Annotated in this window: 80 protein-coding genes, 1 tRNA gene and 1 pseudogene (2 of these 82 running past the window's edge); 58 read left to right on the forward strand and 24 right to left on the reverse strand. The window is 51.1% G+C overall.

The genetic code is table 11. The features are described from left to right. The 3 genes from NMC31_RS04025 to NMC31_RS04035 all read left to right on the forward strand — a co-directional run. Positions 1-26: transfer RNA gene (locus NMC31_RS04025), tRNA-OTHER, on the forward strand; it begins 52 nt to the left of the window's first position. A gap of 164 nt (positions 27-190) precedes the next feature. Continuing rightward, positions 191-721: an anti-virulence regulator CigR family protein gene (locus NMC31_RS04030; RefSeq protein ID WP_253897042.1), complete on the forward strand. Its 531-nt coding sequence runs from the start codon at positions 191-193 to the stop codon at positions 719-721. A 319-nt stretch (positions 722-1,040) separates the two neighbouring features. Then, positions 1,041-2,222, forward strand: coding sequence for a tyrosine-type recombinase/integrase (locus NMC31_RS04035; protein ID WP_113975594.1), 1,182 nt, complete (start codon positions 1,041-1,043; stop codon positions 2,220-2,222). Here NMC31_RS04035 and NMC31_RS04040 read toward each other — a convergent pair. The 16 genes and pseudogenes from NMC31_RS04040 to NMC31_RS04115 all read right to left on the reverse strand — a co-directional run bounded on the left by NMC31_RS04040 (position 2,203) and on the right by NMC31_RS04115 (position 10,185). Further along, entirely contained in the window at positions 2,203-2,418 is a 216-nt protein-coding gene (locus NMC31_RS04040; RefSeq protein WP_001514144.1) for a helix-turn-helix transcriptional regulator, read from the reverse strand. The two genes, NMC31_RS04035 and NMC31_RS04040, sit on opposite strands and share 20 nt — an antisense overlap. Positions 2,419-2,512: 94 nt before the next feature. After that, complete coding sequence (locus tag NMC31_RS04045; RefSeq protein ID WP_253897043.1) at positions 2,513-2,785, reverse strand: hypothetical protein; 273 nt, start codon at positions 2,783-2,785, stop codon at positions 2,513-2,515. 88 nt (positions 2,786-2,873) lie between these two features. Beyond that, on the reverse strand, positions 2,874-3,143 hold the full coding sequence (locus NMC31_RS04050; protein WP_253897044.1) for a hypothetical protein: 270 nt from the start codon (positions 3,141-3,143) through the stop codon (positions 2,874-2,876). Positions 3,144-3,233: 90 nt separating this feature from the next. Continuing rightward, positions 3,234-3,452: a TraR/DksA family transcriptional regulator gene (locus NMC31_RS04055; RefSeq protein WP_253897045.1), complete on the reverse strand. Its 219-nt coding sequence runs from the start codon at positions 3,450-3,452 to the stop codon at positions 3,234-3,236. 1 nt (position 3,453) lies between these two features. Further along, complete coding sequence (locus NMC31_RS04060; RefSeq protein ID WP_102596078.1) at positions 3,454-3,678, reverse strand: hypothetical protein; 225 nt, start codon at positions 3,676-3,678, stop codon at positions 3,454-3,456. Further along, on the reverse strand, positions 3,675-5,666 hold the full coding sequence (locus NMC31_RS04065; protein ID WP_253897046.1) for a DNA cytosine methyltransferase: 1,992 nt from the start codon (positions 5,664-5,666) through the stop codon (positions 3,675-3,677). Before NMC31_RS04065 ends, NMC31_RS04060 begins: the two co-directional genes overlap by 4 nt. Before the next feature lie 203 nt (positions 5,667-5,869). After that, positions 5,870-6,409 (reverse strand): annotated as a pseudogene (locus tag NMC31_RS04070) (phage N-6-adenine-methyltransferase); the annotation flags it as partial. Continuing rightward, entirely contained in the window at positions 6,406-6,549 is a 144-nt protein-coding gene (locus NMC31_RS04075) for a hypothetical protein (RefSeq protein ID WP_253897124.1), read from the reverse strand. The gene NMC31_RS04075 and the pseudogene NMC31_RS04070, both read right to left, overlap by 4 nt. Before the next feature lie 38 nt (positions 6,550-6,587). Further along, positions 6,588-7,304 (reverse strand): single stranded DNA-binding domain-containing protein, encoded by a 717-nt coding sequence (locus tag NMC31_RS04080; RefSeq protein ID WP_253897047.1) that lies wholly within the window; start codon positions 7,302-7,304, stop codon positions 6,588-6,590. An 11-nt stretch (positions 7,305-7,315) separates the two neighbouring features. Further along, positions 7,316-7,981 (reverse strand): ATP-binding protein, encoded by a 666-nt coding sequence (locus NMC31_RS04085; RefSeq protein WP_253897048.1) that lies wholly within the window; start codon positions 7,979-7,981, stop codon positions 7,316-7,318. Between the two features lie 3 nt (positions 7,982-7,984). Next, entirely contained in the window at positions 7,985-8,641 is a 657-nt protein-coding gene (gene exoX, locus NMC31_RS04090) for an exodeoxyribonuclease X (RefSeq protein ID WP_253897049.1), read from the reverse strand. Beyond that, complete coding sequence (locus tag NMC31_RS04095) at positions 8,625-8,780, reverse strand: hypothetical protein (RefSeq protein WP_253897050.1); 156 nt, start codon at positions 8,778-8,780, stop codon at positions 8,625-8,627. Before NMC31_RS04095 ends, exoX begins: the two co-directional genes overlap by 17 nt. After that, on the reverse strand, positions 8,774-9,169 hold the full coding sequence (locus NMC31_RS04100) for a hypothetical protein (RefSeq protein ID WP_253897051.1): 396 nt from the start codon (positions 9,167-9,169) through the stop codon (positions 8,774-8,776). Before NMC31_RS04100 ends, NMC31_RS04095 begins: the two co-directional genes overlap by 7 nt. Positions 9,170-9,251: 82 nt before the next feature. Beyond that, positions 9,252-9,404 carry a host cell division inhibitory peptide Kil gene (gene kil, locus NMC31_RS04105; RefSeq protein WP_097511217.1) on the reverse strand — a complete coding sequence of 51 codons (153 nt, stop codon included), beginning with the start codon at positions 9,402-9,404 and terminating at the stop codon, positions 9,252-9,254. Further along, entirely contained in the window at positions 9,401-9,664 is a 264-nt protein-coding gene (locus NMC31_RS04110; protein WP_253897052.1) for a DUF7446 family protein, read from the reverse strand. Before NMC31_RS04110 ends, kil begins: the two co-directional genes overlap by 4 nt. A 128-nt stretch (positions 9,665-9,792) precedes the next feature. Then, positions 9,793-10,185, reverse strand: coding sequence for a hypothetical protein (locus NMC31_RS04115; protein WP_174719944.1), 393 nt, complete (start codon positions 10,183-10,185; stop codon positions 9,793-9,795). A 353-nt stretch (positions 10,186-10,538) separates the two neighbouring features. On the opposite strand from NMC31_RS04115, the gene NMC31_RS04120 reads away from it, so the two are divergent. Next, complete coding sequence (locus NMC31_RS04120) at positions 10,539-10,949, forward strand: hypothetical protein (RefSeq protein ID WP_253897053.1); 411 nt, start codon at positions 10,539-10,541, stop codon at positions 10,947-10,949. An 841-nt stretch (positions 10,950-11,790) separates the two neighbouring features. Further along, positions 11,791-12,084 carry a hypothetical protein gene (locus NMC31_RS04125; RefSeq protein WP_235174312.1) on the forward strand — a complete coding sequence of 98 codons (294 nt, stop codon included), beginning with the start codon at positions 11,791-11,793 and terminating at the stop codon, positions 12,082-12,084. A 41-nt stretch (positions 12,085-12,125) separates the two neighbouring features. Here NMC31_RS04125 and NMC31_RS04130 read toward each other — a convergent pair whose 3' ends face one another. Together NMC31_RS04130 and NMC31_RS04135 are read right to left on the reverse strand one after the other, a co-directional pair. Next, positions 12,126-12,506, reverse strand: coding sequence for a hypothetical protein (locus tag NMC31_RS04130; RefSeq protein ID WP_032634788.1), 381 nt, complete (start codon positions 12,504-12,506; stop codon positions 12,126-12,128). 73 nt (positions 12,507-12,579) lie between these two features. Then, a complete protein-coding gene (locus tag NMC31_RS04135) occupies positions 12,580-13,290 on the reverse strand; it encodes a S24 family peptidase (RefSeq protein ID WP_032671516.1) in 711 nt (236 codons plus the stop codon). A 117-nt stretch (positions 13,291-13,407) separates the two neighbouring features. Here NMC31_RS04135 and NMC31_RS04140 point away from each other — a divergent pair, with 117 nt between their 5' ends. The 44 genes from NMC31_RS04140 to NMC31_RS04355 all read left to right on the forward strand — a co-directional run bounded on the left by NMC31_RS04140 (position 13,408) and on the right by NMC31_RS04355 (position 41,123). Next, on the forward strand, positions 13,408-13,629 hold the full coding sequence (locus tag NMC31_RS04140) for a helix-turn-helix domain-containing protein (RefSeq protein ID WP_000608751.1): 222 nt from the start codon (positions 13,408-13,410) through the stop codon (positions 13,627-13,629). Between the two features lie 30 nt (positions 13,630-13,659). After that, on the forward strand, positions 13,660-14,226 hold the full coding sequence (locus NMC31_RS04145) for a toxin YdaT family protein (protein WP_253897054.1): 567 nt from the start codon (positions 13,660-13,662) through the stop codon (positions 14,224-14,226). An 88-nt stretch (positions 14,227-14,314) separates the two neighbouring features. Beyond that, the gene (locus NMC31_RS04150) at positions 14,315-14,509 is read left to right on the forward strand and encodes a ClpX C4-type zinc finger protein (protein WP_047721649.1); all 195 of its coding nucleotides are present in this window, start codon (positions 14,315-14,317) and stop codon (positions 14,507-14,509) included. Continuing rightward, positions 14,493-15,347, forward strand: coding sequence for a replication protein (locus tag NMC31_RS04155; protein WP_253897055.1), 855 nt, complete (start codon positions 14,493-14,495; stop codon positions 15,345-15,347). Before NMC31_RS04150 ends, NMC31_RS04155 begins: the two co-directional genes overlap by 17 nt. After that, positions 15,332-16,204, forward strand: coding sequence for an ATP-binding protein (locus NMC31_RS04160; protein ID WP_253897056.1), 873 nt, complete (start codon positions 15,332-15,334; stop codon positions 16,202-16,204). Before NMC31_RS04155 ends, NMC31_RS04160 begins: the two co-directional genes overlap by 16 nt. Further along, a complete protein-coding gene (locus NMC31_RS04165) occupies positions 16,201-16,779 on the forward strand; it encodes an ArsR family transcriptional regulator (protein WP_253897057.1) in 579 nt (192 codons plus the stop codon). The genes NMC31_RS04160 and NMC31_RS04165 overlap by 4 nt, the downstream gene beginning before the upstream one ends. After that, positions 16,776-17,024, forward strand: coding sequence for an XRE family transcriptional regulator (locus NMC31_RS04170; RefSeq protein WP_213812013.1), 249 nt, complete (start codon positions 16,776-16,778; stop codon positions 17,022-17,024). Before NMC31_RS04165 ends, NMC31_RS04170 begins: the two co-directional genes overlap by 4 nt. Beyond that, complete coding sequence (locus NMC31_RS04175; protein ID WP_017693170.1) at positions 17,021-17,317, forward strand: DUF4406 domain-containing protein; 297 nt, start codon at positions 17,021-17,023, stop codon at positions 17,315-17,317. Before NMC31_RS04170 ends, NMC31_RS04175 begins: the two co-directional genes overlap by 4 nt. Beyond that, positions 17,314-17,895 (forward strand): hypothetical protein, encoded by a 582-nt coding sequence (locus NMC31_RS04180; protein ID WP_253897058.1) that lies wholly within the window; start codon positions 17,314-17,316, stop codon positions 17,893-17,895. Before NMC31_RS04175 ends, NMC31_RS04180 begins: the two co-directional genes overlap by 4 nt. Before the next feature lie 522 nt (positions 17,896-18,417). After that, complete coding sequence (locus NMC31_RS04185; RefSeq protein ID WP_253897059.1) at positions 18,418-18,873, forward strand: YbcN family protein; 456 nt, start codon at positions 18,418-18,420, stop codon at positions 18,871-18,873. Beyond that, a complete protein-coding gene (locus NMC31_RS04190; protein ID WP_253897060.1) occupies positions 18,873-19,163 on the forward strand; it encodes a DUF1364 domain-containing protein in 291 nt (96 codons plus the stop codon). Before NMC31_RS04185 ends, NMC31_RS04190 begins: the two co-directional genes overlap by 1 nt. Then, positions 19,160-19,522 carry a crossover junction endodeoxyribonuclease RusA gene (gene rusA / locus NMC31_RS04195; RefSeq protein ID WP_253897061.1) on the forward strand — a complete coding sequence of 121 codons (363 nt, stop codon included), beginning with the start codon at positions 19,160-19,162 and terminating at the stop codon, positions 19,520-19,522. The genes NMC31_RS04190 and rusA overlap by 4 nt, the downstream gene beginning before the upstream one ends. Continuing rightward, entirely contained in the window at positions 19,519-19,659 is a 141-nt protein-coding gene (locus tag NMC31_RS04200) for a YlcG family protein (protein WP_253897062.1), read from the forward strand. The genes rusA and NMC31_RS04200 overlap by 4 nt, the downstream gene beginning before the upstream one ends. Beyond that, positions 19,656-20,345 carry a bacteriophage antitermination protein Q gene (locus NMC31_RS04205; protein ID WP_253897063.1) on the forward strand — a complete coding sequence of 230 codons (690 nt, stop codon included), beginning with the start codon at positions 19,656-19,658 and terminating at the stop codon, positions 20,343-20,345. Before NMC31_RS04200 ends, NMC31_RS04205 begins: the two co-directional genes overlap by 4 nt. 511 nt (positions 20,346-20,856) lie before the next feature. Next, on the forward strand, positions 20,857-21,081 hold the full coding sequence (locus NMC31_RS04210; RefSeq protein ID WP_253897064.1) for a class II holin family protein: 225 nt from the start codon (positions 20,857-20,859) through the stop codon (positions 21,079-21,081). Beyond that, a complete protein-coding gene (locus tag NMC31_RS04215; RefSeq protein WP_253897065.1) occupies positions 21,059-21,553 on the forward strand; it encodes a lysozyme in 495 nt (164 codons plus the stop codon). Before NMC31_RS04210 ends, NMC31_RS04215 begins: the two co-directional genes overlap by 23 nt. Before the next feature lie 100 nt (positions 21,554-21,653). Continuing rightward, on the forward strand, positions 21,654-22,160 hold the full coding sequence (locus NMC31_RS04220) for a DUF2514 domain-containing protein (protein ID WP_253897066.1): 507 nt from the start codon (positions 21,654-21,656) through the stop codon (positions 22,158-22,160). 268 nt (positions 22,161-22,428) lie between these two features. Beyond that, positions 22,429-23,115 (forward strand): Rha family transcriptional regulator, encoded by a 687-nt coding sequence (locus tag NMC31_RS04225; RefSeq protein WP_253897067.1) that lies wholly within the window; start codon positions 22,429-22,431, stop codon positions 23,113-23,115. A gap of 140 nt (positions 23,116-23,255) precedes the next feature. Then, the gene (locus tag NMC31_RS04230) at positions 23,256-23,462 is read left to right on the forward strand and encodes a hypothetical protein (protein ID WP_253897068.1); all 207 of its coding nucleotides are present in this window, start codon (positions 23,256-23,258) and stop codon (positions 23,460-23,462) included. A gap of 3 nt (positions 23,463-23,465) precedes the next feature. After that, positions 23,466-24,104 carry a putative metallopeptidase gene (locus NMC31_RS04235; protein ID WP_253897069.1) on the forward strand — a complete coding sequence of 213 codons (639 nt, stop codon included), beginning with the start codon at positions 23,466-23,468 and terminating at the stop codon, positions 24,102-24,104. 30 nt (positions 24,105-24,134) lie between these two features. After that, a complete protein-coding gene (locus NMC31_RS04240; RefSeq protein ID WP_047642430.1) occupies positions 24,135-24,593 on the forward strand; it encodes a DUF2280 domain-containing protein in 459 nt (152 codons plus the stop codon). Beyond that, positions 24,586-25,833: a PBSX family phage terminase large subunit gene (locus NMC31_RS04245; protein ID WP_253897070.1), complete on the forward strand. Its 1,248-nt coding sequence runs from the start codon at positions 24,586-24,588 to the stop codon at positions 25,831-25,833. The genes NMC31_RS04240 and NMC31_RS04245 overlap by 8 nt, the downstream gene beginning before the upstream one ends. Before the next feature lie 72 nt (positions 25,834-25,905). Further along, positions 25,906-26,385, forward strand: coding sequence for an HNH endonuclease (locus NMC31_RS04250; protein ID WP_253897071.1), 480 nt, complete (start codon positions 25,906-25,908; stop codon positions 26,383-26,385). Continuing rightward, positions 26,382-27,731 carry an anti-CBASS protein Acb1 family protein gene (locus NMC31_RS04255; protein ID WP_253897072.1) on the forward strand — a complete coding sequence of 450 codons (1,350 nt, stop codon included), beginning with the start codon at positions 26,382-26,384 and terminating at the stop codon, positions 27,729-27,731. Before NMC31_RS04250 ends, NMC31_RS04255 begins: the two co-directional genes overlap by 4 nt. Continuing rightward, a complete protein-coding gene (locus NMC31_RS04260; protein ID WP_253897122.1) occupies positions 27,685-28,614 on the forward strand; it encodes a phage minor head protein in 930 nt (309 codons plus the stop codon). The genes NMC31_RS04255 and NMC31_RS04260 overlap by 47 nt, the downstream gene beginning before the upstream one ends. A 3-nt stretch (positions 28,615-28,617) precedes the next feature. Next, complete coding sequence (locus NMC31_RS04265) at positions 28,618-29,889, forward strand: hypothetical protein (protein ID WP_253897073.1); 1,272 nt, start codon at positions 28,618-28,620, stop codon at positions 29,887-29,889. Continuing rightward, a complete protein-coding gene (locus NMC31_RS04270; RefSeq protein ID WP_253897074.1) occupies positions 29,889-30,344 on the forward strand; it encodes a gp53 minor capsid family protein in 456 nt (151 codons plus the stop codon). Before NMC31_RS04265 ends, NMC31_RS04270 begins: the two co-directional genes overlap by 1 nt. A 14-nt stretch (positions 30,345-30,358) precedes the next feature. Further along, complete coding sequence (locus NMC31_RS04275; protein ID WP_253897075.1) at positions 30,359-31,456, forward strand: major capsid protein; 1,098 nt, start codon at positions 30,359-30,361, stop codon at positions 31,454-31,456. Positions 31,457-31,465: 9 nt separating this feature from the next. Next, complete coding sequence (locus NMC31_RS04280) at positions 31,466-31,762, forward strand: hypothetical protein (RefSeq protein ID WP_253897076.1); 297 nt, start codon at positions 31,466-31,468, stop codon at positions 31,760-31,762. Between the two features lie 58 nt (positions 31,763-31,820). After that, positions 31,821-32,222, forward strand: a complete 402-nt coding sequence (locus tag NMC31_RS04285; protein WP_054829867.1) for a DUF7370 family protein — start codon at positions 31,821-31,823, stop codon at positions 32,220-32,222. Continuing rightward, the gene (locus NMC31_RS04290; protein WP_045332271.1) at positions 32,222-32,410 is read left to right on the forward strand and encodes a hypothetical protein; all 189 of its coding nucleotides are present in this window, start codon (positions 32,222-32,224) and stop codon (positions 32,408-32,410) included. Before NMC31_RS04285 ends, NMC31_RS04290 begins: the two co-directional genes overlap by 1 nt. Beyond that, complete coding sequence (locus tag NMC31_RS04295) at positions 32,394-32,756, forward strand: hypothetical protein (RefSeq protein WP_253897123.1); 363 nt, start codon at positions 32,394-32,396, stop codon at positions 32,754-32,756. The genes NMC31_RS04290 and NMC31_RS04295 overlap by 17 nt, the downstream gene beginning before the upstream one ends. Before the next feature lie 7 nt (positions 32,757-32,763). Then, the gene (locus NMC31_RS04300) at positions 32,764-33,201 is read left to right on the forward strand and encodes a hypothetical protein (protein WP_248129340.1); all 438 of its coding nucleotides are present in this window, start codon (positions 32,764-32,766) and stop codon (positions 33,199-33,201) included. Further along, positions 33,198-33,584: a phage tail termination protein gene (locus tag NMC31_RS04305; protein ID WP_200091831.1), complete on the forward strand. Its 387-nt coding sequence runs from the start codon at positions 33,198-33,200 to the stop codon at positions 33,582-33,584. Before NMC31_RS04300 ends, NMC31_RS04305 begins: the two co-directional genes overlap by 4 nt. Positions 33,585-33,599: 15 nt before the next feature. Next, complete coding sequence (locus tag NMC31_RS04310; protein ID WP_253897077.1) at positions 33,600-34,334, forward strand: phage tail tube protein; 735 nt, start codon at positions 33,600-33,602, stop codon at positions 34,332-34,334. A 40-nt stretch (positions 34,335-34,374) separates the two neighbouring features. Beyond that, entirely contained in the window at positions 34,375-35,028 is a 654-nt protein-coding gene (locus tag NMC31_RS04315) for a DUF6246 family protein (protein ID WP_253897078.1), read from the forward strand. A 182-nt stretch (positions 35,029-35,210) separates the two neighbouring features. After that, positions 35,211-35,741: a KilA-N domain-containing protein gene (locus NMC31_RS04320; RefSeq protein ID WP_047052483.1), complete on the forward strand. Its 531-nt coding sequence runs from the start codon at positions 35,211-35,213 to the stop codon at positions 35,739-35,741. 114 nt (positions 35,742-35,855) lie between these two features. Next, positions 35,856-36,230, forward strand: coding sequence for a hypothetical protein (locus NMC31_RS04325; protein WP_253897079.1), 375 nt, complete (start codon positions 35,856-35,858; stop codon positions 36,228-36,230). A gap of 4 nt (positions 36,231-36,234) precedes the next feature. Next, entirely contained in the window at positions 36,235-36,525 is a 291-nt protein-coding gene (locus NMC31_RS04330; protein WP_253897080.1) for a hypothetical protein, read from the forward strand. Positions 36,526-36,595: 70 nt separating this feature from the next. Then, positions 36,596-36,979: a hypothetical protein gene (locus tag NMC31_RS04335; protein WP_059509593.1), complete on the forward strand. Its 384-nt coding sequence runs from the start codon at positions 36,596-36,598 to the stop codon at positions 36,977-36,979. Positions 36,980-37,045: 66 nt separating this feature from the next. Beyond that, positions 37,046-40,291: a tape measure protein gene (locus NMC31_RS04340; protein ID WP_253897081.1), complete on the forward strand. Its 3,246-nt coding sequence runs from the start codon at positions 37,046-37,048 to the stop codon at positions 40,289-40,291. Between the two features lie 41 nt (positions 40,292-40,332). Continuing rightward, positions 40,333-40,545: a hypothetical protein gene (locus NMC31_RS04345; protein ID WP_253897082.1), complete on the forward strand. Its 213-nt coding sequence runs from the start codon at positions 40,333-40,335 to the stop codon at positions 40,543-40,545. Positions 40,546-40,601: 56 nt separating this feature from the next. Next, complete coding sequence (locus tag NMC31_RS04350; RefSeq protein ID WP_253897083.1) at positions 40,602-40,949, forward strand: phage tail protein; 348 nt, start codon at positions 40,602-40,604, stop codon at positions 40,947-40,949. A 21-nt stretch (positions 40,950-40,970) separates the two neighbouring features. After that, a complete protein-coding gene (locus NMC31_RS04355) occupies positions 40,971-41,123 on the forward strand; it encodes a hypothetical protein (protein ID WP_253897084.1) in 153 nt (50 codons plus the stop codon). Here NMC31_RS04355 and NMC31_RS04360 read toward each other — a convergent pair. Then, positions 41,095-41,307 carry a hypothetical protein gene (locus tag NMC31_RS04360; protein WP_253897085.1) on the reverse strand — a complete coding sequence of 71 codons (213 nt, stop codon included), beginning with the start codon at positions 41,305-41,307 and terminating at the stop codon, positions 41,095-41,097. The genes NMC31_RS04355 and NMC31_RS04360 overlap by 29 nt on opposite strands. A gap of 165 nt (positions 41,308-41,472) precedes the next feature. Between NMC31_RS04360 and NMC31_RS04365 the strand changes: the two genes are divergently transcribed. From NMC31_RS04365 to NMC31_RS04400, 8 genes are all read left to right on the forward strand, one after another. Continuing rightward, positions 41,473-42,177, forward strand: coding sequence for a phage minor tail protein L (locus NMC31_RS04365; RefSeq protein WP_023303627.1), 705 nt, complete (start codon positions 41,473-41,475; stop codon positions 42,175-42,177). Next, positions 42,177-42,896, forward strand: coding sequence for a C40 family peptidase (locus NMC31_RS04370; protein ID WP_032668142.1), 720 nt, complete (start codon positions 42,177-42,179; stop codon positions 42,894-42,896). The genes NMC31_RS04365 and NMC31_RS04370 overlap by 1 nt, the downstream gene beginning before the upstream one ends. Then, positions 42,839-43,372 carry a tail assembly protein gene (locus NMC31_RS04375; protein WP_023296453.1) on the forward strand — a complete coding sequence of 178 codons (534 nt, stop codon included), beginning with the start codon at positions 42,839-42,841 and terminating at the stop codon, positions 43,370-43,372. Before NMC31_RS04370 ends, NMC31_RS04375 begins: the two co-directional genes overlap by 58 nt. Before the next feature lie 9 nt (positions 43,373-43,381). Then, positions 43,382-46,618, forward strand: coding sequence for a TipJ family phage tail tip protein (locus tag NMC31_RS04380; protein WP_253897086.1), 3,237 nt, complete (start codon positions 43,382-43,384; stop codon positions 46,616-46,618). Then, complete coding sequence (locus NMC31_RS04385; protein WP_253897087.1) at positions 46,618-46,932, forward strand: hypothetical protein; 315 nt, start codon at positions 46,618-46,620, stop codon at positions 46,930-46,932. The genes NMC31_RS04380 and NMC31_RS04385 overlap by 1 nt, the downstream gene beginning before the upstream one ends. Continuing rightward, positions 46,932-47,603, forward strand: a complete 672-nt coding sequence (locus NMC31_RS04390) for a hypothetical protein (RefSeq protein WP_253897088.1) — start codon at positions 46,932-46,934, stop codon at positions 47,601-47,603. Before NMC31_RS04385 ends, NMC31_RS04390 begins: the two co-directional genes overlap by 1 nt. Positions 47,604-47,710: 107 nt before the next feature. Further along, positions 47,711-47,956, forward strand: coding sequence for a phage exclusion lipoprotein Cor (gene cor / locus NMC31_RS04395; RefSeq protein ID WP_253897089.1), 246 nt, complete (start codon positions 47,711-47,713; stop codon positions 47,954-47,956). A 194-nt stretch (positions 47,957-48,150) separates the two neighbouring features. Then, positions 48,151-49,482 (forward strand): phage tail fiber protein, encoded by a 1,332-nt coding sequence (locus tag NMC31_RS04400; protein WP_253897090.1) that lies wholly within the window; start codon positions 48,151-48,153, stop codon positions 49,480-49,482. Positions 49,483-49,584: 102 nt separating this feature from the next. On the opposite strand, the gene NMC31_RS04405 is transcribed toward NMC31_RS04400, so the two are convergent. Together NMC31_RS04405 and NMC31_RS04410 are read right to left on the reverse strand one after the other, a co-directional pair. Then, complete coding sequence (locus NMC31_RS04405) at positions 49,585-49,824, reverse strand: hypothetical protein (RefSeq protein ID WP_097475494.1); 240 nt, start codon at positions 49,822-49,824, stop codon at positions 49,585-49,587. Then, a complete protein-coding gene (locus NMC31_RS04410) occupies positions 49,824-50,063 on the reverse strand; it encodes a DinI family protein (RefSeq protein ID WP_113857568.1) in 240 nt (79 codons plus the stop codon). Before NMC31_RS04410 ends, NMC31_RS04405 begins: the two co-directional genes overlap by 1 nt. A 77-nt stretch (positions 50,064-50,140) precedes the next feature. Here NMC31_RS04410 and NMC31_RS04415 point away from each other — a divergent pair, with 77 nt between their 5' ends. Next, positions 50,141-50,461, forward strand: coding sequence for a hypothetical protein (locus NMC31_RS04415; RefSeq protein ID WP_253897091.1), 321 nt, complete (start codon positions 50,141-50,143; stop codon positions 50,459-50,461). Here the strand turns inward: NMC31_RS04415 and NMC31_RS04420 are convergent, their stop codons facing one another. The 3 genes from NMC31_RS04420 to NMC31_RS04430 all read right to left on the reverse strand — a co-directional run. Next, positions 50,462-51,130 (reverse strand): SOS response-associated peptidase, encoded by a 669-nt coding sequence (locus tag NMC31_RS04420; protein WP_253897092.1) that lies wholly within the window; start codon positions 51,128-51,130, stop codon positions 50,462-50,464. A gap of 164 nt (positions 51,131-51,294) precedes the next feature. Continuing rightward, positions 51,295-51,831, reverse strand: coding sequence for a septation protein A (locus NMC31_RS04425; protein WP_015964669.1), 537 nt, complete (start codon positions 51,829-51,831; stop codon positions 51,295-51,297). Between the two features lie 53 nt (positions 51,832-51,884). Further along, a protein-coding gene (locus NMC31_RS04430; protein WP_149464592.1) for a YciC family protein crosses the window boundary here: on the reverse strand, positions 51,885-52,493 show its 3' portion. Its footprint extends 135 nt past the window's final position; the window shows 609 of its 744 coding nt (coding positions 136-744); its start codon lies off the right edge, out of view; its stop codon occupies positions 51,885-51,887.

The following is a 52,493-nucleotide window of genomic DNA, read 5'->3' on the forward strand; positions in this document are numbered from 1 at the left end:
TCGGGGTTCGAGTCCTCGATGGCGGATCAACACTTTCATCGCCTTTAGTACATCCTGGTCCAGAGATGTGCCGATTGTAACTCTTTCCCAGAAGGTAATCGCGAGGAATAAAATAAGAAAACATGAGATTGATAAGGGAATAGCTTTGTCATAAGTTTGAAGGGTCAACTCAACCTTCAGGAATATCATCATGTCTACGCGTCACACTCTAAAAACAGCATTGGCTGCGGTGATATCACTCGCTGTTCTTGTTGCGCCTGTTTACGCCAATCCGGGAAATGGTAATGGTAATGGAAATGGTGGCGGGCACGGAAACAGCGGTGGTGGTAGCAATCATGGTAATAACGGAAATAATGGCAAGGGCGGGGGCCATAGTGATAAAGCGCAGAAAAACAATCAGTCATATGAAGATCATGGGAAGCGCAAAAACTATGGTAAGCCAGACCATGTAGATTCAGATATTGATTTCTCGCGCGCGCGTTCTCTTGCTGTGAATTACGGCCTGGTAGGCTATCAGGCGCTGCCTCCGGGCATTGCCAAGAATTTAGCGCGTGGTAAGCCGTTACCTCCGGGGATTGCTAAGAAAACGCTCCCTGCCTCAATGATAAACGACCTACCGTATTATCCTGGATATGAATGGCGTGCAGTAGGTGACGATTTAGTGTTAATCGCCTTAAGTACGGCAATCGTTACTACCATAATCAACGGTGTGTTTGATTAAGAAAACGTATAAGAGTTAGATCAGAGACACACAATGAAAAGGTGCATATCATTGTGTGTCTCGATGGCGTCAAACCTATTCGATAGCGCATTGTTTTAAGAACGTAACACGATGCGCTAATGAATTACTTTTCTTCCTGAAGAATACGTTTTTGCTTTGTTTCAGTTAACGGTGTTTTATTGCAGTTTATTTTTACCACCTCTGAACCGCATCACGTCTGCCTTTCTTATTTATAATGTTTGAACGTGTTTTATTTAGGGTGATTGCAATTTATCAGATTTGTGTACACTAGTGCGTACATTGCTTAGGAGTGTACACGGTGCTCACTGATACCAAATTGCGAAAGGCGCTTGGAAAGCGCAGGGAGAAGGTCGAAGTTCTCTCAGACTCAAACGGCCTCAATGTAAGGTTAAGCATAACGGGTGGCGTAACTTTCTTCTACCGTTATCGGTGGCAAAGTAAACCAGTGCAATTGAGTATTGGTGATTACCCGGCTGTTTCTCTTTCTCAGGCGCGAGACCGTAGGCAGCAATTCCGAACCTGGCTAAGTGAAGGTTTTGACCCTCGCCAGAAAGTGCTGGTTGAAAAAAACGAAAGACTTGAAGCATTGACCGTTGATGATGCATATGAGTACTGGGTTAACCATTACTGTATCCCTGAAGGGATAATCAAGATTGATGCGAATGGTAAAAGCTTCAACAAACACATCAGCCCGCGCATCGGTAAGGCCATTGTTGATCAAACCTCGAAAGCGAACTGGCTGGAGGTGTTCGACAAAATGGGCAGGACAGTTATTGCCGGTGAAATGCTTTCCCTTACCAAGCGAGCTCTTCGTTTCTGCCACAACAGGGGCGTAATTAAAAACAACCCTCTGGAGTCGCTCAGACGTTCCGATGTGGGGATGGCTTCCAAAATGAAAGAGAGGAGACTGGCAGACGATGAGATAAAAATTGTCTGGGATGCCTTATTCTCAATGCCACCGTCACAGCAACTTGTTATCCGGTTTATGCTTCTTACTGGCTGCCGCGCCGCAGAGATCAGAAAATCAAAGTGGGAATGGTTTGATTTGAACGATAAGACATGGACCGTACCGGCTGAAGATTATAAGACCGGACGTACCATAAGGCGCGCTCTTCCCGACGTGGCGATCCGTTTATTGAAAGAGCATAAGAGGGGATCCGCAACTAAGCATGTTTTAACACCTGCTCAGTTCAGGGATAAAGAGGATGTACCACCAGGCCAGACGCTGGTATCGACGTATTCAGCCCAGGTGATAAGAAAGACGGGGATGAAGGAGTGGTCACTGCATGACCTGCGTAGGACCGTGGCAACCCGGTTATCAGAACTTGGTGCGCCACCGCATGTCATTGAAAAACTGTTGGGCCATCAAATGTCAGGAGTGATGGCCAGATACAACCTTCATGACTATATGGGCGATCAGCATGAGTGGTTAACTATCTGGCAGCATCACCTGCAGGACATTATTGGTTATCCGCTTTAGAAGCATTGACCTGATCTTCCCATGATGCGATCTCAGATTCCCGCCAGCGCTTAGGGTTGCCGGGAATCGTTGGTTTAGGGAAGGGGCAGGTGAAGCTCGAAGGCATGCGCGCCGGTGTACTCCAAAAGTACAGCGTACTCCGGGAAATTTTGTATCGAGCCAGGATGTCGCTGGTAAACAAGATGCCGTCATTCATTATTCTTTTCTCCAGGCAAAAAAACGCCCGGGCGAGCCGGGCCAAAACGAGGGTTGGTTACATTCGATAACCGACTCAGTGAATCGGCTATGAGTTATTGCACAAGACCGAGCTGATAGTTCAACTCCTCAAGGCATTCTCTATCCTGCTCGAAGCAGTAATCCCATAACTCCTGATCAAAACACTCGCGAACGATTTGCCACTTCCATCCGCCGTCATGCTTAACTCGGCGGACCTTTCGCTTAACGATGGCGTCCTGGTCGAAAATAACTCCCCAACTTGAATTAACGCCATTGCGTAGCACATCCAGATCAACCTCGATAACGCGGAACAGCTTCGGGAGCTTCGGTAACTCTTCAATACGCATAATTCATCCTCATGCAGCACGCAGGACGCAACGATTTTTGTCCAATAAAAAACCCCGCCAGGGCGAGGTTCGTTTCAGTACACTGTTTTCAGTTTAATGGGGTAGGGTTGTACTTAAATATCGCATCTACTATCGTTTTATCTGAAGGTTCTTCACCATGCACTCCAATCAAAAAACCTCCTTTTTCTGGATAAACAGTGCTAACCAGGAATGAAACCCGCTCTGCACTATAACTAATTATATTAGTGCCTGTGGGCGATGGTACTGGTTTGCTGTTGAAGTAGTAGGATTCTTTCCCGGGTTCAACCTGTTTCTTTGTGCCTTCATGTCCAGCACCAAAAAGCATAATATCTTTCATCTTATGATCTCCTGAATACAGACTAACAAATATTAGGCTGACACCGTGAAGGACGTAAATACCGCTGTTTAGTAAGGGCGCAAGGATGAGTTAGAACCCCCTCTGCTTATTTCTCAGCTCGATCTCTTCCTGGCAACTGGCGCATGTCTGGCAGCCGGGAACGGCAGCGCGACGCGGTTCCGGGATATCTTCGCCGCACGCTTCGCATAACTCAGCAGACACGAGATTACCGGTACGGCGATGCTTATTGAGTGCGAAGTTACGTTGTAACTCTTCGATTTCTGCTGCTGAATCAATAATGTCCGCCATTTCAGTACTCCCTGAATTGCTTGTTCATCACACCGATAGTCCATGTGAAGAGAGTGAATGGAATGCCCAGGGCTTTAAGCTTCTCGAAATGCTTCTTGAGCAGTGGGCGACTTACCGCGTCGAATTTCGGCTTTGGCTTCTGGTTCATTGCGGCTTTGAGTTCTTCGTTACAGCGCCGGGCGGTAGAGATAAGGGCGTTACGCTGTTCCTGAGTTTTTGGCATCATGCGGCCTCCGATTTTTTACCAAGACACATTTCTGGTAAGTTTGCCCTTACCAATGCTTCAGCAAACGGCGGAGGTACGGCATTACCGCAGCGCGCCACTTGCTTATCTTTGGAATATCGTTGCCCGGTGTAATCCCGATCGATGATGTACCAGTCCGGAAAGCCCTGTGCACGGTAAAGTTCGTGGGGCTGAAGCATACGCATTCCGATATCAACGATGCGGTAAACGATACCTTCAACAGTCACCAAACCGTCGCTATCCTCACCGCAGTACTTCTGCAGGAATGACAACACTTCAAGTGCACGGCCTTCGTTATAGTCATCGACAGCCAGGTTTGTCCTGACTTCACCAAAATGCAGGCCACCGGCCGTTACGGTTTGCAGTGGTGTATCAGCGGGCTGTCCAGTATTGGTACCGCGCATTTTGATGATGCTTGAAGTCACGATCGCGTGGTGGTCGGTGGTGGTCACCGTGTGCGCGGGTTCGTTCATGGAAATACCAGCACCAGAGTAGTTGCCGCCAAAGTGTTTTATGAGGTTCGCAGCAACCAGGGCAAACTTTCCTCCGCCAGCGGTAATTGTTCCAAGTGGTTTACCCAGCTGAAGTACTCTCGGCGCCTGGCCAGGTCTTTCGCCGTAACCCATCTGGATCAGGACCGGTTTCACTAATTGCGATTTTCCACCGCCGCCCGCTGTAATCGTTGCACTCGGCTCATCAGCACGGTGGCCTACACTTGCACCGAACTGTCTGGCGATTACAGGAGCAACTACACAGCAACGCGACTCTTTCAGGATAGTGTGAGCAGGTTTTGTCAGAGGACGCGGCTTGGCCTGGTATTCGCTTCCGCCATTACCAGCCAGGAACGGAGTCAGCGTAGCAGATACCGTCCCGAGAGCATGCCCGTTACCGCCCGGGCGCGCCGATGTGCCAGCGGTGACAGTAGGTACCGGTTCGGTAACTGGCTGCCCAGTCGCGCCAGTACGAAATTTTGTTAAATGTGGCACGGCAATAGCGTAGCCATGGGTTTTGGTAATCGTCTGTAGTGGTTTACCCAGCGCCTGCCCACGGAAACAGTCATACGAGGATTTGGTGCTGGTGTGGTTGCACTTCACGATAAATGGCGACGGACTGTCGATAACGAAGCGCTGGATACCACGGGCGATACGTTTGAGCGTGTTCTCCGCCAGCGGCTTTTTGCGGTCGAAAATCGACGGGCAATCGAGCGACCAATCAATGCACTCAGCAGCCGTACGCCATGGATTGCGTTTTCCGGCCAGTACTTCATCAGACTTTGGATCACCATGGCTGGCTTCAGGCCAGGTAATCTTCACGCCATCGCAGCGCATGACCATGAAGAAGCGTTTGCGAATTGTCGGCGCGCCGTAATCACACGCCCGCAGTTCACGATGATCGACCGCATAACCAAGGCCATTAATAAGCTTTGCAGCCCTCTCACTACCACGGCTGATACCGAGACATTCACAGCATTCCAAAAACGCTGGATGTGACGCAGAAATCCCGCCGGACAGCATTGCGCAGAAGGCTTCAAAGGTTTCACCAGTGCGTTCCGGATCTGGTCGAAAACCTTCTTCTGTGGCGACTAGCGGCCCCCAGGTGCGGAACTCTTCGACGTTCTCAAGCATCATCACCCGAGGACGAACGGACAGGGCCCAACGAATAACGATCCATGCCAACCCGCGAATCTCTTTCTCAACCGGCTTTGAGCCTTTTGCTTTAGAGAAGTGGCGGCAGTCCGGGCTGAACCAGGCCAGGCCAACCGGTTTACCGGCGGTCGCTGTGGCTGGGTCAACATCAAACACGCTTTCACAGTAGTGCAGGGTTTCAGGGTGATTTGTGGTATGCATAGCGACTGCATTGGGATCGTGGTTAATAGCAATATCAACGCTACGTCCGGTCGCAAGCTCTATTCCGGTACTGGCTCCGCCGCCGCCAGCGAAATTATCGACGATGATTTCTGAATGATTCACGTATGTTTCTCCATAGAACTGGCTAGGGAACTTGCCGCATTGAGAATTTCAGGGACAGGTATTCGATCAAGCCACATCCTGTTAATGTGACTTTTAAGTTTTTGCTGCTGGGAGGAAGGTAGCTCCTGAGCGTTGCCTATTTGGGAATAAACAAGACTCACTTCAGCGGGCCAAACAGTGCTTGTAACGTTCTGATCAACTGATCTGCGCGCTATCAGCTTTTGACCAAACTGAATCAACTGATCGCGGTCGACTGAAGTGAGCTGGCAATGAGTGCGCGGGTAGGGTCGCCAGATGATGAGCATCGACCCTTTGTTATTTCCCGAGACCGGCTTACCGGTGACCGGGTTGATAAACGCCAGCCGCCCGGCAGTGATAAAGCGAACCTCGCTGGCGGTCTGGATTGCCTCCTTGAACCAGCCTACCGATGTGTCTGCTGGAACCAGCATGACCGTGCCGATCTGATTGGCGCTTTCGGCTGCGGCCTTTTTAACGAATGGTGTGATATCGCTATATGGTGGATTCAGCCAGACGTAACCCGGCACAGTCAGGTAATCAACCCATGGCGTTTCAAGCGTGTTCTGCTCAGCGGTGATGAACTTTCTGCACAGTGCATTATGCGGCGCTGCGGCGGCATCCAGTTGGAAGCAGAACTCAGCATCAAGCGAAGCGAAGAGGGATGGCGGAGTGCGCCAGAGGTCGCGCTGATCCGTTGGAGTGTTACTACCGGTGTAATCGGTCACGCTACCTCCCGCTCCGGATCGTTAACGTCCCAGCCATTGCGCTCGATATTCGCTTTCAAACGCATATCGCCAACTTCCTCGAAGCTGCGCCCGGTTAGCTCTGATACCTGCTCGTTGGTGTGGCGCCATAAGAGCGCCATTTCATCAGTTGTCCAGCTTTCCACGGGGTGCTCACTATTCAGAATGGAATGTCATCGTCGAACTGAGGATGTTGGTTGTTTTGCGAAATTTGGCGATTAGCCTGCTGCAGACGAGAATCAGGAATAGCATTAGGGTCGGTTTGCTGATTTCCCCATCCGCTGTTGTTCTGCTGCTGGGAACTGCCCCAGCCGCCGCGCGATGAATCGTGAGGTCTGCGGTCGTCTTTATCATTCATAGTCCGTTCAAGCGTGGCGATTGCTTCCGCAGGAGCTTTTTCGTTGAATTCTTTGTAGGTCAGGCGACTGCCGGGCTGGTATACGTGGCGAACCTCGAATTTGTAGCTGTCGCCGCTGCCATCCTGTTTGGTCGTGAGGATCTTCTGTAGGAACAGACCGACACGTTTGCCTTCAAGCGCCGGAAGATACCACTCAGGCCCGCTTTGCCCCTGTCGTTGCTGTGCCTGTGCATCCTTCACCTGTGCAGCCCACATGATGGCGGCGATCAGGCCCATACCGAAGGTCTGGCTACCATCGCGGCCAAGGAAGTTTATGCGAATAAAGTTAGCTTTCTGACCGTCAGCATCCAGAGAAAGAACCAGTGCCTGTGATTGCGATCCGTCCTTGCCGAACTCATATACTGCGGAAGTAATATTCCCCTCATAAGCACCGGTTTCTGAAATCCCGGCAGCTGAGCCTGCTTTAAGTGCGGCCTCAGCGGATTGTTGGTTCCAGGTAAAACTAATTGGTTGGTTCATCGTGATCTCTCTTATAAGTCGGTAAATTCAGAAATTGCGTTGTCGAAGGCGGCGAGGTCGTTATCCATGTCAGTCACTTCTGGTCCGAACAGGTCAGGAGGACATTTCACGGTGTCGTTGTCGTCACCCTTCAACAGGAAAAGGTGTTTGCCGTCGCGCTTGATAATGCGCAAAACGATAGGGAAGTAGCCTTCAGGGGTTAGCTTTTCGTTCAGCATCTTGCCAACGGTCTTCATTCTGATTTTTCCTTCGCTCTCTTCGGTGTGAGCGAGGAAGTAAACACGGAAGTCGTCCGGTAGTTGGGTTGCAGCTTCAATAATGCGCCAGGCATGTTCCGCCATTTCAGTAAACTTGGTGTAGCCAGTCTCATAGGCTCGATCCATGTTTTCGTGCTGCATGACGGCCTGAAAATCATCAATAATCAGTATTTTTCGGCTACTCATAGCCGCGTTATGGATCACGTCAAGAAGGTGTCTACCGTTACGGATATCAACGACATTACCACGCTGGATAGTGTTATCCGGCAGTCGCTTCCCGTGGAGCTTCCAGCCATTATTGCGGAACGGAAGAGCCTTACGAATACAGCGAGCGAGAATGGCATTTTCCGGGTTAACGTTGCGGATGCTGTACGTCTTGCCATACCCGGAGTCGGCAAGTATGAGAGTCATCACAGCCATAAATCACCCCTTAAGCCAGTGTTTGATTGTGAAGAGAATGTCTTCGTCATCACTGTTACTGGACAGCCAGCGGAGATATCCAGGGTCGATTTTCGCAATCTCTTCGAACGTTAACCCCTTGTGCTTGCCGAAGCGGATCGCCTTAATCAGTGACGGACTGTTAGAGATGGTCCGCATTTCACCCATCGTCCATTTAGCCAGACGACCCATATACAGAAGCAGCTCAGCGGTCACATAGCAGTCATACAGCGCGCGGTGCGCATACAAGCCTTCTGGCAACTCAGGTTTGAGGCCCAGGCTGTAACGCAGGTACTGGTTACTGTGGCTTTGATGATCAGGGAGAAGAACTCGTGCCAGCTTAGCGGTGCAGATCCACGGTGCATCGATTTGTGGCAGCTTCGATTTGTCGAACTTGGCATTGTGAGCAACGTAAGCCTGGGCTCCGAGATAACGACCAATAACCTCGCCAATCAGCGGGGCGCCAGCGACCATATCTTCGGTGATATGGTGGATAGCCATCGCCTCGAAACTGATAGCTTCGGTTGGCTTAACGAAGTCGCTCATAGGGTTGCAAATAACACCGTCGACGATATCCACGCTGGCAATTTCCAGCACACTACCTTCCAGGCTGGTTGTTTCTGTATCAATGACTCGCAGCATCTTTTATCTCCGTGTTCGCATCGTTAATCGCATCAAACTCAGCCAGTTGATGGGCGGCTGATTCAAGATCTTCTGGCTGGAGATGAAAGGTAATAATCACCAATGCCAGCGCCAGCATTCCGTTCTGTTGGCTTACCATCGCGTTCTCCGTTTGTTTTGCTGCCGGTTGGGGTGAAGAATGAAGAAGCGATCTGCACATCCTTTGTCATCGCAGAAGTGACCTTGTTTTGTCGTCATGTAGGTCGAAATCGTTCGAACTACACAATCTTTAGGGTGACGGAGTGCGCCGCACTGGTCGCACATAACGGCATTGAGATGCTCTGTAGCGGATGCAAGAAAAATGCTTTCGGCAAAACTTCCCGGAACTCCGCGAGAATCGACGTACTCGATCATCTCTTCGAGATGTCCGGCGCTGTTTCGGAAGGAGCCGCGTCCAGCGAGTTTGACGATCTGCCCGCCAAATTTAAGTCGAGTACCAGCAGGCATCGCGGCGAGCTTTTCAGCTGTCAGTCTTTGAAGTGGTTGCATGTTTTTACCCTCAAAAGGAAATACGGAACCCGGCACCAGTTGGCTGCCAGTTCGCTTGAAAGTGAGAAGGGGGGTTAGTGGCTTAGTTCGCCAGATTGCGGCCGCGATACCACGGCATGCCAGCGGCTTTCTTCATGTCCTCGACTGCTGCGAGCCACATATTGCCGTCACTGAGAAACAACGCGATTGCTGCTTTGCTTTGCGCTGCCTGTAGCATGTAGTGGTTGATATTCATGAGCCATGCTCCGTTCCACCATTGAATCGCTCTGGCATTTCGTCGTGAATCTCAAGGCTCAACACCGCCACCTTTCCATCACGCAATGGGAAAGCGTATTCCTTCTTAACAACGGTAAGGTGGTCGACAGTCGCACGAAGAACCATGTCTGTTACGTCTGTTTTATTCCCCACCCAACAACTTTTTTCAGGGTTAAGGCGACCTTCATAGATTGTTCCCGTTAATGGGCTGGAACCGATCATCTTGATTGTTTTAGCCATAATCTTCTCCGCGCTTAAGGCCGCGCCGCCGAACGTTTAAACCCAATCCCCAGCAGGGGTTGCTATATCGGATCAAACTCAGTGAATTTGCTTTGATATGGCGATAAAAAAGCCGCCGTAGCGGGTCTTCAGAAATAGTCTTTATGGTCGTGCATCGCTCGCTGGAGGATCACCTTTGCATCTTCAAAGCTGGCAGATTCAAAAGCCTCTCTTATGGCCTTAGCCAGGCAAGTCGCATCGCTTTCATAGTCATCAGCTCTGCTTTCCCAGTTTGATGCCTCTTCTTCAGCCTCATAAAGGCGATCGCCATACTCGCACTCGAGTTCCTGGCGCACTTCATCACGAAGCTTCTCCTTGATAATTTCGGAGGCTTCTTCGATCGGCATTGTTTCCAGAATCGTCTCTGGCTGATGAGTGCCGTATTTCAGTGAGATGTCAGTAGCAAACATGCAACCTCCAAAAAAATGCCCGCGCGCTGGCGGGCCAAGAAGACTTTTCCAATCCAACCAGAACAGGATCATCGTCTCCTGTGCGGTTGAGATGGCAGTATTACCATCACCAAGCATCGGCGCCCGGTGCTTGAGGTTGGCTCTGTCGTTACCCGCTGATGCGGGAGAAATGCTTTGGCGATTGGATGGCCGGTGCTGAACTCCGGCATAAGGCGCTTTTTAGGCGGCTGGAGCTGACTTATTTGCTTAGCTATCCTCGGGAGTCAGTCACGTCCCCCTGCGCATCAGCATGCGCATTCATCCAATCCCAAAACATTCCAGTTAGTGCCGGGATATTTATCCACGCCCGGCGCGTGGTTTCCTTGCTTTCCACAGACAAAGGAAATTGATAAATTGGTTATTCCACAGACAATTAAGGACTAATCATGGATGTAGGATTAATCATCGCGTCCCTTAAAAACGGACTTGGTGCTCTCTCGACGATCCAGAGCAACGAGGTGCTTCGAGAACGCATCGTTTTCATTGGCGAGCAGATTGACGTACTTCAGAAAACCCATGCTGCCACCGAGCAGAAACTTGCCGAAGCGATAGCAAAAAACGTAGAACTTACGAAGCAAATAGAGGCTTATAGGGCACAGGAGCAGTTTGTCCTTCATCGCACTGCGGCCTTTAGAAAAGATACCTCTGGTGGCTATGCAAGGGCGGTTTATTGTCCCAACTGTTTTAAAGCGGTCGGTGCCGACTTCAGTGATTCGACTTTTCATTGCGCTACCTGCGGGTGGTGTTCTGAGTTTGAAAAGAGAGATCTCGATAGTGTGATGAAAACCCTCCCGTAAAATGTCAGGCGAGGATCACTCCCTCGCCACCCCTCTGTTTGTTTACCGTCAGCCCCTCGCAAAGAGCTGCTGGTAAATCGTTTAGCCATCAGCTCGCCACGTTTCAGATAACGCCGTGTAACGCTGTTGTGTGCGATAAAATTGGTCATACATCCTCCAGTGGTTGCTTTGGTGGTGTGGCCTGCACCTAATCAGGCGGCGGTGTTTGTCGCACGGTTCACTCCGCTGCAAGGCATGTTTTTGCGCCACGCTTTGCGTCACACCCCAAAGCAACATCCTTTGGGCCACACTCTCGCAGTGGCCGCGCTCATGCCCTTGAGTTCTTGTCGCTCATCGCCGCTCATAACCGGTGCGCGTCTGGCGTTCGCGCTGCTTTACCGGCATACCCTTTTCCTCGATTAACCCTGACCAGCGGTATGTCGCAGTTCGGACCTGCGTCTGGCTCTCTCACGGAGACTCGGGGCCGCATCATTACTGCGGCTTGAAAGTGCGGCCTGTCCGCTTTAGTGCTTCATTGGAATCACTCCTCTAAGTTGAATCAGCGCCCCATCATCGGAGCGTTTCAAATTGAGTGACTTATCAGCTCATCGCAGCGTGGTCCTCTACACCTACCGTACGCATACGGACTCAGTGCTTACCTCGATCCCATCGGGTGCCATTTCTTTTTGCCAGGAGCGCTACGGCTTGCCTGTCACTCAGTCTGATTTGTTAAAGAAGCAGGCGACTTGCTGTCCGCCGCTGGCTAACTTCGCTCAGCTGTCGATGTTTCGTTTCGATGGAGTAATTAAACATCATGTGGATTTATAGGTCAACACCTTGTGGATTTATTTTGTTGATTTAATTGTTTCTTGTTGATTTTTATGTTGATTTATTTTTTGGTGGTACAAGTGATATGCTGCAAAAAACATCAAAAAGGGATTGGGTAATGGAATTGGATGAGGAAAGGGTGAACATGATGGCTCATGCCGCCGGGCGCGCGGTGATGGAGTTATCGCTGGCGGATCTGCCTGTAACTCAGCAAGCCATCATCGACAAGCTGGAGCAGTACCGAAAGGAGACCGGTAATGTGATCGGGAAAGGTATTAACAGAGATGCTGCGGAGATCGTAAGGAGTGGCAGGAGAGCGTTAAAGTGAAGACACCCGACCTTAAGGCCGGGCGTTGAAAGTGATGGTTGTTAATCAGCCCATCCTGATTTTGTATTAATCGCTGATTCGGCCATGGTGTATTTCTGGACCTTGTCATCTTTGAAGAGGATGGTCAGCTCTTTCTTGGTGCCATTCGTTCCGTTATGGAAAAGCCCATAGAACGGTATGAAAGTAGTGCCGTTAACTTTAACTTTGGCGAAGGCATACTTCCAAATCTCATTGCCGCCATCAGTGTATGACACTGCATCAGGTGATCCAAAGTAGGACTTAACTTCTGCCTTGGTGGTTTTTCCTTCCTGAATTTTAGTCTGAACACTGGTTTCAGTTTCGTTTTTCAGTTGCTGATTTCCAGAAGATGCGCAGCCAACAAGGCCTGTGGCAATAATCACTGCAAGAGCTATTTTTTTCATGTTTCATTTCCATTGATTGCAATCAGAAACATCTTAACATCACATGTAGTTGAGTGAAATATGATTGGTTTTGTTATCTTCTGTATCGCAAAACAGAATACCAAAATACAAACCCGATTATCTCCACATCGGACTCTTCAGCCTCTTCATCGTCATAATCGCGATTGATGCTTCGTATTAATAGCTTTCCACCAGGCTTTCGATAAAGCTGCTTTATGCGCTTTAAATCGCCCTGGTTAATAGCATAGAGTTCGCCGTCAATAATCCGCTTGTTGCCTGTATCGACTGCTACCGTTGCGCCGTCAGGAATAACGGGCTCCATGCTGTCACCAGAAGCGGGAAAGCAAAGCACTCCAGAACCATCACTATTTGCACCCACCCTTCTGAGCGTTGCCTTAGAGAATCTCAGCTTAAATCCATTGTGGTCTTCGCACTGAACTCGACCATCACCACACGCAAATTCAATATCCTTAAGAAATGGCACTTCAACCTCATCAACAGGAAGCGGGGTGTCTTTATCCCATGCATCAACAACTCCCCACTCGGACTCCGGCGGGATGTTGCTCTCCAGATCCTTCTTTGGAGAACCCTCTCCATTTAATAACCAGTCAAGAGAATAACCGAATTTTTCAGATATTTGTTGCGCCGCCTCACGACTTAACGCGTCTCTTTTTATCCAGTTGTTGACGGTCTGTGGGCTAGTCGACAAAGCCTCAGCCAAATCCCGCTGCTTCAAGCCTTCCCTTGCCAGTAAAAATTTAATTCTTTCAGAAATGCTACTCATAAAACCCTCCGCTCCATGCATGGTAAACAACATGTGGATTTTTTCCATCACCATAATGTTGATTTAATCCACATCATGAATTAACATGGTGTTGATTACACATGAGCGGAGCAAAACATGATCAACAAAAAATCCAACGCCAGCACCCCGCTTGAGAAAGCCATTAATGCAGTGGGCGGCTCTCAAAAGGTGCTTGCTGAAAAGGTCGGCGTAACGCCTCAGGCCATCAATATGCTCAAAAAGCGAGGTGGCAGCCTTCCAGTAACAAAAATGCGTAAGTACGAAGAAGTAACGGGACTTCCTCGCGAAGTTCTATATCCAGGTATCTTTGCCGCCTAACCGGCGGCCCTAACCACGAAAGGGAAAGCAATGCATTCACTTACGTATCACGAGAATAACGGATTCACTGCGAGTCCGATGATTTCGGTAAATCAAAGCGTTCCGCGCAATAACAGTAAGCTGACCAGGATCCGCGAAGCTGTTCGCGCCTGGCAGAAGGCAACGCCCGGACAGGCTCAGGTTCACATTTCGCAGCTGGTAGCAAAGGAGTGGCTGACGCGCGGCGGTCGTGGATTGCTGCTGGCCGGTTCTGAGCACAACACCAAGCAGAACTTCTTCCGGATGATTAACGACCCGGGACCTAAGAACGATAAAGGCCTGGTGCTACTGATCCCCGTCATTGTTGATGTGATGGCTCGGGATAACGAGAAAGTGGCGAGAGAGTTCGGTCTTGTCGCAAAGACTGAGGCCGAACTGATAGCCGAGGCCATGAAAGAGTGCACTGAAGCGCATCAGGCGAAGTTACTTGGTCAGCCGATACAACGCCTTGAGAAAGAGGTGAGAGAAGCTGCTGAAGCACTGCTGCGCTTCCTGCCAACTGAATCAATCGCTGCGGTGGTGACAAGTCTGGCCGCTATGGCGCCGGGAGTTATGTGATGGGTACTACCAAAAAAGCGAAAGCCCTTGAAGCGGTCACTTCAAAGGCCCTTATCACACTGTGTTACGCCAAGTAACGGGAGTAAGTATGCCAGCAATAAACGAAAAGGCAAATCAGCACGCAACTCATAAATGCTCTTTCTGCGACAGAAGCAATATTGATAGCGACGTGAAAACCATAGTTGCCGGTCCAGGCGTTGCTATCTGCGATAACTGCATTCTGCTTTGTGTCGAAATTATCTTCAAGAAAGGCGGGGAGGCTGCAGATGAACTTAGCAATTAACAATATCTCACCAATCAGGCCTGATTTGCAGGTCGTGGAGCCGCGCGTGGCAGATCTTGATGATGGCTATACGCGTATTGCCAATGAACTTCTGGAGGCTGTCATGCTGGCTGGATTGTCTCAGCATCAGTTGCTGGTCTTCATGGCTGTAATGCGTAAAACATACGGTTTCAACAAAAAAGCTGACTGGGTTAGTAACGATCAGTTATCTGCCCTTACCGGCATTCTTCCGCACAAATGCTCTGCTGCTAAAAGCTCGTTAGTGAAGCGTGGAGTATTCACCCAAATCGGACGTTCTGTCGGCATTAACAAAACGGTTAGTGAATGGGTGAAATTACCCAAAACCGGTAATGAAAATAAACGTTACCTGAAAGAGGTAAATTTACCTGAATCAGGTAAGGAATGTTTACCCGAATCAGGTAACGACACTTACCCAAATCAGGTAAACACAAAAGACAAACATACAAAAGACAATAAAGACAATATTAATAAACCCCCTAAATCCCCCAAACCGGTTCCGTTCGATCCGGCTGGTGTCGAGCTTCCTGAATGGCTGTCAGTTTCAGTCTGGAAGTCATGGGTCGATTATCGTCGCGACCTGAAGAAACCGATCAAGTCTCAGCAGACGGTTACCCAGGCCATCAACCTGCTCGAGCGTTGCAAGTGCAGCGGATATCAGCCTGAAGAAATCATCAACCAGAGCATTGCGAACGGCTGGCAGGGATTGTTTGAGCCTAAGGGCGCCAAGCAGCCTTCCCGTACTCCGTCACGCGTATCTGAGAACTTCGCTGGCAAGGACTATGGCCAGACTGAAATTCCTGCATGGGCGAGGGACTAATCATGACGCTGGATGAAAAAATCAATCAACTTGAGAAACGCATTGCTGAGCTGAGCCAGCCGCCAGTTCAGCATGAAGATATCGAGCTAACAATCAGCACCGAGAACTGCGAGAAGCATGGCTCATTTGAATGCAGGACCAGGCATTTCCTGAACTCCGTCGTAAAGATCCCGCCACGGCCAAGCTGCTGCCCGGGGTGCCTGAAGGATGAACTTGCCCGCCTGCAGGAAGAGCGAATTAGCATCAACGAAGCAGCCCGCAAAAGAAACATCGAGCGCCTGCTGGATGGACTGAGCATCCCGGCCAGGTTTGAATCCTGTTCACTGGAGAATTATGAACCGGTGAACGAAGAAGCGAAACGCGCCCTGAAGGTCTGTCAGGCATACGCCAGCCGCTGGCCTGAGCGTTTGCAGAAGGGTGGCGGCCTGGTTATGTGTGGCAAGCCTGGAACCGGCAAGAACCACCTCGCATTGGCTATCGCCCGGCATGCAATCACCGAGCACCAAAGCTCAGCTGTGTTCACCACCGCGCTGAAAATTGCCAGGGAGTACAAGTCAACCTGGTCGAAGGGGTCAAGCCGTACTGAAGACGAAGTGATCCGTTACTTCACGAAGCCAGACCTGCTGATTATCGACGAGGTCGGCGTGCAGTTCGGAAGCGACGCCGAGAAGTTGATCATGTTCGAAATCATCAACACCCGTTATGAGCGTATGAAGCCAACCATCCTGATCAGCAACCAGACCCGGGAAGAACTGGCTGCATTCATCGGCGAACGCGTTCTTGATCGCATGAGCGATGGAGGCGGGTGCACTCTGTCATTCACGTGGGATTCTTACCGTTCTAAAGGGGCTGCATGATGGATTCACTGAAACAACGCATTCTGGACCACGTAAAAGCAAATCAGCCGATTACCCGTAAGAACCTTGCACTGGCAATCGGCATTTCTGGTCATGCACTCGACAAAGAAATCGCAGTGCTCCGCGAGATCGGGCTGATTTACAGCATGGCTGGCTTCGGTTACTTCGCCGGGAAGTCGGCCTACGAGGAGTGGCGTGCCGGCATCGGTGGTGAACTCCTCCGCGAGCGCAGCCTGAAGGGCGCGGAGTCCAGCCTGATGTCACGCCGCGAAGGGATGATGACGATCCCATCGAAAATTGCACTGCTGCTGTCGGATGGTCGACGCATGTCATCACCACAGATAGCGGACGCTCTGAGCCTGACAGTGAAGCAGGTGTCAGCAGCAATATGTGAAATGGCAAAGGCAGGCGAAATCAAATTCACCGGGCGCACCGGCCATCGGATTTATCACCTGTCCGGCTTGAAGCGTAAGGCTGAGGTCAAGCGTCAGTCAGTGAATGTGATTTGCCAGGAATGCCGCCAGAGCGAGGCTATGAAGCGAGTATTGATGGTTTGGGGGAGGGTAGGGGTATGAGCGAATGGAGTGATTATCGCTGGATGGTTAGGACCATGGCGAAGGATAACGGTGTAACGCTCATCAGCATCGCCAAGCACTGCGGCGTATCGCACAGGAAGCTTAATCAAATTCTGCAAACCGGGCCATCCAAAGAACAGGAAGAACTCATAGCCGAAGCTCTGGGGTGCGCAGGGTGTGACCTTGCGGAAATCCACAGGCAAATGGGCGAGTTATCAGACAAGTACGGGAGGGCAGGGGTATGAAAATTTACATCGCAGGACCAATGACGGGTTACGAAAACTACAACCGTCCGATGTTTAACGCAGTAGCACAGCAGATGTTATCAGGTGGTCATGTGGCATTAAATCCGGCCACGCTCCCGGATGGTTTATCTCAGCGTGAGTATATGGACATCTGCCTGGCGATGCTTCGCTGCGCAGACGCCATTCACATGCTGCATGGGTGGCAAGAGTCGGAAGGTGCCGTCGCTGAGCATGCCATGGCTAAAAAGCTGGGAATTAAAATTTCTTACCAATTTGAAGGGGCCGCACAATGAGCAACATCGACAAACATGCCGTGCAAGCAGTCGCCGATTTGAAAGCTGGTTACACCCTCGGTAACGCTGACGTGGCAATCCTGAATGAGTTGGCGCGTATCGCGCTGGCATCGCTCGAAGCAGAGCCTGCTATTCACAGCTGGCGTCGTGTGACCGTTGAGCCATACGGCCCTTATCCTTGGCATTACGGTAATTTTATCGGCTTCTCAAAACCCGTTGAGGGAATTGAGGACGAGTATTTTTACTCCGCCCCGTCAGCGCCGGTAGTTCCTCAAGAGGCAACGCCTGAAGATATTGCGATTCTTGCCAGCACATTCGCACCTCGCGGAGTTACATACCAGTGGGATAGTGATGAGTGCAATGCAGCAGCTGATTCATGGAACGCCTGCCGCACCGCCATGCTTCAGGTTGGCAACTCTCCGGCAATTCCGGATGGTTATGTGCTGGTACCAAAGATAGTAACGCCGGAAATCAGTAAAGCGATAAACGAAGTAGGGAATCGCTGTACATGCGGCAATTGTTCTCAGAGATTGTGGGATTTATTGCTCGCAGCAGCACCGCGGCAGGAGGGGATATAGGCCAGTGATACGGGAACGGTACAGACTCAATATCTGTACCATTCAATTACTTATTTGGTTTACTCCATCGACTTCGTTTCGGCATTCCCGGGATGCAGTTCTCAGGCGTAACGGGAATATCACAGGCAGGGCAGACTGCGCCATGTTTGTGATGCCCGTGCTCGCTGGCGCAGGTGAATTTAAACTTGGCCCCCTTGCATTTAGGGCACTTAAATTTGATATTTGGCATCCTTATCCCATGCATCAGCTTTACTCCTTAAAGACAATGTGGAAGAAAAGTATATGCATAAAGCACTGTTTATTAATCAAACGAAACGATGAAATGCTGGTTACTGATTTTGATTTTCCATAATCATTAGGCCATAATCTCCCCGTGGCCTGAACAACCACAACCCAATCCCCAGCGTCGTGAAGAGGAAACCTCATGGCGCTGTATGAAGTTACAATCCGACCTCTTTCACAGATGCTTTCTGGCACCTGTGATTTTCTGCATTCTGCGTTTGGCCTCTGCGGAGGTGAAGCGTGAACATCCCTCAATGCGGCATCAAGCTGCACTCCGGTAATTTCGCCGCTATTGGCAAACTTCTGCAAGAGCAGCTCGAATCTGGCCGCCCATTGCGCTTGCAGGTCAAAGAGTGGCGCGAGAAACGCAGCCTTTCACAGAATTCACTTCTTCATATGTGGCTGGGAGAAATCAGCGAGTACCTTATCGCTTCCGGTCGCACTGACGCCACACCAGAATGGGTTAAGCGCAATCTCAAAAAGACCTACCTCGGATGCGAAGAAGTCACCTACACCGATTTCATCACAGGCACCAAAGAAACCACCTGGGAGCCTCGCCATACATCGCAACTCGATACTGGAGAGATGCATATCTTCCTGTGCAAAGTCGAAGCGTGGTGCGCTCAGTTTGGCCTGGCGCTGACGATTCCTAGCGGCTGCGAATTCCAGCAGTTGCGCGATAAGCAGGAGGCGTGATGGCTAATTTGTGCAAAGCGGCACGCGGCCGCGAATGTCAGGTCCGAATCCCTGGTGTATGTAACGGAAACCCTGAAACATCTGTGTTGGCTCATATCCGCCTGGCGGGGTTGTGCGGCACCGGAATTAAGCCGCCTGATCTGATCGCCACCATCGCATGCAGCCGCTGTCACGACGAGATTGATCGCCGTACGCGCCTGGTAGATGAGGAATATGCAAAGGAGTGTGCGCTGGAGGGCATGGCTCGCACGCAGGTTATCTGGCTGAAAGAGGGACTGATTAAATCATGAACGAATATCGAATTACTCTCCCGTGGCCGCCGAGCAACAACCGTTACTACCGGCATAACCGCGGGCGCACGCATATCAGCGCAGAAGGGCAGGCGTACCGCGACAGCGTCGCCAGAATCATCAAAGACGCAATGCTGGATATCGGCCTGGCAACCCCCGTGAAAATCCGAATTGAATGCCATATGCCGGACCGCCGCCGCCGAGACCTGGACAACCTGCAAAAGGCCGCGTTCGATGCGCTGACGAAATCAGGGTTCTGGCTCGATGACCAGCAGGTTGATTACTACAGCGTGAAGAGAATGCCGATCGTCAAAGGCGGGAAGCTCGAACTGACTATTACCGAACTGGAGGGTGCATGAAAAAGGAGACCATTGCAGCACTTAAAACTCGCTGGCAGCGCCTGCGCCTGTTCCGCTTCTCCGGCTCAGTCCTGACCGATTACCGAATCATCCGTAACGCAGCTCGTCTAATTCAGAAAGCAGGAGCCACGCAATGAATACGCAATATCTTGAGTTTGTTCGACAACAGCTCATCGTGGCAACCGCTGACCTGAGCGGGGCGACGAAAGGGCAACTGGTAGCTTTCGCCGAGAACGCGCAATTCACTGCGACGGCGCGAAGCAGGGGGCGGAAGAAGGTATTCGATGTGAATAAGCAGCGCATGGTTAATCCGGACGGCCCGCCTATGAGCGGCAGCCAGTCGCGTGCAAAAGGTTCATCAATCGCTCTGGTAAGCCCGGTAGAGTTCGGCACCGCATCATGGCGTCGCGCTGTTTTGTCGCTGGAGGAGCACCAGAAAGCATGGCTGCTGTGGAACTACAGCGAGAACATCCGCTTTGAGTATCAGGTGGCGATCACCCAGTGGGCGTGGGCTGAATTCCGGGAGCAGCTCGGCGCGAAGAAAGTGGCCGGTAAGACGATGGAGCGCCTGAAGAAGCTGATCTGGCTGGCGGCGCAGGACGTTAAAGCTGAGCTGGCAGGGCGAGAGACATACGAATATCAGGTGCTGGCGTCGCTGGTTGGCGTAACACCAAAGAACTGGTCAGAGACGTTTACTGACCGCTGGGTGGATATGAAACATATCTTCCTGCGGCTGGATAGCGGAGCTTTATTGCAGGTAACGCGATCACGTTCACAACAAAAGGCGACAAATTTCGACAGAAGTCTTGCAAAACTGGATTGAAATGCATATATTTGATGTAAATCTGATATCGTCGCCATAGCTTTGATTGTCGACACAAAGAATACAAGCCCGAGGTTAACGCCTTGGGCTTTTTCGTTTCTACACAACAGGAAAGAGCATTGGCGTGAAGGGCTCATAACCCAACCCACGCAGCGGCATGGAGTTGGCGCGAAGTGCTCAGTGCTCTGTCCGTTGTGGTGAATGCGCAGGCTGATGCGCTAGAGACGGCACCCCCTTAATGAGGACTGCGCTATCTCTGGAGAAAAGTCTTGGGGCACACGATGCCAGAGAAAGCCGGAGATCAGCACCGGCCACCACAAACCAAACCCACTACCTGGGACCCTTCGGCCATAGAGCCGACATTGCCTTACCATCATATTGCCAGCCGCGCCGCTGGCTTTTTTATTTCAGGTTCCGGGAATCATCCTCGACACGCTTTGTTGTTAAATTCAGCCCGAGAACCTGACCCTATTCAAACACACAGCACCCGCTAACAACGCGAGGTGAGAGCATGTATCGCATGGAAAAAATAACCACTGGTGCTGCCTATGGCGCTTCAGCCGGGAGCATACTAAACGGCATGCTTAATGCCTACAGCCCCGAGCAGTGGAACGCTATCGGCGTGCTGGTTGGTATCATCATTGCCGTACTGACGTATCTGACAAATCTCTATTTCAAGATCCGCGAAGACAACCGTCGCAGCAGGAGCCGAGATGAACCCTACACTCAGAAATAAACTGATGGGCGCCATTGTCGGTGGAGCCGGTGCAATTTCTATTGCGGCTGTCATGCTGGGCAATGCAGATGGGCTTGAAGGGCGACGCTATTACGCCTACCAGGATGTTGTCGGCGTCTGGACTGTTTGCGATGGGCACACCGGATCCGACATTCGCCGCGGTCACCGTTACACCGATAAAGAGTGCGACAACCTGCTTAAGGCAGATCTGCGAAAGGTAGCAAACGCCATCGACCCGCTGATCAAGGTTCGCATCCCTGAGCCTACCCGCGCCGCGCTTTACTCCTTTACCTACAACGTTGGATCTGGTGCCTTCGCCAATTCCACGCTGCTGAAGAAGTTGAACTCCGGTGATGTTCCGGGTGCATGCAAAGAACTGCAGCGCTGGACGTATGCCGGTGGCAAACAGTGGAAGGGTTTGATTACCCGACGTGAGATTGAGCGCGAAGTTTGCGAGTGGGGGCAGAAATGAAATACCTGCCTTCAGTAATATGCATGGCGGCCGCAGGGCTCATTGCGGCGAATGGCCATGATGGATGGGGATGGTTTCTCTTTGTGGGGGTAATCCTGCTATGAGCCTGCGCTCTCAACTTATTGTCGCTGCATTGTTGGTGGCCGTTGCATTCATCGCCGGTAGTGTATGGAGCAGCCGCGGTTGGGAAAAAAAGTGGGCCGAACGTAATAGCGCGGAATCATCGCAAACAGCGAACGCGCAGACCGCAGCCCGCATGATTGAACAAGGGCGAATTATTGCCCGTGATGAGGCTGTAAAAGATGCACAAGCACAAGCTGCTAAATCTGCTGCCACTGCTGCTGGTCTGTCTGCCACTGTTAGCCAGCTGCGCACCGAAGCAACAAAACTTGCCACCCGCCTGGACGCCGCAAAGCACACCGCAAATCTTGCCGCTACCGTCCGAAGCAAAACAACCGACGCCGACGCCAGAATGCTCGCCGACATGCTCGGAGATATTGCAGCAGAAGCTAAACGTTATGCTGGAATCGCTGACGAACGCTACAGGGCTGGGATGACGTGTGAACGTATTTACGACTCGGTTATGAAATCAAATAACGGGAGGTGACCGTGCAGGATGAAGCTCGTAAAAAGCTCGATCCTCTTCAACGAGTGATTGCACGGGGCCAGGCATCCGTTACCACCTGAACAACAATGAGCCTCGCAATAGCGGGGCTTTTTTATACCCGAATTTCACCGCGCACCGCATGCGCACAATAACCACCGAACCAGACCCTTTGGAATGAGCCGTTGAGGATGTCAGTTAGTGCTGGCGAGCCTCGGTGGGCTGACTTCCTATGCGGCAACGGTTCATCTCAAAGAGCAGGTAAAACGCCATGCAATTAGTTGAAATCAAGAAACTCGACCTAGTCACCAACACTGTAGCCATCGCCGAAGGTGTTGGGCGAGATCATGACACCATCATTAAGTTGGTCGACCGAAACAAAAGTGACCTCGAGGAGTTTGGAAGGGTCGGATTTGAAATCCGCACCTTGGATACGAAGGGCGGTAGACAGAAGCAAAGGGTCGCATTGCTAAATGAACAGCAGACTACTTTGTTGATCACCTACATGCGAAACAACGAAGTGGTTCGGTCGTTTAAAAAGCGGCTGGTCGCTGAGTTCTTCACTATGCGTAGCGCGCTGACGAAGAAGAAAATTGATCGCAACTCTGCACGCCTGGAATACAAGCCAATGACCGACGCTATCAAGCATGAGCGGGAGGCGCAGGGTAAGCAGATTGCCCCGCATCACTTCAGCAATGAAGCCGACCTAATTAACCGCCTTGCGCTGGGCATGACAGCAGCCAAGTTCCGCGTGCATCACGAAATCGGGAAGAAAGAGCCGATCCGAGATTATCTGACGCCGGAACAGATTCACTGCATCACCGAGCTACAGCGCGCCAACACGGTATTTATCAGCATGGGTTGGGACTTCGAGCAGCGGAAAGAAGTGCTACGCGGCATGTTCGAACGCAATCACCGCCAGCAGCTTATCGAAGAACAGCACCGCCTGGCGGCATAACCACAGATTTGTGGTTTTAGAGAGCCACTTTCACAACGGCTCTTCATTCCAAAGCTCATCTACGGGTGGGCTTGATAATGGATATACCCTATAGCGGATAATCAACCACATATCCCCATAAGCGGATAAAGAGGCTCTCAATGTCCGACATCTACCAAATCACGCTAACCACCCAAACAGGCGAAAGCTTCACTGGCAAGATGTCACGACGTCAGCCTGAGCTGGTTAATGGCTTTGTGCCGCTGGCGACCGAAACGGGAGAGTGGATGTATTTTGCTCCGGCCGATGTGAAGCGCGTGGAGTTCACGCCTGTATCGGCAGAGCAGACTGAACAAACAACGGAGTAACCCATGGCTAACGATGACGAGCGCAGGCCTTATCCGCCAGTTAACTTCATCGCCTCCAACAACTGGCAGCCATACACCAGACTGATCCCAGCCAATGAAGTGCATGAGTGGATAAACCGCCAAATCATCACAGATACCGGAAGCATCCATAACCCTGACCACGAACACCTGCTTGAGGCTGACATCTGCTTCATGTGGGCGTCTGACTCATTCCCTAAGAAGGGGCGCTTAGTCCTCGGTCAGGCCGAGCAGGTAATGCTCCGCGCCGGTGGCTGGCAGAAAGCCAGAATGGAACAGCAGATGTATGAATGGTTCGGGAGAATCCCGAAGTTCATCATCACGCTGGCGGCTGATTACTGCTCACAATGCAGTGACCTCGAATTCTGCGCGCTGGTAGAACATGAGCTTTACCACATTGCCCAGGCCACCGATGATTTCGGCGCGCCTAAGTTCAACAAAGAGACCGGGCAGCCAGTGCTTACACTGCGCGGCCACGACGTCGAAGAATTCACTGGTGTCGTACGTCGATACGGTGCCAGCAAAGAAGTACAGGAGCTCGTTGATGCGGCCAATGCGCCAGCAGAAGTGGCTCACATCGATATAGCCAGATCATGCGGGACGTGCATATTGAAGCTGGCATAGACTTTATTAGGATTGTCATGGAGGTAACCGATGGCAGCATTATCGACAGAGGTTAAAGCCTTCATCGTTCAATCGCTCGCCTGCTACGAGCCGCCAGTAAAAGTCATTGAGCTTGTAAAGGCTGAATACGGCATCGATGTCTCGCGGCAGCAGGTGTCGCAATATACGCCCGGCAACGCAATGGCGGCCAAGTTGAGCCAGAAGTGGATTGACCTGTTCAACGCTACCCGTAAACGATTCCAGAATGAGATCGCCGACATCCCGATCGCAAATAAAGCGTACCGGTTGCGCGTTCTCGACCGAATGGCGACCAATGCTGAAAAGATGAAGAACTACGGCATGACCTCGCAGCTTATCGAGCAGGCCGCCAAAGAAATGGGCGATGCCTACACTAATCGCCAGAAAGTCGAGCATACAAGCCCTGATGGCAGCATGACGCCGCAGCCAACAATCATCCAGCTACTGCCTGTTGAGCCAAAGCATGAGTAACGCCGTTCAATTGCCGATCCCCGCGAAGCTTGCGCCACTGTTCACCGCCGTGAATAAGCGTTACCGATGCTCGCACGGTGGACGTGGCAGCGCCAAGACCCGCACATTCGCGCTGATGACTGCCGTAAAGGCGTATCAGTCGATGATGAATGGTGAAAGCGGGGTGGTACTCTGCGCGCGTGAATTCATGAACTCGCTGGAAGAGTCGAGCATGCAGGAGGTGAAACAGGCGATCCTGTCTGTTCCCTGGCTGGCTTCCAACTTTGACATCGGCGAAAAGTACATCCGCACCATCGACAAGAGCGTTAACTACGTGTTCTGCGGTCTACGGCATAATCTCGACAGCATCAAGTCGAAAGCGCGCATTCTGCTGTGCTGGGTAGATGAGGCTGAATCAGTCAGCGAAATAGCCTGGCAGAAGCTGAGCCCGACAGTTCGTGAAGAAGGCTCAGAGATTTGGGTGACGTGGAACCCGGAGCGCGACGGTAGCGCCACGGACAAGCGTTTCCGCAAAGAAGCCGGCGACGACTGCATTACCGTTGAGATGAACTACACGGATAATCCGTGGTTCCCTGACGTGCTGGAAGGTGAGCGACAGAACGACCAACGCCGCCTCGACCCGGCAACATACGCATGGGTGTGGGAAGGTGCTTATCTCGAAAACTCCGATAAGCAGGTATTGGCCGGTAAATACCGGATCGCTGAGTTCTCGGAGAACCTCTGGAAAGAGGCCGAACGTCTGTTCTTCGGAGCTGACTTCGGTTTCGCTAAAGACCCGAACACTCTGGTGCGCTCGTTCATCCTGCATAACCGGCTGTACATCGAATACGAGGCATACGGGCAGCAGACAGAGCTCGACCACATGCCAGAGCTATACGACACAATCCCAGGATCGCGTGACTGGCCCATCAAGGCCGACTCCGCCCGACCCGAGACGATTAGCTATCTCAAGCGGCAGGGATTCAACATCTCAGCCGCTGAGAAATGGCAGGGCAGCGTTGAGGACGGGATCGCACACCTTCGTGGATTCGACGAAATCATTATCCATCCCCGCTGCAAGAACGTGGCGCGTGAGGCTCGCATGTGGTCGTACAAAACAGACCGCATCACTGGCGAGGTATTGCCGAAACTGGCAGACGGTTTCGAACACTGCTGGGATGGCATTCGGTACAGCCTTGACGGACATATCAAACGTAAACAGCAGGGGGTCGGCATGATGATACCTAAGCGCCTGCTTTAATCTGACGGACACGACATGAACAAAAACACATCCTTTTTTAAGGATGCGCTTGACTACAACCCAGAAACTTGATTGTTTGTCTGGAAAGTGCGTCCGAGAGATCATTTTTCCACTGATCGTGGATGGAATTTATTTAACTCGACGAAGGCCGGAAAGGTCGCTGGGACAATATCTGAACAAGGATATTTAAAAATAAACTTTGGCGGAACAATTCACCGCGCTCATCGTCTGGCATGGCTGTTCTGTCATGGTTATTACCCCGCCGAGGATATTGATCATATTAATCACATCAGGTCTGACAACAGAATATCCAACCTGAGAATTGCGTCGATGAAAGAGAACCAGAGGAATCAGAGCTTACACCGCAATAACAAGAGCGGGCATAACGGCGTTCACTGGCGTAATGACTGCCAAAAGTGGCGGGCAATGATAATGGTTAACGGAAAAAGCAAGCATCTTGGGTATTTCTCAAATATTGAAGACGCAGTTAAAGCTAGAATCTTAGCTAACGAATTAAGCGGGTTTCACAATAATCACGGAGCATCTACATGAGCAAATTACAGATGGCCGTGAACCATGCAATAAATGACGCTAGGCTTGCTCGCTCAAGAATGGCTCTGCTTACCCCAAGCCTTGGATTAGACGCAAAAAGGAATTGTGCCTGGGCGGAATACGGCTTCAAAGAAGAGCTAACCTTCGATGACCTGTACAACTTATATCGACGCGGCGGCATCGCCCACGGCGCGATAAACAAAATCATTTCCGCTTGCTGGCATACCAGCCCGGAGATTATCGAGGGGGAAGAGGAGGACGAAACTCGCGACATTACCGCGTGGGAAAGAAGTCTTCTGCCTGTGTTTACTCATCGCTTCTGGCGATCGTTTGCTGACGCTGACCTGCGCCGTCTGGTTGGGCGCTATTCTGCCATCCTGCTTCATATCCGCGATGGTAAAGCATGGAATCATCAGGCAACGAAAGGGCGAGGGCTTGAAAAAATAACAGTCGCATGGGCTGGCTCAGTGAAAGTTAAGGAGTGGGACATCGGTCTGAACTCCAGGACCTATGGGCAGCCGAAGATGTGGCAGTACACCGAGAGGTTGCCTAATGGCTCGACCCGGCGCGTTGACATCCATCCCGACCGCATTTTCATTCTGGGTGATTATGCCGACGATGCTATTGGCTTTCTTGAGCCCGCCTATAACGCTTTTGTCAGTCTGGAGAAGGTGGAAGGCGGTTCCGGTGAGTCATTCCTGAAGAACGCAGCACGCCAGTTAAGTATTAATTTTGATAAAGAGGCGAAACTGGATGAAATAGCCAGGGCATACGGGGTTGATTACAGCGAACTGAACGAAATCTACGATAAAGTAGCCCGTGAAATGAATATCGGAAACGACTCAGTTCTTATTACCCAAGGGGCCAATGTCGCTCCGATTGTGGCTGCTGTATCCGATCCCTCTCCAACCTATAACGTTAACCTGCAAACCGCTGCTGCCGCACTTGATATACCGACAAAAATACTTGTTGGCATGCAGACTGGTGAGCGGGCCAGCACCGAAGACCAGAAATACTTCAACACGCGCTGCCAGTCCCGGCGAGAGGACTTGTCATTCGACATTGAAGATCTGTGCGACAAATTGATTGAGCTTGGTGTCATTGATGCTGTGGCAAAGAAAACGGTTATCTGGGATGACCTGAACGAACAAAGTTCATCGGAAAAACTGGATGCCGCGCAGAAGATGTCGCAAATAAACAGCGCATCGCTGGCGACAGGCGAGCAGGTGTTTACTGGTGAAGAGATTCGTGTAGCGGCCGGGTATGAGGGTTCACCCGAACCACTTCCAGAGGTAGATGATGACGAAGAGGAAAGCGAAGTCACCGATACTTCCGGGAAACCTTAAAGACCCGACGGGTGCCGACCGACTTGAACGCGGGGCAATGAGCGAGTTCGCCAGGCGAATGAAGCGAATTGGCAAGGCGTACAACGATATTCTCGACCGCATCCCTGTATCACCATCAGTAAACCAGCGCTACACCTTCGACCTTGATTCCACTCAGCTATCAATGCTCCTCAGCAATGCTTCATTGCTGGTTGATGAGATTTTGGGTGCAGATAACGAGACAGGATTCTGGTTCTGGGCTGATTACGTCAACCCGGCGTATCAGCGCGGCACGGCGCAGGAGTTTGCCAATCTGGCGCAGCAATCAGCCGTGTACGCTGCCGGACAGGAAAGCGTATCGACAATCCTTCTCAGCGAACCGTACCGACGTAGGCTGATTCTTGTTCGCGCTCGTACCTTCGAGGAAATGAAGAACCTCAGCGCCAGTGTGAAAGCGGATATGGCGCGGATACTGACCGATGGACTTGGGCGCGGACAAAATCCACTGGAGATAGCTAAGCGCCTTACTGAGCAGACGGGGATTGAGTCTCGCCGGGCTAATCGTATTGCCAGGACGGAGATTACCACCGCGCTGCGCCGTGCGCGCCTGGACGAAGACGACGAAGCCAGAGAACGATATGGCATCCGTACAAAGCAGATGCACATATCAGCGCTCAGCCCGATGACCCGAAGCACCCATGCCGCGCGTCACGCCCATCTGTATACCGCAGAAGAGCAGCGGGAGTGGTGGGCTAAGGATGCAAACGGCGTGAACTGCAAATGCTCCACGATCGCGGTTATGGTCGATGAAAGCGGCAAGCCGTTAAGTGACACCATCATCGATAAAGCTAAGAAAACATTTAACACAATGAAAGCCCGTGGCTACCAATGGGCTAAGGGTTAACTCATGCCAATGCAAGTTAATGTCACCTCGAAGGTGAACAGTAAGGCCATCCGGCGCGAACAGCACAACGGACGTGAGCACTGGGTTGTTCCTTCATACACCCTTCCGGCGAACGTGGTCATGAACGGAGGTCTGTATCCGGCCAGTGAGATTGACCAGCACTACAGTGGCCTGGAGGGGACACTGGCACCGCTTGGACATCCACAGGTCAACGGTCAGTTTGTTTCTGCTTTTAGTCCTGAGGGGCTGAATGTGGGTTATGTGGGGGCATGGAACAAAAACGTCAAGAAGTCCGGCAACCGCGTCTACGTCGAGAAGTGGATCGATACAGAAGTGGCAAAGCGCACGGATGACGGAAAGCGCCTCCTTGAGCGTCTTGAAGCGCTGGAGAAAGGCGAGGATGTTCCGCCAATCCATACCAGCGTTGCCGTATTCCTGGAGGAGCTTGAAGCGAACGATGAGCAGAAAGCTCAGGGGGCTTCATGGGTTGCGAAAATTCACGCGATGGACCATGACGCCATCCTTCTGGATGAGGTTGGCGCAGCTACGCCAGAACAGGGGGTAGGGATGATGGTAAATGCTGATCTTGCCACTCCACTGAAAGCTAATTCCGGCGCTCTGGTGGGGGAAACCTATCGCGAGCGTGAGCGGAGGCTGGAGAAGGCAGCGAAAGATAAATTCGCTCCTGGCGAGAAAGAATACGCCTGGGTGGCTGACTTCACTGACTCGCAAGCGGTAATCATCCTCAACAATGGCGAGCCGAAGGTTTACGGATACAAGTCTGAAGGCGGAAAGATTGTCTTTGATGATATCGGGACAGAGGTTCAGCGCCAGAGTTCATGGGTTGCTGTCGTCAACAAACTCAAATCTTTTTTCACACCGCAGGAACAGCCTGCACCAAACCACAAAACGGAGGGCGACATGCCTTTAACCAAAGAAGAACTGGAACAAATCGGCAGCATGATCGGCCAGGCTGTTGCGACCAATACTGAAGCGGCTATTAAGCCTCTCGCGGAAAAGGTTGATGCACTGCAGGCCAATCAGAAGCAACTCGCTGACACTCTAACCGCCAATACGCGCGCAGAAGAGAAAGCCAAGCGTGAAGCGGTTGCGAAGGTCCATGGCGAAATCGTCGCCAATGCGCTGTCTGGTGAGGCATTGGATGCGATGTTTAAAACAATCGGCGACTCTGCACCGCTGGGCGCCAATTCCGCGCAGCAGCAGAATGAATCTGGCGCACCGGACCCTAAAACCTATTTCGGAGGTGCTGCGTAATGGCTCGCTATCGCCGCGTTAATATCGACGGTCAGTCTCTGTACAAGACCGAAACCCGCGCCACTGCAGCAGCCTTGCTGCCAGGTACCGCTGCTGTCATCAACGACGATAACGAGTTTGCGCAGGCAACTGAACTCGCCGGACGTCTCTACATCATCGACGTTGCCTATCATCAGGGTCTGAAAATCACTGAAGCAGTGCCCGCCGGCGACTCCGCCGTGGGTAACTACGTAGAAGAGGGGCGCGAGTTGGCGCTGCTGTGCGTGGCGGGAACTTACGCCAAAGACGATCCAATCAAGTTGGGTAGTAATGGGCAATTTACCAAAGCTACTGCAGACACCGATTCGGTGATTGGCTATAGCCAGGACGATGCGACCATCGCAGCCAGCACTACCGATTTCATCCGTGTGCGTATGCGCGTCGGTACCGTAGCCGCTGCAGATGCTGGCGCTTAATCAGGAGAATAAGAATGTATTTTACCGCTGAAACACTGGCTACGAATGGCCGCCTGCGCGGCCACTGGAATGAGCTTTGGGCCAACCGTGACATCTATAACGCCCAGCACGACATGATGGTCAACGCGTATCGCACGCGCATGACTCATGAGATGTTGGCGGCGAACGCTATCGGTGGCTTTACTCGCGAGTTCTGGGCCGAAATTGACCGTCAGATTATCCAGATGCGCGATCAGGAAATTGGCATGGAAATCGTCAATGACCTGATGGGTGTGCAGACCATTCTGCCAATCGGCAAAACTGCAAAGCTGTATAACGTCTCCGGCGATATCGCTGATGATGTCTCTATCAGCATTGACGGTCAGGCGCCTTACTCTTTCGACCATACCGAGTTTGGCTCTGATGGCGACCCTGTTCCGGTATTCACTGCTGGTTATGGCGTTAACTGGCGTCATGCTGCAGGGCTCAGTACCGTCGGTATCGATCTGGCTTTGGAATCGCAGTCGGCCAAGATGCGTAAATTCCACAAAAAACGCGTCAACTTCTACCTGAACGGCGATGCCAGCATCGTTGTAGATGGTATGCCGGCTCAGGGCATGAAAAACCACCGCAACACTCAGAAAATCAACCTTGGTAGCGGTGCTGGCGGTGCCAACATCGACCTCACCACTGCAACCCCGGCGCAGTTACTGTCTTTCTTTGGCCCGACCGGTCCGTTTGGTCTGACGGCTCGCACCAACAAGGTGACGGCTTACGACAAGCTGTGGGTGAGCCCTGAAGTCTGGGCCAACATGTCTAAGCCGTATCTGGTGGATATCAACACCGGCACAAATGCGCTGCTTAGCGGAACCGTTCTGGATGCGATCAGCAAGTTTATTCCTGCTAAGTCTATCCAGATGACCTATGCACTGGAAGGTAACGAGTTCCTGGCGTACGAGCGCCGACAGGATGTGATTTCTCCTCTGGTAGGTATGGCTGTGGGCGTTGTACCGCTCCCGCGCCTGATGCCGCAGAGCAACTACAACTTCCAGATCATGTCCGCAGAAGGTTTGCAGATTAAGAAGGACGGCGAAGGCCTGTCCGGTGTGGTCTACGGCGCTAACCTGGCTTAAGGAGCAATCATGGCTGAAAAATACGAAGTGGTTAAGCCGTGGCACGGCGTTGCGCTTGGTGACGTTGTTGAGCTGGGCAAAGTTCATCCGTCGCTGAAACCGCATGTGCGCAAGCTGTCCGATAAAGCTGCTGCGGAACTGGTACCTGCAACCCCGGGCGCTGGCACTGACAACAAAGCGCGCAAAGAGGCAGTCATTGCCCGACTCGATGCGCTGGGAATTGAGCATAAAGGTAACCTCGGTCTGGAGAAACTGACCGAATTGCTACCGGAAGGTGAATTCGAAAAGCTTTTCCCTGCTGAATAACAGCCGCCGCTGAGGCGGTTTTTTTATGCCCTCTTCGGAGGGCTTATCAGAGGCTCGCATGATTACCACAGAACAGGCCAAGGAATATCTGGAGTCAGTCGGTATCACGCTGCCAGATTTCATCCTGCAGGCTCTTTTAGAGCAGGCTGGCAGCATTCAGGAGTGTCTGGATGCGCATTACCCTCCCGCAACCGCTCTGCTAATACAGTCCTACCTGCTGGGGCTAATGGCGCTGGGGCAGGGTGACAAATACATCAGTTCTCAGACAGGGCCCAACGGCGCATCACGCTCATTTCGGTACCTGTCTTTTGCTGACCGATGGAAAGCCTCTCTGGGGCTTCTGAGGGGACTAGATAAGTATGGATGCGCTACAAGCCTGATCCCGCCTGATCCGACTAACACCGCTTTTGCTGGCATCTGGATTGCCCGAGGCGGCTGCATGTGCAACGGGAGTCGATGATGGCGTTGATATCGGTCAAGCAGAGGCTTCCTGAGCCCTTCGTAAAGGTCTGGGTTATCACTGACTGCGGGCGGCGGGTCACGGGTTACGTTAAAAGTAACGGTGAATGGTATTTGCTGTGCCGGAAGGTAGCCGCTGAGAATCCGGAGATTATCCGGTGGGAGGATGATAGTGTCAGCCACGGCTAACTGGTCTTACACCAATGTCGCCACTGTCTACCCTCGCGTCTATGACGACTGGAACAACACCTGGACAAACGGCACCCCATACCTGATTGACTGCACCTGGACGGCAAACAATGAAGTTGCTGTAGATGCCAGCGGGAAAGAGTTCACCACGAACCTGATTTTCTTCACTGAACTGAAGCGTAACGGCGGCGATGCGACCATGCCGAAGCGCGACTGGTACATCGCAAGAGGTGACACAACGGCGCAGGCCGATCCGCTGAAGGCTGGTGCCAATGTCATCAAAGCGGTGACTGAATGGGATATGTCACCATTTGGTGAGGAACCCGATTATAAGGTTATGACGTGAGGTAATCATGCCCGTTAAAGGTATCAAGCGTGTTCAGATGAACACCCGTAAGGTGCTGACAGAAATTGCCGGGCCACGCACAGAAAGAGTGCTGACTGAGGTCATGATTGTCGGCTCGTCTCACGCAGCGTTACTCACCCCCATTGATACCTCCACACTCATCAACAGCCAGTACAGAAAACTTGAGCCAATGCCAGGAGGAATGCAGGGAAAGGTCGGGTACACGGCTGCATACGCTGCCGCCGTTCATGGTATGTCCGGGAAGCTAAAAGGCCAGCCGCGTGAACACTTCGGCAAAACTCGCGCTGGAAAAGAATTCGGTGGTGGCACAGGAAAAGGTAACTATTGGGATCCTGATGCCGAGCCGGGATTTCTGACTAAAGGCTTTGAGCGTGACGGTCTCAACGAGATAAAGGCCATCATCAAGCAAGGGTACAAAGTATGACACGTAGCGAGGTGTATGACGCGCTGAGAGCGTGGTTGCAGTCGCATGGATTTGATGTTGGTTATCGTGTTCAGAGTCGATTCTGGAAAGATTCTGAAGAATCAGCAGGCGATCGCTTTATCGTTATACAGCAGAACGGCGGCGGCAAGCCAGAAGAGGCGATAACCCGCGATTATTTCCGAATCCTCCTCCTGTCAGGTCAGAACGACAGCAATATTAACCAGGTTGAAGACCGCGCCGACGCTATCCGCCAGGCGATGATCGACGACTACAAAACTGAGTGCATCATCTCGATGCAGCCAATCGGCGGCATCACCGCCATCCAAACCGAAGAAGGTCGTTACCTCTTCGATATTTCCTTTCAAACCATCATTTCCCGATAAAACGGAGATACAAACATGGCATGTGAAGCTGGTGCATTCACAGGGCGTGACGTCGTTGTTTATTACGCGATTTCCTGCCCAGAAGTCCAACCATCAAACGGTGACTATACACGCCTTGGCATGATGCGAGGCAAAACGACAGGCGCAGAATGGGAAACCGCTGATGCAACTGCCGATATGAGCGCTGCATTCACGCAGGAAAACCTCGTTACTTACAAGAACATTTCGTTCTCAGGTGACGGCGTTACCCGCAAAGAGGATGTTTATGCGCAGAACGCGCTTAAACGCCACGTCTATAACCCACCCGCAGAGACCAGTAACCAGCCGTATGTCTGGCTGAAGATCATCTCTCCAAACGATATTACCGAAGGGCCGTTCATGGTGACCTCATGGCAGGATGAAGCGCCGCACGACGATGTCGCCACCTGGTCTATCGAAGCATCCAGTGCGGGACAGGTTGATGTACGCGACGTCGGCGCGGTGATTACCATCACTACGCAGCCGCAGAACCGCACGCTCACGGTGGGCGATGCACTAAACCTGTCTGTGGCGGCAAATGTCTCTGACGGCTCCACTCTGACCTATCAGTGGAAGAAGGGCGGAACTGACATCTCTGGTGCGACGAACGCTACCTACACGAAGGCCAGCGTCGTTACGGGTGATGCGGGTTCTTACTCCTGTCAGGTTACATCCTCAACCGCCGGCTCGGTAACCTCCAGCCCAGCTACTGTAACCGTGAACGCAGCCTAAACCCATGGGAGGCTTGGCCTCCCTCTTATTGAGAGTTTCCATGAAAGCAATCACCGATATCGGCCAGGCTGTCATTCGCGCCAGCGGCAAAGAGATATTCCTCAACCCTTCATTCCTGGCTATGTCCCGAATCGGCACGCCTGAACAAATCGTTGATGCTTTCGTGAAAGTTCATGCAGGCCATTACCCAAAGCACAGAATTGCGGACCAGCAGATACTCAAAGCGGCTAATGCACGCTGCTTTGCTGAAATGGCCGCAGCTGCAGCTAACGTAGTCAGGCATTGCTCTGAAGGCGACATTGCTGAAATCATCGGCTCTTACTCAGTGACTACGGCGGGACGCCTCGTGTTTAAGCCTGGCTCGTTGCCAGTTGAGGACGTCATCCAGCTGGCGCGGCATCTGATTTTGCATGGCGTGATGGGGGATCAGCCGCCCGAGGAGTTCGAGAGCAAGAAAGGCGAGTACAGCGATAAATTCGATGCCCGTACATTCGTTTATACCGCAGTTGCCCACCTCGGGATGAGTGAGGCAGACGCCTGGAACATGACGATGACCAGCTTCCGCGCCGCCATGAACGCTAAATTTCCGCAGAAAGAGAAAGCCAGAGTGCCTACTCAGGAAAAATACGACGAAGTCATGGACTGGGCCGAACGAATGCTGACGATCGACGCGCAACGGAACGGGCCGCATTAATCAACTTAAGAACAACACAAACAGCCTCGCTAAAGCGGGGCTTTTTTATACCTGCAATAAACCCAACGCGCTTCACACGCGCACGTTATAATCCCAGAGCCTACAGAAAGCGAGCCTGAGAGTTAGTTGTACTCTGGGCTGCTATCTCTGTGTGACAGGCTCACTTTCTATAGGTAAACCTCATGCACTATCCAACCGTATCTGTAAACGGAGTTTCCGTTCGCGTTGATGACGAAGGGCGCTACAACCTCAATGATCTTCACGCTGCCGCAGTGGCAAACGGAGAGGCAACAGAACAGCAGCGCCCAAGTCAGTTTTTGCGTAGTGCTCAAGTTAAGCGCTTCATAAAAGCACTAAAAGCCAAAGTGCAAAAAAGCACTCTGGAACAAATTCAACCACTTAATGTTATTAAAGGTGGGGATGAACCAGGCGTTTGGGGTGTTGAACTGTTGGCGATCCGTTATGCCGCATGGATTAAGCCGGAATTTGAGATTGAAGTATATGAGGTGTTCCGAACGGTGGTGCGCCTCGGCATCAGTGCCATGTCCCGCCTGAACAAAATTGACCACATCATCAATACTGAAACCAAGCAGATCAGCCAATGCGCCAGCCAGATGGCCAGATGGGGTTCCGGCGGCCGCAAGCAACTACTGAACGCAGCACGGGATCGTGTTGCTGATGAAGTTCAAATGTATTTGCCTGGCATTATGTAGGCAGCGATGACCCGCTTAACTGCGGGTTTTGTCGTCGTCATGGATATAAGATCAGTTTATACAGTAATGCCACGCGTGATAAATTTACGGAAATACATTTCGTGGTGAATCAACGTGGAAGATGAAAAGCAGCGCCAAATGCAGCTTCAACTGACACTTCAGCGACGACTGGAGAAAGTCACTCCAGAGCTATTCTCTGAATATCTTTTCGAACGCGGCGTCAAAACAGTCATATGTCCAATTTGTGGTAGTGATGATATTTCTATCCCTAACGCCAGTTCGATGACTGTAGGGCCTGAAGGGTGTGAAAGCAGCACTTATGCCATCCCAGTCAAACTCGACACAGAAGGGCCACCATACTCATTGGTGAAATATGAGTATCGATTGATATGCAAAAACTGTGCTTATTCGATGCATTTTGCAACGTGGCCGGTATTGAAATGGGTGGAGAAGAAGCTTTCAGATTCAGGGAAAGGGACTAATGAATAGCAAGATGGATGACAATATTCACGTTGTAGACTTCCCAAAACATGGTGGTGGCGGTAGCGGCGGTGACGGAGGCGATATGTACACACGCGAGAGACTTGCAAGACTTGAAGCCACAGACGAACTGCGAGAGCGAAACATCCGAGGCATTGAATCTGAGCTGAAAAGCATCAACCGAAATCTTGTTTCAATGGAAAAGCGATTCATTGATAAGGCTGACGACAACCAAAAATGGCTGGTTGGTCTTTTGGTATCGGCAATACTTGTTCCCTTGTTCATTGCCCTAGTTACCAAGTGACATGTAACTAGTTTTGTCGTCGCCCGATCCCTGCTACTCTTTTGGCACATTTATCAAAGGGGATAGGGATATGAAGTGGTCTTTTGCTCTGGTTTCATGTCTGCTTGTGTTGACAGGCTGTAAGCCTAGTGCGGATAAAGCTATAGAATTGGCAAAAAATGAAATAGCCTCGAATATGAAGGATCCTGACAGCGCAAAATTTCGTTATATGAGATTTATAGAGGCAGGTAAAAATAATGACACTATTGGCGGATTTGTATGCGGAAATGTAAATGCTAAAAACAGTTATGGCGCCTACGCTGGGTTTTCGCCTTTCTATGTAGCTATACGCATGAAGTCGAAAGGTATTTTTTCGAAAGGGGTCAACTATACCATTGACGACAAGAAAATATACTCAGAGCCAAATCAGCAAGAAATGAAGTCATACATTAATGTTTGTGGCGAAGACTCGTAGTCAATAATTAATTTACTTAAACAAACCTCGCTCCGGCGGGGTTTTTTATTGTCCGGAGAAAATGAAATGGCTGAGAACGTAGGTGACATTGAATATGTAATTAAGGCTGATACGGCTCAGCTACTGCGTGCTGACAAGCAGGTGGTTAATATCACCAACAGCATGGAGTCAGGATTCAAAAAGGCCGATAAATCTGCTGATGCCCTTAATACGGGGTTAACAAAACTTGCATCTACACTCAAGCTGGTTATTGCCGCTGGCACTCTCCGGGAAATGGCGCGGATGGTGCAGAGTTATCAGGAAATGTCAGAGCGGGTACAAATGGCTACCTCCAGCCAGGAAGAGTTTCAGAGTGTACAGAAACGACTTCTCAATACCGCTAACGACACCTATCGTTCACTATCTGAAGCTCAGGAACTGTATATCACAACTGCTGATAGCCTCCGCAGTATGGGGTATTCAACCCAACAGGCGATTGATGTTCAGGACTCAATGTCTTTTGCATTTGTTAAGAACGCAACAAATGCAGATCGGGCTAATAATGCTATTAGTGCGTTTTCTAAATCCATCAACAAGGGCAAGGTTGAGGCAGATTCGTGGGAAACCATAATCGCTGCCATCCCGTCCGTTATTGGTGATATTGCTACCGCCAGTGGTAAAACTACGGCGGAAATCAGGGCGCTTGGATCTGCTGGCAAGCTGACGGCATTGCAACTTACGGAAGGGTTGAAGGCATCGCTTGATTCCAATGCGTCAACGGCTAAAGGCATGTCCAACAACCTGACGGACGCAGGCGTAAGGATTAAGACGGCCATCACTGAAATACTGGTATCGTTTGAGGGGCAAACCAGCGTTCTCCAGACGTTCACCAACGGTCTGATTAGTGCCGCTGACGTCATCCTTGAGTTTGGGCGCGACTCAGAAAGCATGGCTGGCCTAATTGACACAGCCACCATTGCTGCCAAGGCGTTTGCTCTGGTAATGGCTGGCCGGTATGCGGGAGCGTTAAACACAGCTATTGCGAGCAAAGTCCAATCAGTATCCGCAACGCGACAGATGGTTACAGCAGAAAGCCAGGCTGCGCAGGCGGCTTTGATTGCAGCGAGTGCAACAAGAAGAAAGGCGGTGGCTGACAAAGAGGCCGCTCTTTCTGCCGTCGCGCTGGCGCAGGCTGAATATAATGTGGCAAAAGGCAGTAATGCCGAAATGACGGCTCTTACTGCTTTAACGGCAGAAAAATCAAGAGCGCGTGCGGCCTCTCTAGCTCTGGCTCAGGCCGAATCAGCGCAGGCAGCAGCTACAGCAAAAGCAGCGTCTGCTGCAAGAGCGGCATCCATAGGCATGGGGTTGTTACGCGGGGCGATGTCTCTTCTTGGTGGACCGGCGGGAATCGTGATGATTGCTACATCTGCGCTGATTTACTGGTGGCAAAGCGCGAAGCAGGCTAAAGAAGAGGCGATTAATTACGCAGATTCACTCGATGGCGTTATTGCCAAAATGAAAGAGATGAATCAGGTGCAACTTAATGGCACTCTTGCTGATGTAGCAAAATCTGTAGCGGCGCAAAAGGATCATATAGACGACCTGAATGATTCGGTAAGGGATGCTCAGACTGAATATGACAAATACAGTGGCCTGGCAAAACAATTCGGGGTGGAACAGGATAAAAACAACGGTTATGTAAAAAAAGCCAACGAATGGCTGCAAACATTAAACCAAAGAAAAAGGGATGTCAGCGATGCCACTGATAAACTAAACCGCACCACCGAACAGCAATCACTTATTCAGGAGCAGTTAAATCAAAAGGCGAGAGAGTCCGAAGAGGCATTCAACATTCTTGCTAATAACTTGCGCAACAAAATACCAGGAGCGAGTGAAGCTGCTATATCTGCGATGGCATCTACTATTCAGGTGCTGGACACGCTCAACAAAAAAGCTGCAAGCGTTGGGAACGATAAGCCAGCGGAACCTGAAGAGTCACCGGAAGCCAAAAAGTTAATCCAGAACGCTGAACGCCGCCTTGCACTCTCAAAGTTGGAAGGTGAGGCGAGGGCGAGATTACAGGCTCAATATGATGCAGAGGATGCCGGAATCGCCAAGGGCGATAAGCTCGTTGGGGTGCTGCAAAATGTGTATGCTGAAACAGAGCGTGTTACCGCTGCAAGGAAGGACGCCAATAAGGAAACAAAATCATCTGATGAAGCCGCCCAATCCCTTACCCGCCAGCAAGTCGCACTTGATCGCCTGAACACTGGTTACGCCGATGGCTCGCTCGAATTAGCGAAATACGATGCTGTTGTTGCGCTTGGTAACAAAGCATCAGCAGAGCAGATCGCCAAAGCGGAACAGCAAGCTGAGTCCATCTGGAAAGTACAGCAGGCAACCAAAGCCGCAGCAGAAGAGGAAAGGAAGCGCACACAGGCCGGACAAAACTTTACCGGGTTGCAAGGGCAGGTATCACCAGTTGCCGCAGTAGATAACACCTACGCACAGCAAATGGCACAGCTTGATGAGTATGTGCAACTTTACCCACAAAGGATTGCAGAGGCTGAAGCTGTCCGCGCAGGAATCGAAGATCAGTATCACCAGAAACGCATGGCCGCAATGTGGGAGGAATGGCAGCAGCAGAGCGAGATCAACAACATGCTTGGCGCTGCAATCGACTCCTTACAGGGCGGCGCAACCAGCGCGATAACCGGCCTTATCAACGGTACCCAGAGCCTGCAAGAATCCTTTGCCAACATCGGCACAACAATCCTGAATAGCGTTGTCGGTAGTCTGGTGCAGATGGGGATCGAGTGGGTCAAGAGCCAGTTAATGGGTCAGGCCGCTGCTGCTGCATCACTGGCATCGACTATGGCACAGGCTACCGCTGCCGCCTCTGCATGGGCGCCAGCCGCAATGAGCGCCTCAATCGCCACATACGGCAGCGCGGCAGGGGTAGGCCAGGCTGCGTATGCTCAGTCTTTGGTTGCTGCTAAGGCAATGGCTCTTGCAGGCGGTCGTCGCTACGGCGGCACGGTATCTGCTGGCAACGCCTATCGAGTCAACGAGGATGGTCGTTCTGAAATCTTCCAGACTGCTGGTGGTCAGCAGATGTTCATCCCGAACCAGTCAGGGAAGGTGATATCGGCTGATAAGGCGGGTGGTGGTGGCAGTGTGGTTGTTCAACAGACCAATCATTATCATTTTGAGGGCAGTCCAAACAGCCAGGAGACCATTAAGCAGTTCGATAAAGTAGCATATAACGCAGCATTGAGGGCTATCAGAAACGAACAGCGACCAAATGGGATGCTTGAAAAAAGCCGTTAACTCCCCATATATCAGATCGACAAACTAAAAAGGAGAATTAAATGGATTACCATATCGAAGATATAACGGCATTTGATAATGATAATGGCTCTGGAATTATCGCAAGAGTTGTTTTCCATTATGAAACGCATCTTAAGAGCGTGCTGGTTAACGTGCATCTGCCTCTGGACAAAGAGGCATCTCTTTCAGTTATCGAAAGTCGCGTGTTTGAAGAGGCCAAAAAGCAACTTGCCACCTTAGTGTCGGCTTTTTGATTCAAGCAACGAGATCGCTAAACCCGCTCCGGCGGGTTTTTTATTGGGAGCAATTCATGCCAGAAACATTCACATGGACACCGCAGAAAGCCTACTCCGTTGAGCGAACGCCGAACGTAGCCGTCATTAAACTCGGTGACGGTTACGAACAGCGACAGGTGAAGGGTATCAACCCGTTAATGGATAAATACTCGCTCACCTTTCGGGGCGTAGGCGGCGCCTGCCGGAGTAATTCTGCTAAGGATGCTGAGGCGTTCCTTAAAGCCAGGGGCGCGGTTGAGGCGTTCTACTGGACCCCATCAGATACTGGGATCAGAAAGCTGTTTGTCTGCCGATCCTGGAGCATGACAAAGACCGGGCCGCTGTTTGAACTGACGGCCACTTTTGAACAAGTACCACGATAAGCCGAAAGGCGGGAGACAGTTATGACTTTAGAACAACGTGTTGAAGAGTTAGAGAAAGAGATTTCGAGCCTTAAAATGCAACTCAAGGAATGCATTTCTGCCTTGAATTGCATGGCTTCATCATTGTCTGCCGATGTTGCTGCTATCAGGAAGGTTGGTTCAAAATCGTCTTAATATCGGTTAAGCCATTAGCTATATCTTCTAACTGCTGAATAGTAAAACGACGAATATCATTACCACTAATTTCCAGTGGGATGCTTCTGCCTTCGCCATTGGAATTTGTTAAATGAAGTGTTGGTTTTAACGCTCCTACATTATCTTTGCTGTTTAAAAATGAAATTTGATGAATAGTCCACATGTTTATTCTCCATCAGAGGTAATCAGCCATCCCTCCTTTTTCGATAACGCCAGTCTCCTACCACTGACGGGCTGAGCTTACACGTTAACCAGGGTTATCAGTAAGCAACATCCTGATATTCAAACAGTAGCCACCACTTGGTGGCTTTTTTTATGGGAGTTTGCCGTGCGCGACATACCAGCCAGTATGATTATTGATAGCGTCGACGCCGGAGTAGGCGCGTTTATCGACCTGTTCGAAGCCGACCTGCAACCCTTTGGCGGAGACCTTATCCGGTTCCATTCCGGCACCAATGGATATTACGGAAATGTGATCTGGAAGGGGAATCAGTATCAGGCATACCCGATAGCAGTCGAAGGGTTCGAGTCAAAGAACGAAGGCACATATGCCCGGCCAACAATGGTGGTGGCGAACGTCACGGGTTTACTGACGGGCATAAACCATGACTTCGACGACATGCTTGGGGTGGTGATCACCCGCCGTCAGGTTCCGGTGAAATACCTGGACGCGGTGAACTTCCCCAATGGCAACCCTGACGCAGATCCGACGCAGGAAGCGGTTTCCCGCTACGTTGTTGAGGAGATGACGGAAGAGACGTTCGAGCAGGTGACCTACACGCTGGCGACACCGATTGACTGCGACAACGCTATCATCCCGGCGCGAACCATCCTTGCCGACGTCTGCCAGTGGCTGTATCGCGGCGTCGGGTGCGGATATGACGGGCCGCCGGTTGCAGATGAGCGCGACAATCCAACCACTGACCCGGCAAAAGATAAGTGCTCTCACCGCCGTAGCGGCTGCCGCTTCCGTTATCCACGACCGGAACCAATGCCAATCAGCAGCTTCCCCGGCTCTCAGAAGGTTTCATGATGCAGGAATTACTCGATTATGCGGCATCGTCGCAGGATGAGGTGTGCGGCTTAATCCTGGATGGCGGGCAGTTGTTCCGCTGTCGGAATGTTCACCCGGAGCCTGGAAAGCACTTCCGAATCAGTGATGATGAGTGGCTGGCGGCCGAGGAGGCTGGAGAGGTGACTGCGGTATTCCACTCTCACCCAATGAACAGCCCGGTTCTGTCCGGCGCCGACCGTAAATGCCAGGTTGCATCGGGCCTTCCATGGGTGCTGGCCTGTAACGGGAAAATCAGAACGTTCAGGCCGGTGGATTACTTTTTGGGGAGGCGGTTCGAGCACGGAGTGACTGATTGTTACACGCTATTCCGTGATGCGTATCACCTGTGTGGCATTGACCTCCCTGACTTCGAAAGGACGAATGGCTGGTGGCTGAGAGGGGAGAACCTTTATCTGAACAACATGTCGCGCAATGGCTTCAATCAGGTATCGCCGGGAGAAGCGCTGCCAGGTGACGTAATAATCAGGCAACCATTCCCCGGAGCTGACCCTTGCCACGCAATGATTCTGCTCGATGACAATATGGTTCTTCACCACGATTGCTCAGGGCATTTAAGCCGGAGAGAGCAAATGCGCCCGGCATACGTTAAGCAGATGCATTCCATATGGAGACATGAACAGTGCTCATCTTTAAATTTGCAGGGCATTTACGCCGACATTTCCGCAAAGTCGAGCTGAGCGTTGATACCCCTGCCCAGGGCATTCGTCTTTTGCTTGCTCAGAATCATGAGTTCAAAAAAGCATTCCTGAACGCCAGAGTAAGAATGCGAGTGGCGGGTGAGGATGTTGAAACGTCTTCGGTGCAGTGGCACATGGATCGGCGCCTGAAGGATGGCTCTGTAGTGCTGTTTGTCCCGGTGATTGAGGGGGCGGGACTTGAGACCAGTACGATAGTTCTCATTGCCTCACTGGTGCTGTCTGCCGCCTCGGTTGCTTACTCCATCTACATGTCCCGGAACATGAAAAGCAAAACTTCAGCGGAAGCGGCCGAAACAAACACCCTCACGAATAACTCGTTTACCAGTGCAGAAAACAGGGTCGGACAGGGGCATCCTGTCCCCATACTCCTCGGCGAGATGGAGGTCGGCAGCAACGTAATAAGTCTCGGGATCGACACATCTAATAATTCCGACTGGGAAGAATCAATCAGCTAAGGTGGCGCTATGTCTTCAGGTGGCGGTAAAGCATCAACCCCAAAACTACTCGACGATAACCTCAAATCAAAACAATTCTATCGGGTACTGGATCTGATATCTGAGGGGCCAATCGCGGGCCCGGTGGATCAGGAGCACCTGTCTTCATTCAAGCTGAATAAGACGCCTATCACTGACTCGAACGGTAATGTCAACGTGAACGGCATTAGTGTTGCCTGGCGACCTGGATCGGAAACTCAGGAGCCAATCAACGGCTTCTCTGCAATCGAAGCGACGACCATTGTTAACACTGAGGTCACTTACGATACCCCGCTGGTTAGAACCGTGACAGATCAGGACGTGACCCGCGTTCGTTTTAACATCGGCGTCACCGGGCTCTTGGAGCAGGACTCCAAGGGTAACCAGAAAAACACCTCTGTAACGATGGTTATCGAGACCAGAACTGGCTCGTCGGGCTGGGTCATGGAGAAGACGGTGACGATTACAGGGAAAATCTCTGGCGAGTACCTTGAGGCGCACGTCATTGATGCCCCCGACACCAAACCGTTTGATATCCGCGTTCGCCGCATTACGCCTGACAGCAGCAGCGATTTGCTGTCAAACGGGACTGTTTGGAACAGCTACAGCGAGATCACCGACGACAACCTTAGCTATCCGTTCTCTGCCGTTGCCGGCTCAGTCATCGACCGTGACCAGTACACCGACACGCCGAGCCGCACATATCATCTTCGCGGGCTGATCGTTGACGTACCGGATAACTACGAGCCAATTGCCAGAACTTACTCCGGGCTGTGGACGGGGGGCTTCAAAAAGGCATGGACTAACAACCCGGCGTGGCTGTTCCGTGAGCTGGCGAAAAACACCCGATTTGGCCTGGCGAAACGCGCCGGATACATCGATGTTGACGATGGCGCACTCTACATTCTGTCGCAATATTGCGATCAGCTTGTAGATGATGGGTATGGCGGCAAAGAGCCACGCATGACGCTCAACGCCTACATCACAGAGCAGGCGAGTGCGCGAGACATTCTCGACAAGATAGCGAGCATGTTCCGTGGCATTGCGCTGTGGGACGGCCTGCGCCTGTCCGTAATGCTGGACGCTCCACAGGATCCGATTGCGACAATCACGAACGCCAACGTTGTGAATGGCGAGTTCAAACGAAGCTCTGTAAAGCGTTCAGAGAAATACAATGCGGTTGTAGTGTCATGGACTGACCCCGACAACGGATGGGAGCAGGTGAAAGAGTACGTTTCCGACGATGAGATGATAGCCAAAGGGAACTACAACGAAACCACTCTGGAGGCGTTTGGCTGCACCTCTCGCGGACAGGCATGGCGGGCAGGTAAATGGCTGCTGGAAACAGCAAAGCGTGAAAGCAGCAGACTGTCTTTCCAGATGGCACGCGATGCTATCCACTTCACGCCGGGTGATATCGTTGAGGTCATGGATAATGACTACGCAAGAACTCGCCTCGGGGGGAGAATTGTTTCTCATTCCGGGAGGGTGATAACGGTTGACGCGGTTGATTCCTCGGTAGTAACGGACGGCTCCACTATGTCGATTATGGGGAGGGACGGGAAGTTCGTTAAGTATGAAATTGGCAGTATTGCCGACAATATAGTGACGTTGAAAACAACGCCAGCATGGGTTCGTGACGGTACTGTATTTGCCATTTCTACCAGCAACGTTTCTACCAGACTATTCCGCATATTGAGTGTTGCAGAGACGGATAACAACTCTACATACAGCATCACAGCTTCTCAGCATGACCCCAACAAGCAGGCCATTGTTGATGAGGGAGCTGTGTTTGAAATTCCCAGTGATACTCTTAACGGCTACCGCGTACCGAATATTGAAAATCTGCGCATCATTAACACCAACTCTGAGACTGTTCAGGTCACTGCAACCTGGGAAACAGCTACAACTACCAAAAAGCTGATGTTTGAACTGTACGTGTACAGTGCTGATGGGAAGGTGGTGGCTCAGTATGAGACTGATCAGTTCCGATATGAGTTTTACGGCCTGAATGCAGGAAGCTATACGCTGGGTGTGCGTGGCAGAAATGAAAACGGCATGAAAGGTGCTGAGACCCAGGTAAGCCTGGTGATTGGCGCTCCGCCGGCTCCTTCAAGTGTCATCTGGACTCCGGGTTTATTCTCTGCCGATCTGGTACCGGTTATGCGTATTTCCGCCACTACCGACACGTCATTTGAATTTTGGTATTCAGGCCAGACTAAAATTACGGATCCTGCTGTCATTGAAGACCAGACCCAATTTCTGGGGCGCTCTAACCAGTGGACGCTGCACGGCCTGCAGGCGGATAAAACGTATTATGTTTATGTCCGTACGCGCAATGCTTTTGGTGTGTCGGATTTCGTCGAAGCTTCCGGACAGGCGTCTTCTGATATACCAGGCATGATTGACCTCATCGATGATGCAGTTCGCGATTCTGAAGCGTTCAAAAATGTGCAGGAAGGGGTTGATACTAACCTGAACGGCATTATGGAAAATGCGCTCGCCAATCATGGAACTGTTGATCGTCAGTTTGAGCAACTTGGCGCAGTTCGTGCTGAAATTATCGTCATCAGGACAACCATAGCGACAGTCGATCAGGCACTGGCCCAGCTCACAACCAGCGTAAATTCTCAGTTTGAAGATGTAAATGCGACCATCCTGCAGCAGCAGACCGCAATCAGTAATAACACCCAGGCCATTGCCAGTCTTGATACTTATGTTCAGTCTGAGGTTGGCGACCTGACGACCGCTGTTAATCAGAAAATGAATGCGGAAGTAACCAGCAATGGTACTGGCAAGGCATCCTACACCCTGAATCTTGGAATCATCCGCGGTGGTGTGAAATACAATACCGGTTTCGGTATGTCGATTGAGCCGTCAGGGAGTTCGTATAAATCAACCGTCGTATTCGCTGCAGATCAGTTCGGTATTTATAGCGGGAGTGACCCCGGAAATTATCAGGCTGCGTTCTTCGTTTATAACGGGCAGGTCTTTATTAGTTCTGCATTTATTCAGGATGGCAGCATAGATAACGCCAAGATTGGGCAGTATATACAGTCAAGTAATTACGTCGCTGGAAGCCAGGGGTGGAGATGGGACAAAAACGGAACCATGCAAAACTATGGCAGTGATAGTAGTGGCGCAATGAAGCAGACGAACGTGACAATAAGCATCAAGGACACAAGCCGACTGCGCGTACAAATCGGCAAAATAACGGGGGTATTCTGATGAGCTGGGGAATACAAACCTGGGATGCCAGCGGAAAAGTTAATAACTATGGACTGGTACCAATCAGTGTGATTGGATTCTTCTCTGTTTCGAATGGTCAGCAATCCGGCGGGGCGGCTTATAGCCTCCCCGCAGGGTTTGTTATGGAAATTCTGCAGGTTTGCTCTGATTCTAATTACACAACAAAACGCCGAAAGATAACAGTTTCGGGTGGAACGGTAACTATTACTGCCGCATCTTCAGATATAGATTTCGGTGCAAATACATTCCCGGCGGTAGCGGGGTTCATTATTGCTTATCTGAGGGCTTCCTGATGGCTGATATTTGGGGTGCGCTATTAACAACGGATAATGGTGCTCCATTCATTACACCTCAATCGATACCACTGGCGCTCATCGCTAAAAAAACAGTGTCGTTACCTGCGGGGCTGACAACAACTGTAACTCAGTCATTCTCATCCAGTCGCCCAATGGTCCCGTTCGTTTGTACAACAGCGAAATGTGTCAGTAGTTATGCAGTCAGCGGTAATACCTGCACGGTCACATTTCAATATCCAGAAGGAAGCAGCGGGAGCGCTGACGTGTATTTCTTCACGATATTCGAGCAATCCTTGCCTGACTGGGGAATAGCCATATGGGATGAAAATGGCGTATGCATTTTGACAAACGAAACGCGTGTTTTAACGGATGTGGAATCTGTTGGTACCAGCGGTAGTGATGCTGCAGGTGGATATAATATAAACGCGACGAAGACCGGGAAGTGGGGCATTCTTCCTTCAATGTGTGGGCTAATTACCGGGGTAATTATTGCCGGAGGAACGAGACCATTTCAATCTCAGCTATTTTTTACGACTCAATATAACGGCGCGTCTACACAGATTACGATTGCATCAACAGGTGGTTCGCCGGGAGGCGGTGTTACTAACATCCAGTATCACAACATGCGAAATCAGGTATATGCGCTCAACCTCGCTAACTATGATTGATCGTTTTCAGCGATCAATATCAGATAATTGATCTATAGAATCAATTATCCACCTTTGATTCATGTTGTTATTGTTTAACTTCATGAATTTCCAGGAATACCTCTGATATGAAAAAGCTACTTCTATGTGTGGCCGGTGCTGCTTTACTCGCTGGTTGCTCCGGCGTGCTTGAGAAGCAGCAGCCGGTATGTTCCGGAATTGCGCTCGTTGGCGGTCAGGAAAACACCGTTCAGATTTATGGTGTCCGTAAGCAAAACAACCAGACGCAGTACCGCGCGGGCCATCCATTTGGCTGGCACTGGGTAAATAAAAACAACTTTATATCGACCACGTGCGGCAGCCCCGACAAATAAGCACACGACAGTCGTCACGAATTTGCTGTGAATCCACCTATGCGGATGGGCGTGAAGCCACAATATCTCTGATGAGACAGTAAACGAGAACGCGGACTTTATGGCTTAGAAGTTCACCGGGAGGCACCCGGCACAGCAACCATCACAGAAAACCTCGCTCCGGCGGGGTTTTTTATGCACGTTCAGGAGACTCTATGTCCGCAGGAACAATTACGCTCACAAATAAATCTGCCGTTGTAAGCGGTAACGGTACGTCATTCACCACAGAACTGGCGGCTGGTGACTTTATCGTTGCAACCGTAGGTGGTATCGCCTACACCCTACCGGTACTTTCAATAACCAGTGCCACATCTCTGACACTGGTAAGTAATTTCACCGGACCCACTCAATCTGGCAATGCGTGGAATGCTATTCCTCGTGTTGCATTGAACATGGTTACCGCTGCACTTGTAACACAGAGCGCGGAGGCTTTACGTGGCCTGAATTACGACAAACAAAATTGGCAAAGTATTTTTACCGGGACCGGAGCCATTACCGTTACCCTGCCAGATGGGAGCGTTTTCAGTGGTCCTTCATGGAAGTACCTGTCAGACAATATGGCAACTAAATCCAATGGCGCGGTACCGATTGCGCAGGGTGGGACCGGCGCAAAGACAGCCGCAGACGTTCGCACAAACCTCGGTTTAGGAAGTAGCGCGACGAAAGACATTGGGACGAATAGCGGTAATGTGATGGAAGTGGGTTCTTTTGGTCTGGGCCCCGCACTCGACGGGAGCTCCCTTGCTGTAGGCTTAGGAGGGAATGACGCAACTGGATTTGGGTATTGGTCATCTGAGGCTGGAGGCGGCGTAATGCCCGGCACCTGGCAAGTAGGGTTTAATATTAAGGGCGGCGGGGTGGTAGGTGCTCAGATGATACTGGCAGCATACTCAGCTTCACCACGTGCGATTATAAGATGTAGAGCATCAAGTACCGCATGGTCCTCGAATGCAGAGTTGTACCATAGTAGGAACACAACAAAAGCAAGTGACGGTACTTTAAAGGCTGCATCCCCAGTGATCAGAATCGTTAAAAGTCAGGGAGAAAATCAACGTACTGATATTGATGAAGAAGGGTTTTCATGGGCTGGTAATGGGACAGCAAACGCAGAAGCTGAAGGTGTGCTTATTACAAGGCAAGATGTTGGGGTATATGCAATTTCCGGTGCTGTTCGCCTGGCATCTTCTGGCTGGCAACTTTTGGCACCGATGGACCCTGGAGGCATGGGAGAACTGGGCGTCGTTGAAGCTGAACAGGATAGTGGTGGCGTGATCACAATTAAACTCTATCGGCTGAAGTATTCCATAAACGCATCCGGAGAAATCGAAAGAGGAAAAGGTGAACTGATAGATGTTCCGGTTAATAGTTGGATCGATGTTCGTCTCGATATGCCAACGGACAGCATTTGGAACCAAAAGCAGGATGAAGCGATTAATGCGATGGAAGAGGCAGATGCTAAAGGGCTGGACTTCACATTACCGCATTAAACGAGAAAGCCGCAGCCGCGCTGATTTTCGTAACGGACCGCGGCTGCGTCCAGGTTGTTCATGCCCTGGCACGTGCAAAAAGTATATAAGTTAATAATGCTGTCACCACATGTTTTGCCCGATTTTGGTAGCCGTACTGATAGCCTCAGCCGGTTCTTTGAATAATCGTGCGGTAGCCAGTCCCCATCTTCCATCTTTGTGGATCATCAGAAAGTAGTCGGATAACTCCTGCTCATCTCTGATTACGGCGAAGGTGAGCATGTCTGAAGATGGCGTGGGTAGGGTGTTATCTGGTGGAAAGTAGATTCTGACACCAGAGATAATGATGTTATCGATGTCCATCAGTCAGCCACCATCCACATATCAGCCTCTTCAAACATTTCCTCAAGCATGCGGTTAAGCCGCTCTTTCTCTGTTTTCGTACAGTCACTGTTTAGGGCGTTCGCCTGCATCGGCTTCACCTTCACATCTGCATCAGGAAAAATCCGGTGAACACGTCTAGTAAGCTCTGACAGGATGATTTCACGAGCACCCGGAAGTCCTGCCACATTGCGCTTGTCATAAACCAATTCCACAAACATTTTAGCTTCCCTCTTTACTGGTTGGATATACAGTATTTATACTGTGTTTTTAACCAGTGTCAAGAGTGGAGGTAATCATGGGATTTCCATCGCCAGCAAAAGACTATATTGAACGCACGCTCACCATAGAGACTATCTGCGGCGTCACGGCTAACAGCCTGGTGATTGAGACATCGCATGGACTTGCGGTGATAGAGAAGGGTATGAAGCCATCGCCGGATAGCACCTACCTGATTTCGTACTCAGGAGGCTGTCACTTTGCCAGGCGTAGAGGTGATGCGCTGATAATGGTAGACGGTGAAGTCCTGGAAGGCGAGGTACTGGATGAGGTGGATGTGAAGGGTATTCTGACGCATCTTATTAACCGGGCGGCGGATGACGACAACCCGGTAATTTAATCAGACGGGCTCGATTAACTCCGGGCCCTGATTCTTCACATTACCGACGGCGCGCGACACTGCGTGCCAGATAAATGCATCTACTGGCATTGAACCGTCAGCAACAATCTCCTCTGCTTCTTTCCCGCCTACATCCTGGCGCATCCATTCGCGCGCCGCTTTCGTCGACAGAACCAGTGGCCGGCGGTCATGAATATCTACCAGGCCTTTATCTGCGGCTGACGTCACGATCAGAAATCCCTCTGCTTCGTCACCACGTTCAAATGGCGTGCTGCCGATCGCCGCCATGAATATCGGCTGCCCGTCAGCCCGGCGAATGAAATAGGGTTGTTTTTTGTCACCTTCCTTCTTCCATTCGAACCATCCATCGGCAAAACAGATCGCCCGGCCATGCTGCCAGAGGGGTTTGAACATCCGGCTGGATGCCGCTGTTTCGACGCGTGCGTTTATCAGAGGCGGCTTATCCCACCATCCTGGAGCATAGCCCCAGTAAACTGGATCGAGGTGTAATTGTTCATCTCGTTCGCTCAATAACAAAACTTTAGTGCCTGGCGCTACGTTGAACCGGCCAATGGGTTCCGGGTCGAACGGAATGTCACGCTCGGCTTCTTCGGCGATTAACGCCAGGTAGTCTTCACGGGTCATTGATTGAGAGAAACGTCCGCACATGGATACCTCCAGTTGTCGAACTGAAAGTATAGAAAATGCGCAGAAAGATGAGGGAGGGGAGACACACAATGAAAAATGTGTACATCATTGTGTGCCTAAAGCGTGAAATTAACGCCTATATACCATGTAACTACATGATATATAGGGTTTACGTGGTTTGTTTGTTATTTCTCTTCCTGAGGCATATGGCGGTAGATGTAGACGCCGCTCAGCACAGTGAACAGAAGCGTCATCGCCGTCAGGCCAAACACCTTGAAGTTGACCCAAATGTTCTGCGGCAGCCAGAATGCAATGTAGATATTGGCCAGGCCGCAGAGAATAAAGAACACGGCCCAGGCGATATTCAGATTGGACCACACCGACGCAGGCAGCGTTAGCTCTTTCCCCAGCATGCGCTGAATCAGCGGCTTTTTCATCACCCACTGGCTAACCAGCAGCGCCCCGGCAAACAGCGCGTAAATCACGGTGACTTTCCACTTGATAAACTCATCGTTATGGAAGAAGAGCGTTAAGCCGCCGAAAACCGCGACCAGAACAAAGGTGATTAGCGCCATTTTTTCGACTTTGCGGTAGCGTACCCAGCTGTAGATCAGCACGATAGCGGTTGCGACAATCAGCGCTGAGGTTGCGGCATAGATGTCATAAATCTTATAAAACGCGAAGAAGACGACCAGCGGTAAAAAATCCAGAAACTGCTTCATACTTCGATTCCGTACTCCAGTTGCGGCCCAACGACTGCCGGGCCTGCAGAAAATTAGTTGCGAATAAGCATATACAAGCGGAATAAATAAATCAGCAACACGGCAGAGATAAGGTTGCTGAGCGTATTCACCACAACGGCACCCACGTTTGGCGTCAGCACGGCAAAGTTTGGTGCAAACACCAGTAACAGCGTTTTCGCCAGCAGCCAGCCAATGACAGCGGGTGCCACCAGGCGCATATTGGCCCACGCCAGTTTCATGCTGCTACGCATCGAAACAAAGATACCCATTTTATCCTGCACTAACATGACAGGCGCGAAAGCCAGCACAATGGCCAACAAGACGCCCGGCACAACGATCAACATCACGCCCATCTGCACCATAAATGTGGTGAGGAAAATCAGTATAAACAGTTTAGGCAGGATAGGGGCGCTTGCGCCAATGGCGCGCAGGGCGCTGACGCGATGACCGGCAGAAACCAGTTGAATCATCAGCATGACGCCGCCAGCAAGAATGGCGTTGCCAATCAGCCCAGAAAACGTCGATGCCGCTGAAGCGCGCAGCAGGATTTGCTGCTGCTCAGGTGTCATGTTTTGTACCAGATCAAACAGACCGACGCTTCCGGTGAGGTTGTCACCCTGACGTAAGAGAGCAAGCTGTTC

The organism is Pseudocitrobacter vendiensis, from assembly GCF_943590815.1.
Lineage (GTDB): Bacteria > Pseudomonadota > Gammaproteobacteria > Enterobacterales > Enterobacteriaceae > Pseudocitrobacter > Pseudocitrobacter vendiensis.

Coding starts and splice junctions, on each gene's coding strand:
- NMC31_RS04030 (WP_253897042.1), top strand. CDS start 191: ATGTCTACGCGTCACACTCTAAAAACAGCATTGGCTGCGGTGATATCA.
- NMC31_RS04040 (WP_001514144.1), bottom strand. CDS start 2,418: ATGAATGACGGCATCTTGTTTACCAGCGACATCCTGGCTCGATACAAA.
- NMC31_RS04045 (WP_253897043.1), bottom strand. CDS start 2,785: ATGCGTATTGAAGAGTTACCGAAGCTCCCGAAGCTGTTCCGCGTTATC.
- NMC31_RS04050 (WP_253897044.1), bottom strand. CDS start 3,143: ATGAAAGATATTATGCTTTTTGGTGCTGGACATGAAGGCACAAAGAAA.
- NMC31_RS04055 (WP_253897045.1), bottom strand. CDS start 3,452: ATGGCGGACATTATTGATTCAGCAGCAGAAATCGAAGAGTTACAACGT.
- NMC31_RS04060 (WP_102596078.1), bottom strand. CDS start 3,678: ATGATGCCAAAAACTCAGGAACAGCGTAACGCCCTTATCTCTACCGCC.
- NMC31_RS04075 (WP_253897124.1), bottom strand. CDS start 6,549: ATGGCGCTCTTATGGCGCCACACCAACGAGCAGGTATCAGAGCTAACC.
- NMC31_RS04080 (WP_253897047.1), bottom strand. CDS start 7,304: ATGAACCAACCAATTAGTTTTACCTGGAACCAACAATCCGCTGAGGCC.
- NMC31_RS04085 (WP_253897048.1), bottom strand. CDS start 7,981: ATGGCTGTGATGACTCTCATACTTGCCGACTCCGGGTATGGCAAGACG.
- exoX (WP_253897049.1), bottom strand. CDS start 8,641: ATGCTGCGAGTCATTGATACAGAAACAACCAGCCTGGAAGGTAGTGTG.
- NMC31_RS04095 (WP_253897050.1), bottom strand. CDS start 8,780: ATGGTAAGCCAACAGAACGGAATGCTGGCGCTGGCATTGGTGATTATT.
- NMC31_RS04100 (WP_253897051.1), bottom strand. CDS start 9,169: ATGCAACCACTTCAAAGACTGACAGCTGAAAAGCTCGCCGCGATGCCT.
- kil (WP_097511217.1), bottom strand. CDS start 9,404: ATGAATATCAACCACTACATGCTACAGGCAGCGCAAAGCAAAGCAGCA.
- NMC31_RS04110 (WP_253897052.1), bottom strand. CDS start 9,664: ATGGCTAAAACAATCAAGATGATCGGTTCCAGCCCATTAACGGGAACA.
- NMC31_RS04115 (WP_174719944.1), bottom strand. CDS start 10,185: ATGATCCTGTTCTGGTTGGATTGGAAAAGTCTTCTTGGCCCGCCAGCG.
- NMC31_RS04120 (WP_253897053.1), top strand. CDS start 10,539: ATGGATGTAGGATTAATCATCGCGTCCCTTAAAAACGGACTTGGTGCT.
- NMC31_RS04130 (WP_032634788.1), bottom strand. CDS start 12,506: ATGAAAAAAATAGCTCTTGCAGTGATTATTGCCACAGGCCTTGTTGGC.
- NMC31_RS04135 (WP_032671516.1), bottom strand. CDS start 13,290: ATGAGTAGCATTTCTGAAAGAATTAAATTTTTACTGGCAAGGGAAGGC.
- NMC31_RS04140 (WP_000608751.1), top strand. CDS start 13,408: ATGATCAACAAAAAATCCAACGCCAGCACCCCGCTTGAGAAAGCCATT.
- NMC31_RS04145 (WP_253897054.1), top strand. CDS start 13,660: ATGCATTCACTTACGTATCACGAGAATAACGGATTCACTGCGAGTCCG.
- NMC31_RS04150 (WP_047721649.1), top strand. CDS start 14,315: ATGCCAGCAATAAACGAAAAGGCAAATCAGCACGCAACTCATAAATGC.
- NMC31_RS04155 (WP_253897055.1), top strand. CDS start 14,493: ATGAACTTAGCAATTAACAATATCTCACCAATCAGGCCTGATTTGCAG.
- NMC31_RS04160 (WP_253897056.1), top strand. CDS start 15,332: ATGGGCGAGGGACTAATCATGACGCTGGATGAAAAAATCAATCAACTT.
- NMC31_RS04165 (WP_253897057.1), top strand. CDS start 16,201: ATGATGGATTCACTGAAACAACGCATTCTGGACCACGTAAAAGCAAAT.
- NMC31_RS04170 (WP_213812013.1), top strand. CDS start 16,776: ATGAGCGAATGGAGTGATTATCGCTGGATGGTTAGGACCATGGCGAAG.
- NMC31_RS04175 (WP_017693170.1), top strand. CDS start 17,021: ATGAAAATTTACATCGCAGGACCAATGACGGGTTACGAAAACTACAAC.
- NMC31_RS04180 (WP_253897058.1), top strand. CDS start 17,314: ATGAGCAACATCGACAAACATGCCGTGCAAGCAGTCGCCGATTTGAAA.
- NMC31_RS04190 (WP_253897060.1), top strand. CDS start 18,873: ATGGCTAATTTGTGCAAAGCGGCACGCGGCCGCGAATGTCAGGTCCGA.
- rusA (WP_253897061.1), top strand. CDS start 19,160: ATGAACGAATATCGAATTACTCTCCCGTGGCCGCCGAGCAACAACCGT.
- NMC31_RS04200 (WP_253897062.1), top strand. CDS start 19,519: ATGAAAAAGGAGACCATTGCAGCACTTAAAACTCGCTGGCAGCGCCTG.
- NMC31_RS04205 (WP_253897063.1), top strand. CDS start 19,656: ATGAATACGCAATATCTTGAGTTTGTTCGACAACAGCTCATCGTGGCA.
- NMC31_RS04210 (WP_253897064.1), top strand. CDS start 20,857: ATGTATCGCATGGAAAAAATAACCACTGGTGCTGCCTATGGCGCTTCA.
- NMC31_RS04215 (WP_253897065.1), top strand. CDS start 21,059: ATGAACCCTACACTCAGAAATAAACTGATGGGCGCCATTGTCGGTGGA.
- NMC31_RS04220 (WP_253897066.1), top strand. CDS start 21,654: ATGAGCCTGCGCTCTCAACTTATTGTCGCTGCATTGTTGGTGGCCGTT.
- NMC31_RS04225 (WP_253897067.1), top strand. CDS start 22,429: ATGCAATTAGTTGAAATCAAGAAACTCGACCTAGTCACCAACACTGTA.
- NMC31_RS04230 (WP_253897068.1), top strand. CDS start 23,256: ATGTCCGACATCTACCAAATCACGCTAACCACCCAAACAGGCGAAAGC.
- NMC31_RS04235 (WP_253897069.1), top strand. CDS start 23,466: ATGGCTAACGATGACGAGCGCAGGCCTTATCCGCCAGTTAACTTCATC.
- NMC31_RS04240 (WP_047642430.1), top strand. CDS start 24,135: ATGGCAGCATTATCGACAGAGGTTAAAGCCTTCATCGTTCAATCGCTC.
- NMC31_RS04245 (WP_253897070.1), top strand. CDS start 24,586: ATGAGTAACGCCGTTCAATTGCCGATCCCCGCGAAGCTTGCGCCACTG.
- NMC31_RS04255 (WP_253897072.1), top strand. CDS start 26,382: ATGAGCAAATTACAGATGGCCGTGAACCATGCAATAAATGACGCTAGG.
- NMC31_RS04260 (WP_253897122.1), top strand. CDS start 27,685: ATGACGAAGAGGAAAGCGAAGTCACCGATACTTCCGGGAAACCTTAAA.
- NMC31_RS04265 (WP_253897073.1), top strand. CDS start 28,618: ATGCCAATGCAAGTTAATGTCACCTCGAAGGTGAACAGTAAGGCCATC.
- NMC31_RS04270 (WP_253897074.1), top strand. CDS start 29,889: ATGGCTCGCTATCGCCGCGTTAATATCGACGGTCAGTCTCTGTACAAG.
- NMC31_RS04275 (WP_253897075.1), top strand. CDS start 30,359: ATGTATTTTACCGCTGAAACACTGGCTACGAATGGCCGCCTGCGCGGC.
- NMC31_RS04280 (WP_253897076.1), top strand. CDS start 31,466: ATGGCTGAAAAATACGAAGTGGTTAAGCCGTGGCACGGCGTTGCGCTT.
- NMC31_RS04285 (WP_054829867.1), top strand. CDS start 31,821: ATGATTACCACAGAACAGGCCAAGGAATATCTGGAGTCAGTCGGTATC.
- NMC31_RS04290 (WP_045332271.1), top strand. CDS start 32,222: ATGGCGTTGATATCGGTCAAGCAGAGGCTTCCTGAGCCCTTCGTAAAG.
- NMC31_RS04300 (WP_248129340.1), top strand. CDS start 32,764: ATGCCCGTTAAAGGTATCAAGCGTGTTCAGATGAACACCCGTAAGGTG.
- NMC31_RS04305 (WP_200091831.1), top strand. CDS start 33,198: ATGACACGTAGCGAGGTGTATGACGCGCTGAGAGCGTGGTTGCAGTCG.
- NMC31_RS04310 (WP_253897077.1), top strand. CDS start 33,600: ATGGCATGTGAAGCTGGTGCATTCACAGGGCGTGACGTCGTTGTTTAT.
- NMC31_RS04315 (WP_253897078.1), top strand. CDS start 34,375: ATGAAAGCAATCACCGATATCGGCCAGGCTGTCATTCGCGCCAGCGGC.
- NMC31_RS04320 (WP_047052483.1), top strand. CDS start 35,211: ATGCACTATCCAACCGTATCTGTAAACGGAGTTTCCGTTCGCGTTGAT.
- NMC31_RS04330 (WP_253897080.1), top strand. CDS start 36,235: ATGGATGACAATATTCACGTTGTAGACTTCCCAAAACATGGTGGTGGC.
- NMC31_RS04335 (WP_059509593.1), top strand. CDS start 36,596: ATGAAGTGGTCTTTTGCTCTGGTTTCATGTCTGCTTGTGTTGACAGGC.
- NMC31_RS04340 (WP_253897081.1), top strand. CDS start 37,046: ATGGCTGAGAACGTAGGTGACATTGAATATGTAATTAAGGCTGATACG.
- NMC31_RS04345 (WP_253897082.1), top strand. CDS start 40,333: ATGGATTACCATATCGAAGATATAACGGCATTTGATAATGATAATGGC.
- NMC31_RS04350 (WP_253897083.1), top strand. CDS start 40,602: ATGCCAGAAACATTCACATGGACACCGCAGAAAGCCTACTCCGTTGAG.
- NMC31_RS04355 (WP_253897084.1), top strand. CDS start 40,971: ATGACTTTAGAACAACGTGTTGAAGAGTTAGAGAAAGAGATTTCGAGC.
- NMC31_RS04360 (WP_253897085.1), bottom strand. CDS start 41,307: ATGTGGACTATTCATCAAATTTCATTTTTAAACAGCAAAGATAATGTA.
- NMC31_RS04370 (WP_032668142.1), top strand. CDS start 42,177: ATGCAGGAATTACTCGATTATGCGGCATCGTCGCAGGATGAGGTGTGC.
- NMC31_RS04380 (WP_253897086.1), top strand. CDS start 43,382: ATGTCTTCAGGTGGCGGTAAAGCATCAACCCCAAAACTACTCGACGAT.
- NMC31_RS04385 (WP_253897087.1), top strand. CDS start 46,618: ATGAGCTGGGGAATACAAACCTGGGATGCCAGCGGAAAAGTTAATAAC.
- NMC31_RS04390 (WP_253897088.1), top strand. CDS start 46,932: ATGGCTGATATTTGGGGTGCGCTATTAACAACGGATAATGGTGCTCCA.
- cor (WP_253897089.1), top strand. CDS start 47,711: ATGAAAAAGCTACTTCTATGTGTGGCCGGTGCTGCTTTACTCGCTGGT.
- NMC31_RS04400 (WP_253897090.1), top strand. CDS start 48,151: ATGTCCGCAGGAACAATTACGCTCACAAATAAATCTGCCGTTGTAAGC.
- NMC31_RS04405 (WP_097475494.1), bottom strand. CDS start 49,824: ATGGACATCGATAACATCATTATCTCTGGTGTCAGAATCTACTTTCCA.
- NMC31_RS04410 (WP_113857568.1), bottom strand. CDS start 50,063: ATGTTTGTGGAATTGGTTTATGACAAGCGCAATGTGGCAGGACTTCCG.
- NMC31_RS04415 (WP_253897091.1), top strand. CDS start 50,141: ATGGGATTTCCATCGCCAGCAAAAGACTATATTGAACGCACGCTCACC.
- NMC31_RS04420 (WP_253897092.1), bottom strand. CDS start 51,130: ATGTGCGGACGTTTCTCTCAATCAATGACCCGTGAAGACTACCTGGCG.
- NMC31_RS04425 (WP_015964669.1), bottom strand. CDS start 51,831: ATGAAGCAGTTTCTGGATTTTTTACCGCTGGTCGTCTTCTTCGCGTTT.